Below are 55,094 nucleotides of genomic sequence, written 5' to 3' on the forward strand. Positions count from 1 at the left end.
GCGCGGTGATCGGCAAGAACACACATGACCGACGCAGCCCCGAGTTCTCGGACAAGATGGAGCATATGGTCATCAACCCCAGTTGGTATGTGCCGCGCTCGATCATCACCAAGGAATACCTGCCCCAACTGCAATCAAATCCCAACGCCGTTGGCCATATCCAGATCACCGACCGCAGCGGTCGGCAGGTCAATCGCGGCGCGGTGGATTTCACTCAGTTCAACGCGCGGAACTTTCCGTTTGCGATGCGCCAACCGCCCAGCAAAAGCAATGCGCTGGGGCTGGTGAAGTTCATGTTCCCCAACAAGTACAACATCTATCTGCATGATACGCCTCAGAAAAGTCTGTTCGCGCGTGAGGTGCGGGCGTTCTCGCACGGGTGTATCCGCCTGGCAGATCCGTTTGATTTCGCCTATGCGTTGTTGGCCAAGCAGGAAGAAAACCCAAAGGCGTTTTTTCAGCGTGTTCTGGCCACGGGTAAGGAAACCACGGTGCAATTGGAACAGCATGTTCCGGTTCACCTGATCTACCGCACGGCTTATGTCGGCCCCAAGGGTGAGGTTCAGTATCGCCGGGATGTCTATGAGCGTGATCGGAAAATCTGGGAGGCCTTGCAGAAAGCAGGGGTGGCCCTGCCGGACGTTCAGGGGTAATCAGCGGGGCAGATCCTTAAACCGGGAAGCCCGATATGCACTATACCATCCAGCAAATCGCCGACGCTCTTGGGGCAGACTGCCAGGGCGATACTGGCCTGATCGTTGAACGCGCGGCTGAGCCGGGTGATGCAGCGGCGACTGATCTGGCGATGGCGATGTCTCCGAAATATGCCGAGGCGCTGAGCGGCAGCTCGGCACGGACAGCCGTGTTGTGGGAAGGTGCGGATTGGCAAGCGCTAGGGTTGGAGGCGGCCATCTTTGTGCCCCGTCCGCGTATGGCGATGGCCGGGATCACCACAATGTTGGATCGCGGGCAGGGCGTAGCGCCGGGTATTCACCCTTCGGCCGTGATCGACCCGACCGCGGAAATCCCCAAAGACGCAGCCATCGGCCCCTTGGCCGTCATCGGTGCGCGGGTTCGTATTGGCAAAGGCGCAGTTATCGGCCCGCATTGCGTGATTGGCATGGATACGGTTCTGGGCGAAAACGCCATGTTGCGTGAGATGGTTAGCATCGGGTCCAGGGCGCAGATCGGTGATCGTTTCATTGCCCAACCCGGCGCACGGATCGGGAGCGACGGGTTCAGCTTTGTTACCCCCGAGGTTTCGGATGTTGAGAATGTCCGCAAAACAATGGGCGACAAAGGTGATGCGCGGGCGCAAAGCTGGCTTCGCATTCACTCGCTGGGTGCAGTTGAGATCGGGGATGACGTTGAGGTCGGCGCCAATTGTACCGTCGACAACGGAACGATCCGGAATACCTGCATCGGAAACGGGTCCAAGTTGGACAATCTTGTGCATGTGGGGCACAACACACGGGTTGGGCAGGATTGTCTAATTTGTGGTCAGGCTGGCGTTTCCGGCTCGGTCGAGATTGGCAATAACGTGGTACTGGGTGGCCAGACCGGCGTGGTCGACAACATCTTTATCGGTGACGGCGTGATAGCGGCGGGCGGCACTAAAATCCTGTCCAACGTTCCTGCGGGTCGGGTACTAATGGGATATCCGGCCATCAAAATGGAAACCCATACCGACATCTACAAAGCACAACGTCGTTTGCCCCGCATGGCGCGTGACGTCGAGGCGTTGAAAAAGGCTGTTTTCAAACAGCCCCCGAGTGATTAAATCATCCGCAACGGGAAAATCAGAGGACCGACATGAGCATCACCGACCGCGTCATCGCAATCATTGCTGAGCAGGCCGTGCTGGAGCCTTCGGACGTCACGCCCGAAAGTACACTTGAAGATCTGGGTATCGACAGCCTGGGTCTGGTCGAGAGCATTTTCGCCATCGAAGAAGAGTTCGATATCTCGGTCCCGTTCAACGCGAATGAACCACAAGCCAGCGATTTCGATATCTCAAATGTGGCAGCGATCATTGCCGGGATCGAAAAGCTTGTGTCGGAAAAGGTCTGACCTGAAATTATGAAACGCGTTGTTATTTCCGGGGCCGGGACGATTAATTCGCTGGGTCACTCTGTCCCTGATACGCTTGAAGCTATGCGCGAAGGGCGTTGTGGTATCTCGCAACTTGAATTCCGCGATGTTGAGCGGCTTTCCATCAAAATCGGCGGCCAAGTGCGCGGGTTCGAGGCCGAAGGGCGGTTTAATCGCCAGCAGATGAGCCTTTACGATCGCTTTACGCAATTCACGCTGACCGCCGCGAAAGAGGCGATTGACCAATCCGGGATCGAGTTTCACGGAGATCTTGCTGCTCGGTCCGGTGTCGTTCTTGGCACCGCCGGTGGCGGCGTGTCCACTTGGGACGATAATTACCGTTCCGTCTACGAGGACGGTAAAAACCGTGTGCATCCATTTGTGGTGCCCAAACTGATGAACAACGCGGCGGCCAGCCACGTGTCTATGGAACATAACCTGAAGGGGCCAAGTTTTACGGTTTCAACCGCTTGCGCCTCATCCAATCACGCGATGGCATTGGCGTTTCAGATGGTCCGCAGCGGCGCCGCACCTGCAATGATCACGGGTGGATCAGAATCCATGTTGTGTTTTGGCGGCGTCAAAGCCTGGGAAGGCCTGCGCGTGATGTCCAAGGACGCTTGCCGCCCGTTCAGCGCCAACCGAAATGGAATGGTGCAGGGCGAAGGGGCCGGGGCTTTTGTCTTTGAAGAATACGAACATGCGCGCGCACGAGGGGCAGATATCCTGTGTGAGGTTGTCGGCTTTGCCATGTCCTCGGATGCGTCCGACATCGTGATGCCCAGTAAGCAGGGCGCGGCACGTGCCATGTCAGGTGCGCTGACCGATGCGCGCCTGAATGCGGACCAAGTCGGGTACATCAATGCGCATGGGACGGGCACAGCGGCGAACGACAAGACCGAATGCGCGGCGGTGGCCGGTGTGTTCGGGCCGCACGCAGACGACCTAATGATATCGTCCACGAAATCCATGCACGGGCATTTGATTGGGGGTACTGGCGCGGTCGAGTTGCTGGCATGTATCATGGCGTTGCGCGACGGGGTGATCGCCCCAACCATCGGTTATGAAGATCCAGATCCCGAATGTGCTTTGGACGTGGTGCCAAATGAGGCGCGAGACGCGAAGGTGGATGTTGCGCTTAGCAATGCGTTTGCCTTTGGCGGGTTGAACGCGGTTTTGGCTCTGAAACGGGTCTGAAGCTTCGGAAGCAAAACGACAAAACGCCGCCCGAAGGACTGGGCGGCGTTTTCTGTTTTACTAGTATTAGTTTTTGATGACTTCCAGCTGGTCAAACCCGGCAGTGAACCCTGCTAGAGATATTTCCAATTGCAGCGCCTGCGAAGGTGCCAGAACAGAAACCATCGACAAGGTACCTTTGGTCCCACTCTTCAAAGCTTCGAGGTCTTGCTGGGTAAAGCCCACTTGCGCAAGGCACCCAACGGGGTTGCAGTGGTGATAGTTGTATCGTTTGCCCGGCGCTCCGTCGATCGACAAGGATATCTGAGCTTGCAAAAGCACCTCGAGGGGCACAACGATGATCGCAGCAGCTACGGCCGGAGCTTCTTCGGGCAGCTTTTCAATCGTAATTTCCGCAATGGGCTGGTCTTGCTGACCGGTCAGAATCTGTCGCATGACACAAGGTTCGCTGTCAGTTCCTGTATTGATGCACATGACTGCCCAGTCGCCGGTCTCTTCCTTAAGGTACTGCTCGCCAATACGCGGGCCGGATTCCCCAAGATCCAGGTCAGCACCGGTTTGGGTTTGCGGAGCCTCGGCATCCTGCGTTGCTTCTTGTGCATAAGCGGCACCACACCAAAGCGCAGCGGCCACAAGGCTGAGAGATAGAGTGTTCTTGATCATGAATGCCTCGGCAATGTGATTGAGCTTTTTGACCCGTCTATCATCCTTGGATCATGGTGTCAGGCATTAAGCTGCACAAATGGGTGACCATAGTCAGCTTTTTGCCGCTTTCCAGTGCTTGAAACCTGGATGAAACAAAAAAGAAAGGGAACCGGTGGAGCGGCTCCCTTTCAAAAAATTTTCTCCCCGTCGGACTGGCCGACTTAGTTATGCGCAGACGTTACGAAAGGCGGTCGCATGCGTCAACTGAAAACCTGAAATTTTAATGGAAGAACCAGCATTGCTTTAAAAAAACCGCGCCCGAAGGCGCGGTCAGTCGACAGGGAGGAAGTTTGCCGCACCCGACCTCTGACAGCGAGGGCAGCAAAATGACTATCGCAGTCAAAGGTTAACTTTGTATGCTGGGTTCAGATCGGTGGAAATTAAGGCCTTACCTACATGGACAAAAACATTTTTCTGGGCGGCGCGGGTGAAGATTACAGCCAGCCTCAAAACCTGACCCTCAAATATGCCAACCGGCACGGGTTGATCGCAGGGGCGACGGGCACAGGCAAAACGGTGACGTTGCAAATCCTGGCCGAGGGGTTCTCGGCTGCGGGCGTCCCGGTGTTTCTATCCGATGTCAAAGGCGACTTGTCCGGGTTGGCAATGGCGGGCAGTGAAAGTCACAAGTTGCACCAGGCGTTTCAGGATCGCGCGGTTCGCATCGGCTTTCAGGATTATACCTATGCCGCATGCCCGGTAACATTCTGGGATCTGTTCGGCGAACAAGGCCATCCTGTTCGAACGACCGTTACAGAAATGGGGCCATTGCTGTTGTCTAGGCTCATGGACCTGAGCGAGGCGCAGGAAGGTATTCTGAACATTGCTTTCCGAGTGGCGGATGAAGAAGGGATGCCGCTGCTAGATCTCAAGGATCTGCAAGCCCTGCTGGTCTGGATCGGTGAGAACCGCACACAGTTATCCCTGCGCTATGGCAATGTCTCGACTGCTTCGATTGGGGCGATTCAGCGGCGGTTGTTGGTGTTGGAAAACCAGGGCGGGACCAATTTGTTCGGAGAACCCGCGCTGGAATTGGCCGATCTGATGCGTACTGATGCGAACGGGCAGGGGATGGTGAACATCCTGGCCTCGGATAAGCTGATGGGGTCGCCGCGTCTCTATGCGACTTTCCTGTTGTGGCTGTTGAGTGAGCTGTTCGAGGAATTGCCCGAGGTTGGCGACCCCGACAAACCCAAACTGGTGTTCTTCTTTGATGAGGCCCATTTGTTGTTCGAAGATGCGCCCAAGGTTTTGGTCGACAAGGTAGAGCAGGTCGCACGGCTGATCCGTTCCAAGGGTGTCGGCGTCTACTTCATCTCGCAAAACCCGGCGGATATTCCCGAAGATATTCTGGGACAACTTGGCAATCGGGTGCAGCACGCGCTGCGTGCCTTTACCGCGCGGGATCGCAAGAACCTGCGTTTGGCGGCCGAAACCTATCGCGAAAACCCGGCCTTCGACACCGAAACCGCAATCCGAGAGGTTGGCGTAGGTGAAGCGGTCACGTCGATGCTGCAGAAGAAGGGTGTGCCAGGTATTGTTGAACGGACGCTGATCCGTCCACCGGGAACACAACTTGGGCCAATCACCGCGTCCGAGCGTCAGGCGGTCATGACGGCGTCACCGATGCAGGTCAAGTATGGCACATTGAAGGATCGGAAATCGGCCTTTGAAATTCTGCAGGCACGCGCCGATCAGGCCGCGCAGGCTGCTGCAAAAGCAGAAGAACAAGAAGAGACACAATCTGTCGCTGAACGCGAGTTCGCCACGGCCAGGCGCTATTCCGGTGGCCGGGTCGGGCGATCTTCCTCTCGCGTAAAGCGGCAGAAAGATACCTTTGCTACAGCAATGAGCGAGGCCGTCATCAAAGAGCTAAAAGGAACAACCGGGCGCCGCATTGTTCGTGGAATTCTGGGCGGGTTGTTCCGCGCTAGGTAAGCCCAAGGCGCCGCACAGCGGTTTCGTTGCGCGGCGCTATTTAGGTTACTTCAGACGACGCTGACCTTCCTGCCGGCAGTAGCCGTCAGCCTCGGCCACAGACATCTTTGTCGCGGGGTAGTCGATGGCACGATCCCAGATGACGCGATCCGGGCGGTACAACTGGCACGTCACCACACCCTTTGAGGTCTGGACCTGAACTGGATCGGTTTCCAGATCTTCGGGTGACGGGATACATGCGGCCAGGCTGGCAACAACTGTCAGCATTAGGATTTTTGGGATAAACGAAGTTTTCATGTGTCGTCTTCTTACTCTCGAGAGGTGACCTGTAGTATCAGCGTCAACTGACTAATTAACCGTGAAGGCGATCTGGCGCAGGTCCGGAAACTGCCCAACGATAATTCGGTCTATTAAGGTTCGGTTCATGAATCAAGAAACCGCGCCGATTTTGAGGCGCGGTTCCGAATATTCCCCTGAAAGTGATCTATTTCTCGGGGATCAAGCCCCTTGGACTGAATCTAAGAACAATCAGCAGGATCAACCCCATGGTCAGCAGGCGCATATGCGCGGCGCTTTCGATCAGATGTGCCTTAAGCGCGCTGCCATCAGGTAATCCAGCGGTGATCAGGTTCATCAGCCACAGCCCGATAGGTTCGACCTGAACCCACAGGAACCAGATCACGAACGCGCCCAGTACCGCACCAAAATTGTTACCTGATCCACCGACGATCACCATTACCCAGACCAGGAATGTAAACCGCAATGGCTGATACGCGCTGGGGGTCAACTGGCCGTCCAGCGTTGTCATCATAGCACCTGCAATTCCGCAGATGGCCGAGCCCAGCACAAAGATCTGCAAATGGCGACGGGTCACGTCCTTGCCCATCGCCTCGGCCGCGACCTCGTTGTCACGAATGGCGCGCATCATGCGGCCCCACGGGCTGTTCAGCGCCTTTTGCGCCATCCAGAGCAGGACCAGCAGAACGATCAGGAACAGAAACGAATAGCCCAGTTTAACCGCCAGCGTCGAAGCCGTGACTGTATCCAGCCCCAACCACTCGGCGCGAGCGATAAAGCCAGGGTCACTCTGGAGATCGACCTCATATCCAACGACCGGAGCAGGGCGCGGGATGCCGTAGACGTTTTTGACGCCCCGGGCCAACCAGTCCTCGTTTTTCAAGATCGCGATGATGATCTCGGCAATCCCCAGCGTTGCAATCGCCAGATAGTCCGAGCGCAGGCCCAGAGCAGTTTTACCAATCAGCCACGCTGCACCAGCCGCCAGCAGTCCACCTGCCGGCCAGGCCAGCAGAACAGGCAGATTCAGACCGCCGAGGTTGCCCGCAACAGCCGGTTCAATGGCCTCGACCGCCGCGGTGTTGGGGTCGAGAACAGCGCGGTAAACAAAGAAGCCGATGATGAGAATGGCAATGATCGACAAAGTCCGAACCCGACCTTTGGGCATCTTCTGCGCCACCAGAACTGTGGCCACAACGGTTGCAGCGCCCAGCAGCAGGGCCAGTACAATACCGAAACCTCCGGCAGACCAGGCGCCAGGTGTTGTCGGGGTCGAGACCAGCACAACGGCAAGCCCGCCCAACGCAACAAAGCCCATGACCCCGACGTTGAACAAACCGGCGAAACCCCATTGCAGGTTCACCCCAAGCGCCATGATGGCCGAGATCAGTCCCATGTTCAGGATCAATATCGCGGCGTTCCAGCTTTGCGTGAATCCGGTCAGCAGGATCAGGCCACCAACAACAGCGAAAAGCAGCGTATTTTTGACAGGCTCGGTCATACCGCTTTCCCTTTAAACAGACCCGTAGGTTTGAACAGAAGCACGATCAGCAAAATGACAAAACTTACGGCGAATTTGTAATCGGTGGACAGGAATTGCACCAATCCCGACGGCTCCAGGTTTTCCGGGGCAAGATAGGTCAACACTTTTTTCCAGGCGTAAGTGATCGTGACCTCGGAAAAGGCGATGATGAACCCGCCAGCGATGGCACCCACAGGACTGCCCAGACCACCGACGATGGCCGAGGCGAAAATCGGCAGAAGCAGCTGGAAATAAACGAAAGGTTTAAAACTTTTGTCCAGCCCGTACAGGACCCCGGCCGTGGTCGCGAGCGCCGCAACGATGATCCATGTAATCATCACCACCCGCTCGGGGTTGATACCGGACAGCAGGGCGAGATCTTCGTTGTCCGAATACGCACGCATCGATTTGCCAGTGCGGGTTTTGTTGAGGAACCAGAACAACAGCACAACGGCAACAACTGCAACGATGACGGTAATGCCCTGAGATGTCTTGATCGCCAGCCCCTCATTCAGCCCGGTCATGGCCTTGAATTCACGTGCGGAGATCACAAACCGCTGACCGTCCGAAAACCTCTGATCGTCCGGGCCGATGATGAACCGCACCAGGCCGTTCATGATGAACATCACGCCCATCGACACGATAACCAGAATGACCGGCTTGGCCTTTTGCTCGCGATAAAATCGATAGACCATTCGGTCGGTGATCAGCACCAGAACGATACAGCCCAATATGGCAAAGGGCAGAGCCAAAAGGGCGGTCGGCAGCGGACCAAAACTGACCCCAGCGGCCTGCAGCCCCCAGGTGACCAGAACGGCGATCATCGCGCCAAAGGCCATCGTGTCGCCATGGGCAAAGTTGGAAAACCGCAGGATACCGTAGATCAGCGTGACGCCCAGCGCCCCCAGTGCCAGCTGGCTGCCATAAGCAATTGCGGGCACCAACACAAAATTCGCAAGCGCGACAAGCGCGTTCAGTATGTCCATCTCACCTTCTCATTCCGCCGGGTGCGGCCTTATGGCATACCCGCGCGCAAAGACACAATATTTCAACGGTTATGGACGGTCGAATTCCGAAGAAAAACTGCATATGGGCAGCGTTCCGTTCGGGCAATCAAGGCGCGCCTGACAGGATCATGTCCGTCAGACGCGTCGCTGGCTCAGCTTTGCTGTTCTTGGGATAGTAAATGTGGTCAATTTTTGAGTGTACAGACCCCGCGTTCGTTGCGCTGTTGCCCGCCAGAGGCGCGAACTTCAAGATGACCGGTCTCTGAATCTACCGTGTATCCCACGCTACCGTTGCTTTGAATTTGCAGAAATTCCTGCGCGCCGAGGCTGGGGATCACAAGGACTTCATGCTCTTGACCCTCGGCCAGCAGCAAGCCCTTGGATTGCCCTTCGATCTGTTTCAGCACGACCTGGTGGGCTGGTTCAATTGGATTGCACCCACCGGGGTTGCAGGTTTCGGTAATCTGGCACTCGTAAACAAATTCACCTTGCGCGGGGGCTTGCGACACGGCCTGCGCGGTCGCAGGCAGAACGATGGCGGCAAGCGCAGCCAGATATTTCATAATATGTCTCCTGAAGGGGGCAATTGCCCGAAATATTTGAGAATCCAATCAGGATTCCCGCTGTTCGCGCGTTCGTGATTAGGGGCGGATCGTGGCGGAATTTGAGCCGAGACGAGGCGGAATTCTGAAGGGATTAATTTTAACAATTCTTAGGGGAGTGGGGTAACCAGCCGGGAACAAACCGTTTTATTGGAGGTTGTTTATCCGACCAGTGGCGCAAAGCTGCAAACGCCATCTTCTCGCCACGATTGATTGCCTGAAAGCACGCGGTTTAACCGTGTCAAAGAGGCGTTGACACGCGAACACAGCCTTTCACCTGGGATCAACTGAAAGTGAGGGCCGTCATGCAGCCTGTTGAAGTTATTTATCTAATTTATGATCTTTCCCTGTGCCCGAGGGCGCTGAATAAAGGGAGGTACATCATGAAATTCTACGCAGCAGTGATATTGAGCGCGGTTTTGCCTGCGATGGCGCAAGCCGCATCAAGCGACCCTCTGGACGGGGCGGATTTCGTCGTCAATTGCGTATCGGACAATACTGATAGCGCGGTGACATTGGCCAGGTCTGGAGCCACGGATAAGGGATTTATCGTCACAGATGATATTCGCGGAGAGGCGACGATCATTGCCGGTCTGAACTCGCTGACCTTCCTGCACATCATGGACAAGGACGTCGTGACCTTTGTCGTGGATTTCGAGGACTTGAATTATGATATGTCGATCAAAGGCCCGCATGCAGCGCAGGATTTCGGGTCTTGTGGTGATCCGATCGGGTGAATGAGGCTGAATGTATTGGTGGTGAAGGTAGTACTAATGAGAATAAGTCCTATTTACCCCACCTCAGCTATTTATCGTAAAGTTACCGAAGCAATTTCAATACGACCAAATTTGATTAGCCAATTTATACGACTGCAGAAACAAGGACGAAGTTGGAGAGCGCTACAAAGACGTCCATTAGTTGTTTTCTCCGCAGTGGCCATGAAGTACCGACACGTCGACCATCCAACCTCTGGTTTGTGTTGTGATAGTGACGTCAGTTGGTTGACCCTTGTCCAACTCGATCTGCATGATCGCCATTTCTCTGTCGTCGGTGCGGCGTGCGACAAGTCGGCCATTTTTCGAAAGTTCCGGTTCGAACTCAAAGCCAGCTAACGGAAATTTGGAGTCCTTATCTGGCCCGACGGCAAAAGTGTTCAGTTGGTTGCCGATAGAAGAAAGTTCCATAGTAAAGCCGCCTTCTAGACACTCGACGGCATCACAGTCGTTCGAGATGCAATGCGCACGAACTTCACACATTTTTACCTGACAGTAAGTTTGGGGAACGATTTCGGCATATCCTACACCAGTTGCACCGAACCCAGCGACAGTTAAGAAAAGAAAGTGTTTCAGTCCTCGCTGAGGAAACACAGCACTCATCCCCCCAAGAAGCTCTTGCGCACTTCGGGATCGGCCAGCAATTCTTTACCCGTGCCACTATACGCATTCCGCCCCTGCACCAGGACATATCCCTTGTCCGCAATCTCCAAAGCCTGACGGGCGTTCTGTTCCACCATCAGGATTGGCAGGCCGGTGCGTGAGACCTCAATGATCCGGTCGAACAGTTCATCCATCACGATGGGTGAGACACCGGCAGTGGGTTCGTCCAACATCAGCACCTTGGGCTGGGTCATCAGCGCTCGGCCCACGGCAACCTGCTGGCGTTGACCGCCCGACAGCTCTCCGGCCGCCTGGTTGCGTTTGTCGCGCAGGATCGGGAAGAGGTCATAGACCTGCTCCATCGTCTGACTGATATCGTCGCGCCGGATGAAGGCACCCATTTCTAGGTTTTCCTCGACCGTCATGGACGTGAAGATATTCGAGGTCTGCGGCACAAAGCCCATCCCCCTGATCACCCGATCCTGTGGCGACAGTTTGGTGATGTCCTCGCCATCCAGCCGCACCGACCCGGCACGGACATCCAGCATTCCGAACACGGCCTTCATCGCGGTGGACTTACCGGCACCGTTGGGACCAACGATGACGGCGATTTCACCCTTATCCACGGCGATGGTACAGTCGTGCAGAATGTCGGGACCCTTGCCGTAGCCACCGGTCATGGTATCTCCGATCAGGAAGGGGCCGCCGCTGACCTTGTAGGTTTCTCCGCTGGTTGGATGCGCGGGGGTCATTGTGCCAATGCCCTTGGTATTGGCAATTGTTGCGTCCTTGTTGCCGTGATCGTCCTGATAGGGGTTGTCGCTTGCGCCCGCAGTCATGTCTGGGCCTCCAGCTTGTCTTTGTTCTTCAGGCCGGTGCCCAGATAAGCCTCGATCACGTGTTCGTTGGCCTTGATCTCGTCCAGAGTGCCCTCGGCCAGCACTTTGCCCTCGGCCATGCAGATCACCGGGTCGCAAATTTTGCCGATGAAATCCATGTCATGCTCGATGACGACAAAGGTATAGCCGCGCTCCTTGTTCAGACGCAGAATGGTGTCGGCTATGGTCATCAGCAAGGTGCGGTTCACACCCGCGCCAACCTCGTCCAGAAACACGATCTTGGCGTCGACCATCATGGTGCGACCAAGTTCCAGCAGTTTCTTTTGCCCGCCCGAAACCTGACCTGCCTTGTGGTCGGCCAGGTGTTCGATGGTCAGGAACTCCAACACCTCGTCCGCCTTGGCGCGCAGGGCGCGTTCCTCGTCGGCGATGCGTTTGCGGCCAAACCAAGTGTTCCACAGTGATTCACCCGATTGCGCGCCGGGCACCATCATCAGGTTCTCGCGGCAACTCATTGACGAAAACTCATGCGCGATCTGGAACGTGCGCAGCAGCCCTTTGTGAAACAGCTTATGCGGAGGCAGGCCAGTGATATCTTCGCCATCCATGAAAACCTTGCCGCTGGTCGGCGGCAACACACCCGCGATCACGTTGAACAGGGTTGTCTTGCCCGCACCGTTCGGTCCGATCAGGCCGGTGATCGAGCCCTTTTGGATTTCCAGCGAAGCACCGTCCACCGCGTGGAACCCGCTAAAATGCTTATGCACGTCCTCAACGACGATCATGGTTTTCCCTTGCCTTTTCCCCGAAAACAGAGGTGCAGCCTTTTGTCACTGAAACAGCCCGGACACAAGGCCCGGGCTGTTCGGTTTTGCTCTGTCAGATGAGGATTTAACGGTAGTTAACCGTCTTCATCTCACCATCGATGACTTCGATTTCGCGGTATGCACCGGCGCTTTCGCCGGGGCCGATCAGCTCAACGCCCGAGGCGCCGACATAGTCGATGTCTTGGCCCGCTGCGAGGAGCTCCAGACCCTTGGCCAGCTCACCCGGATAGATCTTTTCACCCGGTTCGTTGGCAACATCCATGATCTTGCCGCCATAGTCCGCCGGGTTGCTGGAACCCGCCGCCTGCATGGCCAGCAGGAACAGCGCCGCTGCGTCATAGGACTCGGGCACGAAGATGGACGAGCCGTCAAAACCCTCGGCTTCGGCCATGGCAAAGAACGAATCCGCAGCTTCGCTTTTCGATCCTGGGGCCTGACCATACGAGCCGTTCAGATCCGGACCGACGTTTTCAGGCAGCGAGTCACCGATCATGCCACCCGGCAGACCAAAGGTGTCAAATGCGCCGCTGTCCAGCGAGGACTGAATGATGCCCAGACCGCCCTGATCCAGATAGCCCGCAACGACCAGAATGTCGCCACCTGCCGATGCCAGCGCGCCGACTTCGGCCGAATAGTCGGCTTTGCCGTCTTCGTGCGCGGCAACGATGGTTACCTCACCGCCCAGCGCCTCGAACGAGGATTTGATCGCCTCGGACAGGCCCTTGCCGTAGTCGTTGTTGGTATAGGTCAGAGCGATCGAGTTGACGCCGCGCTCTTTCAGGATGTCGGCCATGATTTCGCCTTCGCGCGCATCCGATGGGGACGTGCGGAAGAACAGGCCGTTATCTTCCATAACTGACAGGCCCGGAGAGGTGGCCGAAGGTGAGATCATGACCATACCGTTCGGCACGGCGACGTTTTGCAGAATGGCACCGGTTACGCCCGAACAGTCTCCGCCAACAAGGCCGTTGATGCCTTCGGCAACCAGACGTTCCGCATTAGCGGTGGCCAGAGCATTGTCAGCGCAGCCCGTATCAGCACGTACGGGCGTTACGGTGGACCCGTCCAGCAGTTTGCCGGATTCCGAAACCTCTTTCATCGCCAGCTCAGCGCCGGACGCCATTGCTGGCGAAAGCGATTCAATCGGGCCGGTGAAACCGAACATAATGCCCAGTTTAACGTCTTCGGCCATGGCGGTGCCGGCCAACAGTGCGGTTGCTGCGGTTGCAGTAAGCAGCTTTTTCATGTGGTTACTCCCAAATTGGAACGTGTTCGTTCTGGGCACGACCCTAGGCAAGCTGTTCGGAAAAGAAAAGTCCTCACGCAATTGTGTGGTTGCCACCTGAAGTTCTGATTGTTTTGTTGGGTTTGTCCCGTTTCTGGCGGCTGGCATGCTGCAGGTGGAGAGCTGAATGTTGAGAGTTTTCACGATTCTGTTTCTTGTCTTTAAGGCGGGGCTGCTCAGTGCCGACGTACTGCAAACTTCTTCTGGCCCTGTGCGAGTGACGCCGATGGTCGAAGGATTGGATGCCCCGTGGGCAATTGGTATTTTGCCGAACCAGGGGGTATTGATCACCGAACGGGATGGCAAACTGCTTTATGTTGCGGATGGGAAAGCCAAATCCGTCAAAGGTGTGCCCGACGTTTTGGCCAAAGGGCAGGGCGGTTTGTTGGACGTGACGGTCGCCCGTGATTTTAGCCAAACACGCGAGATATTCCTTACCTTTTCCAAACCACAGCGCGGCGGCACCGGAACGGCCCTTGCGGTGGCCCGATTGTCTGAAGGCGGTGATCGGCTGACCAACCTGCGTGTGATCTTCGAGGCTGTCCCGGGTGGTTCATCAGGGCGTCACTACGGTTCCCGCGTGGTGGAAGCTAAGGACGGAACTTTGTTCGTCACAATCGGCGACAGGGGGGAACGCCCCAAGGCGCAAGACAGGTCCAATCATAATGGCACGGTGATCCGCGTGAACCGTGACGGATCGGTTCCCGGTGACAATCCCTTTGTTCAGGCAAGCGGTGTGCAGCCTGAGATCTGGTCCTATGGCCATCGCAATCCGCAAGGGGCCGGTTTGGACGCAAGGGGCCGCCTTTGGATATCGGAACACGGGGCAAAAGGTGGGGATGAGGTCAATCTGGTTCAGCCAGGGTCGAACTACGGTTGGCCAGTCATCTCCTATGGCGTGCATTATTCCGGCGACAAAATAGGAGAAGGCACCGCGAAGCCGGGTATGGAACAACCAGAGCATTATTGGGACCCTTCCATCGCCCCTTCGGGTCTGATGGTTTATTCCGGCAAGCTTTGGTCGGACTGGAAAGGGGATATCTTCGTTGGGTCGCTCAAATTCGACTATATCGCGCGGCTGGCGGGATCGCCGCTGCGCGAGGTTGAACAGATCAAGGGCCCTGAAACGATTCGGGTGCGCGACATAGTCGAGGCCCCTGACGGGTCAATCTGGTTCATTTCCGTGGGTGAAGGGGCCGTCTATCGTATGACCCCTGAGTAACTTACACCGACAACCGGTCGCCCTGCGCTCCACGCTCGCGATAAGGCGTGGTATTGTAATGCGCCCGGTAGCATTTCGAGAAATGGCTGGGCGAGGCAAACCCGCAGGCCAGCGCCACATTGATCACACTCATATCGGTTTGCATCAACAAGTTGCGCGCTTTGTGCAGGCGCAGCTCCATGTAATACCGTTTGGGCGAACGGCTCAGGTAGCGGCGGAACAGACGTTCCAACTGCCGCGTCGACATGCCGACATCCTTGGCCAGAATCGAGGGTGAGATCGGTTCCTCGATGTTCTTTTCCATCATCAGGATGACCTGGCTCAGTTTCGGGTGACGCACGCCAATCCGAGTTGGTGTCGATAGACGCTGGGTGTCTTGGTCGGTGCGGATCGAGGAATAGATCATCTGATCCGCAACGGCATTCGCCAAATCCTCGCCGAAGTCATCAGCAATGATTTTAAGCAGCAGGTCGATGGAAGACGTGCCACCTGCAGTCGTCATCCGGTTGCCGTCGACGATAAAGACGGACTTGGTCAGTTCAACCTCGTCGAATTCCTCGACAAAGCTGTCGGAGTTTTCCCAGTGAATGGTTGCGCGTTTGCCATCCAACAGCCCGGCCTTGGCCAAAGTATATGCCGCTGTACATAGGCCACCGATGCGCAAGCCGCGCCTTGCCTCGCGGCGCACCCAGTTCAACACCTTCTTGGTGGTCGCCGCCTGAACGTCGACCCCACCGCAGATCATGACAACATCGTCGCGCTGCAGCTCAACCAGGTCTGAATCCAGCGCAAAGGTAGTTCCGGCCGAACAGCTGACTGTTTCGCCACCTTCACCCATCAATGTCCACGTATACAGCGTTTTGTCCGCCATACGGTTGGCTATACGCAGGCTGTCCAGTGCCGAAGCAAACGACAGCAGAGAAAATTTGTCCAAAAGGACAAATACGAAATTGCGGGAGTTGGCCGCAGTGTCTTCCACCGTGACAACTTGGCGTTGCTCTTGCATGGCGAGGTGTCCTTGATTCGGCGCCCGGCGACTTTTTGTCCGACGTCAGATTTGGCAGCCACCTTGATCAAAGCTTGTTTGCTGCGTCAAGAGGGCCAAATCGTATATGGTCAGTCTTCAATGCATTTTGTATAGAAGCAACCTGAATACTTCAGCGGAGATCAAAGCTATGACTGAATGGCAAAAAACGAACTGGCGCAACAAGCCCCGGGTTCAAATGCCAGACTATACCGACGCGGCCGCGCTGGCCAAGGTCGAGGCGCAGCTTTCACAGTATCCCCCGCTGGTCTTTGCGGGCGAAGCACGGCGTCTAAAGCAACATTTGGGTGCCGCCGGTCGCGGCGAGGCCTTCCTGCTACAGGGCGGGGATTGTGCAGAAAGCTTTGAACAATTCAGCGCGGATGCGATCCGTGATACGTTCAAGGTGATGCTGCAGATGGCAATGGTTCTGACCTATGGCGCCAAGGTGCCGGTGGTTAAAGTGGGCCGCATGGCCGGCCAATTCGCCAAACCGCGCAGCGCCCCGACCGAGGTGGTGGATGGCGTTGAGCTGCCCAGCTACCGTGGTGACATCATCAACGAACTGGCCTTCACACCCGAAGCACGGATTCCGAATCCGGGTAAGATGCTGCAGGCCTACACTCAGGCGGCTGCGACCCTGAACCTTTTGCGCGCTTTCTCGACCGGTGGTTTCGCCGATATGAGCATGGTGCATTCCTGGACTTTGGGCTTCACCGATGTACAGGACGTGCAGAAATACTCGGAAATCGCCGACCGTATTCAGGACACTATCGACTTCATGGGCGCGGCGGGGATCACGGCGGACACCACGCATGAGTTCTCGACCGTTGAGTTCTACACCAGCCATGAAAGCCTGCTGCTGGAATACGAAGAGGCGCTGACCCGTCTTGATTCCACCTCTGGCAACTGGCTGGCCGGTTCGGGCCATATGATCTGGATCGGTGACCGCACCCGTCAGCCGGACGGGGCGCATGTAGAATTCTGCCGCGGCGTCCTGAACCCGATTGGTCTGAAATGTGGTCCCTCGACCACGGCAGAAGACCTCAAGGTTCTGATGTCCAAGTTGAACCCGGAAAACGAGGAAGGTCGCTTGACCCTGATCGCGCGCTTTGGTGCGGGCAAGGCGGGTGAGCATCTGCCGCGTCTGGTCAAGGCCGTCAAGGAAGAGGGCGCCAAGGTCACATGGGTCTGCGACCCGATGCACGGCAACACGATCAAATCGGCGACGGGCTACAAAACCCGTCCGTTTGATTCAGTCCTGCGCGAGGTGCGCGACTTCTTTGGTGTGCATCAGGCCGAAGGCACCATCCCTGGGGGCGTGCATTTTGAGATGACCGGTTTGGACGTGACCGAATGCACCGGTGGGGTGCGTGCCGTGACCGAGGAGGACCTCTCGGATCGTTACCACACTGCGTGCGACCCGCGACTGAACGCGACGCAATCGCTGGAACTGGCCTTTTTGGTTGCGGAAGAACTGACCAACCTGCGCCGTGATCGCAACAAACGTGAAGCCAGCTAAGACTTGCTGTCTTTAAGGTTAAAAGGCGGGCTGCACTGGCCCGCCTTTTTTGTCAGTCGTCCCGTGACGCAACCAGTCGTAGATGTGATCCGGGTTTCTTGAATTCTGCTTGCTCTTCCGCAAACCCGGCCGAGATTTGCTGCGCCGGTTGTTGCGGTGCCTGAACGTCTGAAACAGCCCGCACTCTGGTGTCGGGGATTGAGAAACGGCGAGGCGTCGCGCCAATTGCACCGTCGGACATCATGACACCCAACACGCGGCTGACATCGCCAAGATCGCTTTTCAGGGGCAACAGGATCATACGTGCCTGCAACTGGCTGCGGCCCAGTTTACCGGCGGCGACCAATCCAAGCTCGGCAATTGCCGGCTGGGCAAAGACCTGCTCTAATACGTCCGATATCTGGCCACGAGCGCTGGGTTCGAAAAACGCGGTTAACGGCATGCCGCGCACTTCCATGCCTGCCAGCTGTGTTAGATGGCTTCCAGCCAGACGAAACCGGGCCAGACCGGGCGCGATACGTTCCAGAATGAAAGTGTATTCCAGAACGTTCTCAAGCCCGCGCGGATCGATCTGCGCACGTTTGGGGACACCGTCGCCGGTTAACAGCGCGGTCCAGTATGCCTCGACCTGTCGGATGGGCGAGAGGCTGCGCCCGCTGTCAAAACGATCCATTGCGACGATCTTTCCAGAGTTCGATCTGAACCTGTTACCGAAAAACGTTTTCATTTACATCACTCTAGTGTCAATCGCCCGTCATTTATCTAAAATTCCAGATATCGGGACCCTTCAGGTCCGATCATCCCTGACCAAAGCCAAATTGACACGAGTTGAGTCAATTTTGGAGGAATTCTTTAATGAATGGTTAACTTCTGGGCGAAGGCCGAAAACCAGCAAACTCTTGCCCTGCGCCCGCCGATGGCATTAGGTGCGACAACCGAGCAGACAAGGACAGCCAACATGATCAGATCCATGACCGGATTCGCCGCAGGCAAAGGGGCGTATGGACCGCATAGCTGGACGTGGGACCTGCGCAGCGTGAACGGCAAGGGTCTGGACTTACGGCTGCGCATGCCCGAGTGGCTGACCGGGCTTGAAACCGCCTTGCGTGGCCAGCTGTCCAAATCACTGAGCCGGGGAAATGTCACCTTGTCCTTACGGTTAAGCCGCGAAGAAACTGCCCCTGATCTGGTTCTGAATGAAGACGCCATGGGCGCGGCACTTGCTGCGCTGGCCCGTACGCAGGAAATGGCGGCAGAAAGCGGCGTCGCGCTGGCACCTTCGACCGCGGCGGACCTGATAGGGCTGAGAGGAATGTTAGAGGCTGGCAGTGAAGTGGACGACCCCGCGCCTCTGGTCAAGGAATTGACGAACGAATTTGCCGATCTGTTGGCAGCTTTCGTCGACATGCGCCAGACAGAAGGCAAGGCTCTGGCAGACATTCTGGACGGGCAGCTTGCTCAGGTCGCCGACTTAACGGTGCAAGCGGCCGAGCTTGCAGAACAACGCAAGGACAAGACCGCCGAGGCATTGCGCGAAAATCTGGCCCGTGTGCTGGACAATGCGCAAGGGGCTGACCCGGACCGGGTCGCGCAGGAATTGGCGCTGATCGCGGTCAAATCCGATATCACCGAAGAAATTGACCGCCTGAAAACGCATGTGAACGCCGCACGCGATCTGCTGTCGCAGGATGGGGCCGTGGGGCGCAAGCTGGATTTCCTGATGCAGGAGTTTAATCGCGAGGCCAACACGCTGTGTTCAAAGGCGCAAAGCGCCGAGCTGACCTCGGTTGGGCTTGAGCTGAAGGCCGTAATAGATCAGATGCGCGAACAGGTGCAAAATGTTGAATGACGATGGGAACAACTGACATGGCAGATCGCCGCGGCCTACTTATCATCCTGTCTTCGCCTTCCGGGGCGGGGAAATCCACTTTGGCCCGCAGGCTTATGGCCTGGGATGAAGGTCTGGAGTTCTCGGTTTCGGCCACGACCCGAGCACCTCGTTCGGGCGAAGAACACGGACGGGAATATTACTTTTTGTCAGAGGATGAATTCAGACAGCAGGTTGCCAAGGGTCAGATGCTGGAACATGCGCACGTGTTTGGGAATTTCTATGGCTCCCCGGCAGGCCCGGTGCAGGACTCGATAAATGCGGGCCGCGATGTTCTTTTTGACGTGGATTGGCAGGGCGAGGTTCAGATCCGCAATTCGGATCTGGGTAAGCACGCATTGTCGATTTTCATCCTGCCACCCTCGATCCCCGAATTACGCCGCCGCCTGGAAACCCGCGGGCAGGACAGCGAGGACGTGATCGCCAAGCGGATGCTCAAAAGCTGGGATGAAATCAGCCACTGGGGCTATTACGACTATGTGCTGGTCAACGATGACCTGGATACAACCGAGGAAAAGCTGAAAACCATCGTCAGCGCAGAGCGTATGCGCCGTATCCAACAACCAAGACTGCAAGACCACGTACGCACCTTACAGAACGAATTTGAAGGTTTGTCATGACCATCTATGCCTTGGGCGAACACGCACCACAGATCCACGACGATACTTGGGTTGCACCCGATGCCAACTTGATTGGCAAAGTAGTGCTGGAAGAAGGAGCCTCGGTTTGGTTCGGCTGCACCATCCGCGCTGATCATGAAGAGATTCGCGTTGGCGAAGGCAGCAATGTGCAGGAAGATTGCATCATGCATATCGACGCCGGTTATCCTCTGACCATCGGTAAGAATTGTACCATCGGCCACAAGGTGATGCTGCATGGGTGTACGATCGGGGAAAACACGCTGATCGGCATGGGAGCCATCGTGTTGAACGGGGCAAAGATTGGTAAGAATTGTCTGATCGGGGCAGGGGCCTTGATCACTGAAGGCAAGGAAATCCCCGACAACTCGCTGGTCATGGGAACGCCGGGCAAGGTCGTGCGGGAACTGGACGAAGCCGCGGCGCAGAAAATCACGCTCAGCGCGTTACATTATCAACAGAATATGCGCCGGTTCCGTGACGAGATGAAGCCTGTGTCCTAACTTGCCGGGAAGGGTCTGAAGAATGTCAGACGACCTGCTTGCCGAATTTGTCTCGGCCATTCCGATGCCGGCTTTGATGGTCGACCAGACCGAACGGATCATTGCCGCCAATGACGATGCCAAAACCCTTCTGACGCAGAATATCGTCGGTCGGCATTTCGCGACGATTCTGCGGCAGCCTGGGGTGATTGACGCAATTGAACAGTGCCTGCATACCAATGGTCCGGCAAAGGCGCGCCACCTGTCCAATGACGGAGCGCAGGACACCACGTTCGAGGTCGAATGCCGTTATCTGAACGGTGTAGGGGCGGTGTCCGGCGGTGCCATGCTGGCGACTTTCCAAGATGTCTCGCATGTCGAGCAGGCCAGCCAGATGCGGCGGGATTTCGTGGCGAATGTCAGTCATGAGTTGCGCACACCGCTGACAGCGTTGATGGGCTTCATCGAAACGTTGCGTGGTCCGGCGCGTGATGACGCCGCCGCGCGCGCGCGGTTTCTTGAGATCATGGCCGACGAAGCCAATCGTATGAACCGATTGGTGGGGGATCTGCTGTCACTGAACCGTGTCGAAAGCGAAGAACGTGTGCGGCCCAAAGATCAGCTTGAATTGACGGGGCTGTTGCAATCAACGCTGAACTCACTGCGCCCGCTGGCCGAGAGTGCCAACGTCGAGGTGAGCTTGAACGCGCCAGAAGGGCCTGTCTCGCTGATCGGGGATGGCGACCAGCTGCGTCAGGTCTTCACCAACCTGATCGAGAACGCCATCAAATACGGTGGCAGTGGGGGCAGCGTCGACATTCGGGTGGAATCATCCGAACGCGATTCCGTCATGCGTGGTCCGGCTGTCAGGGTTTTGGTCAGTGACAAGGGGCCCGGCATTGACGCGATACACCTGCCCCGCCTGACCGAGCGATTCTACCGCGCCGACAGCCACAGATCGCGACAACTGGGCGGAACCGGGCTGGGCCTTGCGATTGTAAAACACATAATCAACCGCCATCGCGGGCGTTTGCGGATGCAAAGCGAAGTTGGAAAGGGTTCAACCTTTACCGTAATATTGCCGCGATAACAAAAGCTTGCCAGACGTGGTCTGCCTGTCATGTAAAAAGCGCATTGCAGCTTTGCGTTCCAACGTCCTGTTTTCATGCGATCTGTCATAAAGCTGTTACATACCTGTCACAAAAGGCTTACGCGCGACTTTTAGACGTTGGCGCAAGATCATCATGGGGATGATCACAAACTGATATGATCAAGGAGACTGGAATGTCCTTTGTAAAACTGTCGGCTTCGGCGCTTGCTATCGCTGCCGTATCGGCCACCGCTGCTGCTGCGCGTGACCAGGTTCAGGTTGCGGGTTCTTCGACCGTGCTGCCCTATGCTTCGATCGTTGCAGAAGCCTTCGGTGAAAACTTTGACTTCCCGACACCAGTAGTCGAGTCGGGTGGTTCGTCTGCGGGCCTCAAGCGGTTCTGCGAAGGTGTTGGCGAAAACACCATCGACGTGGCAAACGCATCGCGCGCGATCCGTGAAAAAGAGATCAAAGCCTGTGCCGAAAACGGTGTGACCGACATCATCGAAGTGCAGATCGGTTATGATGGCATCGTGTTCGCCTCGGACATTAACGGCAACACGTTCGAGTTCACGCCGGAAGATTGGTACAAAGCCCTGTCCGCGCAGATCGTTGTGGACGGCGAGCTGGTCGACAACCCGAACAAAACCTGGGCCGACGTGAACCCGGATTTCCCGGCGCAACCCATCGCAGCCTTCATCCCGGGCACCAAGCACGGCACCCGCGAAGTGTTCGAAGATAAGGTGATCCTGGCCGGTTGTGAGCATCTGGGCGACTTTGACGTCTACAAAGCGGCCAACGGCGACGACAAAAAGGCGGCTGAGAAAGCCTGTATCGCTCTGCGCACCGACGGCGTTTCGGTCGACATCGACGGCGACTATACCGAGACCCTGGCGCGCATCGATAGCAATAAGGACGGCATCGGCGTCTTTGGTCTGGCGTTCTACGAAAACAACACTGACAAGCTGCAGGTTGCAACCATGTCAGACGTTGTTCCGTCGACCGAATCCATCGCATCGGGCGAATACCCGGTGTCGCGCCCGCTGTTCTTCTACGTGAAAAAAGCGCATATCGGCGTGGTTCCCGGCCTGAAAGAATATGCTGAGTTCTTTGTCGCGGATGAGATTGCAGGCCCCGATGGCCCGCTGGCCGAGTACGGCCTGGTCTCTGACCCGGAGCTGAGCAAGGTTCAGGAAACCGTTGCAAACGAAGCCGTTCTGGGCGGTGGTTCCTAATCCATATCGAAAACCGAACCGGGGCGTTTTCTTCACGCCCCGGTTCTTTTTGGCTCCACTCACTGCCATCCTCACGGAGTTCTCATGGCGTTATCCTGGCTGTTGCTAATCCTGCTTGCGCTGGCAGTGATCGGATATTTCACGGGCCGTTCCCGAGCCCTGGCTAGCGCGGGGGGTAACGCCCGCGAACTGCATTCGTTGCCGTCTTATTACGGCTACAATGTTGCCTTTACGGCGCTTGTTCCGGCCTTGGGCGTACTGATCATCTGGCTTTTGGTGCAGCCAATGATCATCGACAACGCAATATCCGGTTTGATCCCTGACAACGCGATCGCCGAAGGGTCGGATCGCGGCCTTGTTATGAGCGAGGTGCGCCGCGTGGCTGACGGCCTGAACGGTGCTGTTGCCGCTGGCACGATGACCGAGGCACAAGCGCAGAACGCGAATGCGGATATTGATACACTGACCGCGGCCCTGAAGGACGCGGGCCAGGTTCTGACGCAAGATATCACCCAGCCAATCTTGATGGCCGCTCAGAAATACCGCAGCATGACCAGCAGCGGGTCTGTGGCGATGCAGGTCGTAGTGCTGGCGCTGGCCTTGTTGGGTGCGGCCTTTGCTTATGTTCGCACGAATAAGGAATTCCGCGCGCGCAACGTGGTCGAGCAAGGTGTTCTGGCCTTGCTGCTACTGGCTGCGTCGATTGCTATTCTGACCACCGTAGGCATCGTCTTGTCGATGTTCTTCGAGACGCTGAACTTCTTCCAACTACACTCGTGGAAAGACTTTTTCTTCGGCAGCACCTGGGCCCCGAATTTCCGCGGTGGGAGTGAGCTGTCGATCCTGCCGCTTTTGTGGGGTACGCTCTATATCTCGCTGATTGCGCTGTTGGTGGCGGTGCCGATTGGCCTGTTTGCGGCTGTGTATCTGTCAGAATACGCCTCGACCGTGACGCGGTCGGTCGCGAAACCTTTGCTGGAAATCCTCGCGGGTATTCCAACCATCGTTTACGGCCTGTTTGCCTTGCTGACCGTGGGGCCTGCGCTGGTGTCCCTGTTCGGAAATGGCGGCGCGTTGGGGCTGGGGTGGATGGCAAGTTCCAATGCCGTTCTGACCGCTGGTTTGGTGATGGGCATCATGCTAATCCCGTTTGTCTCATCGCTGTCTGATGACATCATCAACGCGGTGCCGCAGTCGATCCGGGATGGCTCGCTTGGACTGGGCGCGACGAAATCTGAAACCGTGCGTCAGGTGGTTCTGCCCGCCGCGCTGCCGGGGATTGTGGGCGCGATCCTGCTGGCCGCCAGCCGCGCCATTGGTGAGACGATGATCGTGGTGATGGCCGCCGGTGCAATCGCCAAGTTCTCGGGCAACCCGTTCGAGGCAATGACCACCATTACAACCCGGATCGTCAGCCAGCTGACCGGCGACACCGACTTTGCCAGCCCCGAGACTCTGGTGGCCTTCGCACTGGGTCTGACACTGTTTATCATAACGCTGGGGCTGAACATCTTTGCCCTCTACATCGTACGCAAATACCGGGAGCAGTACGAATGACCGATATTTCCCAAACACCTGGCGCTGCTCCTGCGGCGAAACCCAAGGGCGGTTCGCTGTTTGAAAAGGACGCGCGCACCAAGCGGCGCAATGCGGCTGAAAGTCGGTTCAAGATGTACGGTGTCGCCGCAATCGGTATCGGGTTGCTGATGCTGGTCGTGCTGGTCACGAATATTGTGACCGCTGGGACCGGGGCCTTCCAGCAGACCTATCTTGAACTGAATGTCGAGCTAAAGGCCGACAAGCTTGATAAGAAGGGCAACCGCAATATTGAGGACATCAAGAAGGTTTCGACCTTCGGTTACGCGCCCCTTATTGCATCGGCTCTGGAAGCCGAAGTTCAAGAGCTGGGCATTCAGACCGATCTGAAACCCAAGGCAATGGGTAAAATCCTGTCCAAGGCAGCGCAAGCCGAGCTGCGCAATTACGTCATCGCCAACCCAGATGAGATCGGCAAAACGGTCAGTTTCCGCTTTTTGACCAACAGCCGCGTCGATGGCTATTTGAAGGGCCGTGTCACACGTGAGTCGATTGCCAACGATAAGAGCATCACGGTCAAACAACTTGATTTCGTTGATCAGTTGCGGGATGCGGGCGTGCTGTACAAAGCCTTCAACCCTGATTTCATCTTTGGCTCGGACGCATCTGATCAGCGGCCCGAGGCTGCGGGGATCGGTGTATCGATGCTGGGTTCGCTGTTCATGATGTTTGTGGTGCTTGCGCTAGCGCTTCCGATTGGCGTTGCCGCCTCAATCTATCTTGAGGAATTCGCACCGCAGAACCGACTGACTGACATCATTGAGGTAAACATTTCGAACCTCGCTGCCGTGCCGTCCATCGTGTTTGGTATTCTGGGTCTGGCCGTGTTCATCAACTATATGCACCTGCCGACATCCGCTCCGCTGGTCGGTGGTCTGGTGCTGACGCTGATGACCTTGCCGACGATCATCATATCGACCCGCGCGTCGCTGAAGGCGGTTCCGCCGTCGATCCGTGATGCAGCGTTGGGGGTAGGGGCCTCGAAAATGCAGGCGGTGTTCCATCACGTTCTGCCTCTGGCCGCGCCCGGCATCTTGACTGGCACGATCATCGGCCTGGCGCAGGCGCTGGGGGAAACCGCACCCCTACTGCTGATCGGAATGGTGGGCTTTATCGCCTCGAACCCACCGGATGGCATCGTCGCTGGCTTCCTGTCGCCAAACTCGGCCATGCCGGCGCAGATCTATGAATGGTCCAAGCGAGCCGACCCGGCCTTTTATGAACGCGCATGGGGGGGCATCATCATTCTGTTGATCTTCCTTGTGACAATGAACACCATCGCGGTACTTCTGCGCCGCCGCTTTGAACGCCGCTGGTAAAAGGGGCCCAAGATGAACCAGATGACAAGTGTGGAGAGAACCGTGGACTCCAAAAACATCAAGATCGCCGCGAATAACGTTCAGGTCCATTACGGCGATACGCACGCCATCAAAGACGTGAATGTTGAAATCGAGGACAAAACCGTCACGGCATTCATCGGGCCGTCGGGCTGCGGCAAGTCCACTTTTCTGCGGTGCTTGAACCGGATGAACGACACGATCGACATTTGCCGGGTGCAGGGCGATATCCTGCTGGATGGCGAGGATATCTATGACAAGCGCGTCGACCCAGTACAACTGCGTGCAAAAGTGGGCATGGTGTTTCAGAAACCCAATCCGTTCCCAAAGTCGATCTATGACAACGTGGCCTACGGTCCGCGCATTCACGGTCTTGCGAAAAACAAGGCGGAACTGGATGAAATCGTGGAAAAATCCCTGCGCCGCGGTGCGATCTGGGACGAGGTAAAGGACCGCCTGGACGCCCCTGGCACCGGCCTGTCCGGCGGTCAGCAACAGCGCCTGTGCATCGCCCGCGCTGTGGCGACGGAGCCCGAGGTTCTGCTGATGGACGAGCCATGCTCGGCCCTGGACCCGATTGCAACCGCTCAGGTTGAAGAACTGATCGACGACCTGCGCGCGCGCTATTCGGTGGTGATTGTCACTCACTCGATGCAGCAGGCCGCACGGGTCAGCCAGAAGACCGCATTCTTCCATCTGGGCAATCTGGTGGAATTTGGGGAAACCGGGCAAATCTTTACCAATCCCGTCGATCCTCGCACGGAAAGCTACATCACCGGCCGGATCGGCTGAACACAGGTATTCAGATATGAGCGAACAACATATTGCATCCGCCTTCGACCGCGACCTAGAAGCCATTCAGGCCCATATCATGAAGATGGGCGGTCTGGTCGAAGCCGCCATCATGAACTCGGCCCGGTCCCTTGAAACACGCGACGAGGAACTGGCTCAGCAAGTTCGTCAAGGTGACAAGGCCATCGACGCTCTGGAAGAGTTGATCAACGAAGAAACCGCCCGCCTGATCGCGCTGCGTGCGCCGACCGCCAGCGATTTACGTCTGGTGCTGTCAGTTCTGAAGGTATCTGCCAACCTGGAACGCATCGGCGACTATTCCAAAAACATCGCCAAGCGCACCACGGTTCTGGCCAGTGGGGGGGATATCAACGGTAGCGCGGCTGCCTTGCGTCGTATGGCGCGCGAGGTTGAGCGCATGCTGCGCGACGCACTGGACGCATATATTCAGCGTGATGCCGAACTGGCCGCCGAGGTGATCGACCGCGATGAAGAGGTCGACCAGATGTATAACGGTCTGTTCCGCGAATTGCTGACCTTCATGGCCGAGGACCCGCGCAATATCTCGTCCTGTATGCACCTGCATTTCATCGCCAAGAACATCGAGCGTATGGGTGACCACGTCACCGCGATTGCCGAACAGGTCGTGTATTTCGTCACCGGCGAGCGCCCGACCGAGGCGCGCCCGAAAGCCGATATAACCTCTCAATCCGCCTAGGAGTTCAGACGAATGTCCGCTGATCAACCAACCGTTCTGGTGGTCGAGGATGAACCGGCCCAGCGTGAAGTGCTGGCCTATAACCTCGAAGCTGAAGGGTTCCGCGTATCCAAGGCCGCCAATGGCGACGAAGCCATGCTGTTGGTCGATGAGGAACAGCCTGACATCATCGTATTGGACTGGATGATGCCGAATCTCAGCGGGATTGAGGTCTGTCGCCGTCTGAAAATGCGCCCTGATACACGCGCTATTCCGATCATTATGCTGTCGGCGCGTACGGAAGAGATCGACAAGGTGCGCGGTCTGGAAACCGGCGCAGATGATTACGTGGTCAAACCGTATTCTGTGGTAGAACTAATGGCGCGGGTGCGCACGCAACTGCGCCGGGTCCGCCCGGCAACTGTTGGTATACGTCTTGAATTTGACGACATCATTCTGGACGCGGAAACGCACAAGGTCAGCCGTAACAGCAAACCATTAAAGCTTGGCCCGACCGAGTTTCGCCTGCTGAGCACATTCATGGAAAAACCCGGCCGCGTCTGGAGCCGCGAGCAACTGCTTGACCGGGTTTGGGGCCGCGATATCTATGTCGATACGCGCACCGTAGACGTCCATATCGGTCGGTTGCGAAAAGCGCTGACGCAGCATGGCGGCAAGGACCCGGTTCGAACCGTTCGCGGCGCCGGTTACGCTCTGGGTTGAAGGTCGGGGCAGGGGTATGAGTTTTGCTCATAGTCAGATGCCAAACTCTTACTGTCTTTTGCTGAAAGGCCGGGTTAGTTTGCCGCGAAGCTGATTGAGCGGAGAAGCACCATGAACGCCCCTGACACCAAGCCAACTCTGCGCGCCAAAGATGCGCCTGATATGGGTAAATTCACATGGGATGATCCTTTTCGTTTGTCCGATCAACTGACGGAAGACGAACGTATGATTACCGCCAGCGCCAACGCTTATGCGCAGGAAAAATTGCTGCCCAGGGTGACCAAGGCCTATCAGAACGAAGAAACCGACCCCGAGATTTTCCGCGAAATGGGTGAAATGGGCCTGCTGGGCACCACGATCCCCGAGGAATACGGCGGACTGGGGGCAGGGTATGTGTCCTACGGTCTGGTCGCGCGCGAAGTCGAGCGTGTAGATTCGGGCTATCGTTCGATGATGTCGGTGCAAAGCTCATTGGTGATGTACCCGATTTATGCCTATGGCAGCGAAGAACAGCGCCGGAAATACCTGCCGAAACTGGCCAGCGGTGAATGGATCGGGTGTTTCGGTCTGACCGAGGCTGATGCAGGATCGGATCCGGCCGGTATGAAGACCCGGGCCGAGAAAATAGACGGCGGATACCGTTTGACCGGCAGCAAGATGTGGATCTCGAACTCTCCGATTGCGGATGTGTTTGTGATTTGGGCCAAGTCAGACACCCATGACGGAAAGATCCGTGGCTTTGTCTTGGACAAAGGTCTTAAGGGACTGAGCGCTCCGAAAATTCAGAACAAGCTGAGCCTACGGGCGTCGATCACCGGCGAAATCGTTTTGGACGGCGTCGAGGTCGACGAAAACGCGCTGTTGCCGCATGTTCAGGGGCTGAAAGGTCCGTTTGGCTGTTTAAACCGTGCGCGTTATGGCATCAGCTGGGGCGTGATGGGGGCGGCTGAAAACTGCTGGCACGCCGCGCGCGAATACGGGTTGGATCGAAAACAATTCAATCGTCCGCTAGCGCAGACGCAGTTGTTTCAACGCAAGCTGGCAGACATGCAGACCGAAATCTCATTGGGTTTGCAGGCAAGCCTGCGCGTTGGCCGTCTGATGGACGAAGCGAATGCCGCACCCGAGATGATTTCGATCGTCAAGCGCAACAACTGCGGCAAAGCGCTGGATATCGCGCGGATGTCGCGGGATATGCACGGCGGTAACGGTATCTCGCTGGAGTTCCATGTCATTCGCCACATGGTCAATCTTGAGACTGTGAATACCTATGAAGGGACCCATGATGTGCATGCGCTGATCCTGGGGCGGGCTCAAACCGGGTTGCAGGCATTCTATTAAGGTTAGCGTGTAATTAGTATTATGGTAAAAATATGATATGCCTGATATGCAAATTACACCATTTTAACAATGGATTACGACGGTTCACTGAACCGTCGTTTGAATAAGCTGAATGGAACTGCGCGGAAAAACTGTGGTTGTCACCGGTGCCGCTCAGGGTATTGGCAAAGGTTTGGCTGAGCGGTTCGCCAAGGACGGTGCCACTGTTGTCTGTTCAGATATCGACCTGCGCGGCGCAAAATCCGTGGCCTCACAAATCGGAGGTCACGGACTGGCATGCGATGTGTCGAGCGAAGACGATATCAAAACTCTGATCAACACTGTTGAAAACGAAATTGGACCCATTGATCTTTTCTGTGCCAATGCCGGTATTCTGACACTTGGCGGTCTGGATGTTCATGACCAGAATTGGGATCGCATCTGGAAGATCAATGTCATGTCCCACGTCTGGACTGCGCGCCATATGGTGCCGCGTATGGTTGCGCGTGGCGGTGGTTATATCATGATCACGGCGTCTGCGGCTGGCTTGCTAAATCAACCCGGCGCCGCACCGTATGCCGTCACAAAGCATGCGGCAGTCGGATTTGCCGAGTGGCTGTCAATTACATACGGCCAGAAAGGTTTGCGTGTGTCCGTTCTATGCCCACAGGCGGTTCGCTCCGAAATGACGCGCGGACATGAAACTTCGGTCGCTGCAATAGACGGCATGTTAGAGCCTGAAGAAGTGGCTGATGCCTGTCTTTCAGCTATTCAGTCCGAGCAATTTCTGGTCCTGCCGCATCCCGAGGTTCGGGATTACATGCAACTTAAAGCTGGTGACTACGATCGCTGGCTGTCCGGAATGCAACAGCTAAATCAGAGGTTTATCGAAGATACCTAAGGTTTGTGCCGCACCTTGCGCATCAAACCTTCCTGCGCCACCGAAGCGACCAGTGTGCCGTCTTGGGCATAAATGGACCCACGATTGAAATTACGTCCCTGCCCGCTCCAGGGAGAATCCATTGCGTATAGATGCCAGTTTTCGAAATGTATCGGCGCGTGGAACCACAAAGCGTGATCCAGGCTTGCTCCGTTGACGTCTCCGGCAAACCAACTAAGCCCATGCGGGCGCAGGCCGGACGTCATCAGGTACATGTCAGACGCATAAGCCAGAATCAGATGCTGCGTCACCGGATCAGTTCCGGCGGCAGCTTTCATGCGAAACCAGATCTGGTTTCGGTCGTCTGATTTTTCAGGCGCAAATGGGTTATGATAGTCCACCTCGCGCACCTCGATTGGACGTTCTCGCAGCAGTTCGCCGCGTAATTTTTCGGGAACTTGGTCCACGTATCTTTGGCGCAATTCCTCGCGGGCCAGATAAGCTTCGGGTGCTTTGGTCTGCGGCATGGCGTGCTGGTGATCCCATCCTTCGTCCTGAACATGAAACGAGGCTGACATGTTGAGGATTTGTTTACCGTGTTGGATCGCAACGACGCGACGTGTGGTCATGGAACCTCCATCACGCGCTCTATCAACTTGATAAATAACAGGAATAGACGGATCACCAGCGCGAATGAAATAAGCGTGCAGTGAGTGGCACAGGCGATCTTCGACAGTTCGATAAGCCGCTGCTAGGGCCTGAGCGATCACCTGACCTCCGAATATGCGTGTTGGTGTTTCACCTCCGGATCCTGTGCCACGGAACAGATCAACCTCAAGCCTTTCGATGTCCAAAAGGTCAAGAAGAATACGTTCTGCTTCGGTCATGTTGCGGTCTCCGGGTGTTTTAAGTCTTGGGTATCAGCGGTCAGAACGTCATTCAATCAATGCCCCGAGGACAAGCGCCTTTAGCTCTGCCCGCGATGGGTATGAACTGGAGGGTGACAACTGGGTGAAGAAGACTGTGGTCAGGTCGTTGACCCGGTCGATCCAAAAGTATGTCGACGCCATTCCGCCCCAGCCAAAATCCCCCAATGAGCCTGGCACACGGGTTCGACCGGGGTTTATCACCACAGCACCGCCCAAGCCGAATCCGGTACCCTCCATTGGCTGTTCTGCGAAACTTTGCGGACCCATCGCGGCGATGTCGCCTGGCAAATGGTTGCGCATCATGTAGTCCACAGTTTTGGGACCTAAAATGCGGTGTCCCGCGCCCTGCCCGCGATTTCGCAACATCTCCGCAAACCGTGAATAGTCGTCGATCGTGCCAACCAAGCCGCCGCCACCCGAAAACGTCGTAGCGTTTTCGAACGGAGACCCTTTGGCCTGATCAACCAGCCGCAGGGTCTCGGCACCGGTTTGTGCCGAATTCAAGGCCATCGCGTCCCCGGCCAACGGAGTGTACAGCGACGCAAACCGATCCCCTGCCCCTTTTGGCACTGAAAATCCGGTGTCCTTCATTTCAAGCGGTTCAAGAACTTCCGTCGCGAAAAACTGATCCAGGGTTTGGCCCGAAACAACCTCGATCACGCGGCCAATAACGTCGATGCCCACGGAGTATTCCCAGCGAGCCCCCGGTTGGAACGCCAGAGGCAGAGCAGCGAGGTCGCAAACGCGGTCGGCCAAAAGACCCTGATCTGGTTTGAACATAAGGTCCTGTTCATCCATCGCTTGTGGCAGCACTCCGGGGTTGAAGGGATAGCTGAACCCACTTGTATGCGTCAGGAGTTGATGCAGCGTCGGCGTAGGTGCGTCTTCGGTTTGATCTAGCCGCGCGGCCCCCGGAATCAGTGCCTGCATTTTGGAAAATTCTGGCAGAAATTCTGATAGTTGCGCATCGAGGTGAAACAAACCCCGCTCGGCCAGCATCATCAGAGCGACAGTGGTGATCGGTTTGGTCATTGAATAAATGCGCACAACTGTATCGCGCTGAAAATCCAGATCATCTTCAACGCTTCTTTTGCCGCAGGCGTTGAAAAACACCTCGGAGCCCTTGTGTTTCACCAACAGGGAACTGCCCGCGTATTTTCGCTCTTCGACATAACGCTGCATCCAGTCGGCAATGCGGCTCAGGCGGTTCGTGTCGAAGTTTGTCATTGATGAATAACCCTTTGGTACATGGGCGCGATCTTGCGGGCTTACGTGCTGAATTGACAGGGAAATCGACCACACGGACTGCAAGCCTGTTACACTAAGGTCGTAGCGGATTCGCTTGTCACGAGTTGGTTCATTTCCAGTGTTCAAATTCTCGGAGGAGCAACATGGCGCAACATATAGATTTCGTTTATGATTTTTGCAGTCCCAACGCATTTTTGGCGTTTAAGACCTTGCCGGACTTGGCAGGCGAACACGGTGTGCAGGTGAACAATGTGCCGGTCCTGCTGTCGACGGTTTTCAAGGTGACCAACAACCAAAGCCCGTTTCAGGCCTTTTCGGAAAACCGTCAGAAATCGGCCTATCTGACTCATGATCTGCATCGATTTGCTCGCACGCGGGGCCTGAGCTTTCACATGAGTCCTCATTTTCCGATTAACACCAAATTTGCCATGCGTGGGGCTGTGTTTGCGTCCGGAAAACCCTGGGAAGACAAATATATGAACGCTGTTTTCGATGCGATTTGGGTGCATGGTCAGAAGGTCGATGAACTGGGTGTTCTGTCGGAAATCATGCAAGAGAACGATCTGCCAGCGCGTAAAATACGCGAGGCGATGACCAGCGTCGACATCAAGCAACAATTGAAAGACCAGACCAAGGCTGCCGTAAAACGCGGTGTGTTCGGCGTTCCCAGCATGTTTGCGGGGTCCGAGATGTTCTTTGGCAAAAATAGCCTTGGAAATCTTGGGTTGGAGCTGTCAAAGACGCCTTAACCTTCTATCGCGACCAGCCCGTGGCGTGCGAACATCGGAACATACGACCCAAGGATCGTCGCCCGTTTCGGATCGGATGCATTCCCGTCCTGCGCGCGTTTGAAGACCCCCTGCAAAATCGCGGCCATACGAAAGAAGTTGAAGGCCAGATAAAACCCGAAATTGTCGATCCCGGAAAGGCCACGACGCTGGCAATACTGATCGATAAATGCCTGATCTGAGGGCAGGCCTAGACTTGCCCGATCAATTCCTGCCAGACCCCTGCCCTCGGCACCCGGCGGCATCTGCCACTGCATGATCACTGCCGCCAAATCTGCATACGGATGCCCGATCGTCGACAATTCCCAATCCAGAACCCCGATGCACTGTGTGCCGTCTTTCTCAAACATCAGATTGTCGATACGGTAATCACCATGCACAAGCGTTCTTTGGCCGTCATCTGCGGGTATCGAACCTTCAAGGGCGGTCATCAGCGCATCTATCTCGGGGATATTTGCGGTCTCAGAGGCGCGATACTGTTTGATCCAGCGCGCAATCTGGCGTTCAAAGTAGTTTCCGGGCGGGCCATAGTCAGATAGTCCGGCGGCATCGATATCCACCTCGTGGAGGGCGGCCAGTACACGGTTCATTTCATCCAGCACGGCGCTGCGAGTGGCATCGGTTTCCCCGCTCAATGTAGGTTCTAGAAATACGCGCCCTTCCAGATGCTCCATAACATAAAAATCCGACCCGATGACATCGCCATCCTCGCACAGCAGGTACATTTTCGGGACCGGTACGGCACTGTTGGCCAACGCGCTTTGAACACGGAATTCCCTATCCACCGCATGGGCAGATTTCAATAACGCACCCGGAGGCTTGCGACGCAGAACATAAGACTGATCGGGGGTCTTCAGCAAAAAGGTCGGATTGGATTGCCCTATCGCAAACTTTCTCGCCTGCAACGGCCCACAATAGCCCGGAAGATGCGACTTGAGGTACGCATCGACAGTTGCCAGATTCAAACTCGTGCTGTCCATCTACGCCTGAATCCTCACAAAGCTTCGGCAAATATGTTCCCGGCCGTCTCAACGTTGATCCCACCGGACACCGGGATCACTGCACCGGTGACATAGCTGCCGCCACGACCGCATAGGAATAGCATACAGCCGGCAATATCCTCATCACGCCCAACCCGACCCAAAGGAACCGAGTTACCAACCCTTTCGCGTGTCTCTTCATCGGCCGTGGCAAAGGCAGTCATCTTCGAGACGAACGGCCCCGGTGCCAGCGCGTTGACCGTGATGTGGTAGGGCGAAAACTCCTTGGCCATGATCTTGGTCAGGTGCAGCACTGCCGCTTTCGAAGCCGAGTAGCTATAGGCCCCATCGCCCATCGGCACCTCACCCATGACCGAACCGACATTGACCACTCGCGCCGGGTCGTCAACTAAGCCAGACTGCATCAGCATCGGCAACAGTTTTTGGGTCAGCTCGAACAAACCCGCGACATTGACCGACATAACCTTGTCCCAGGCCTCATGTGGGAATTGTCCCATAGGCGCACCCCAGGTTACGCCTGCATTATTCATTAGAATATCAAGGCGATCTGTTCGCTTGTTAACCTCGGATACAAGCGCCGCGATTCCATCTTTGGTTGCAACATCTCCGCCGAACCCTTCGGCATGACCGGGCGCATCCAAAGCGTTAAGCTCAGCCGCAACGGCTTCGCAGGCGTCTGCCTTGCGGGATGCGATCAGAACACGCGCCCCTGCCCGCACCAAAGCCTCGGCCGCCATTCGCCCGATGCCTGTTGCGCCGCCGGTGACAAGCGCGGTTTTGCCTAGCAATGAGAATAGCGTGTCAGGGGTCATGGTCTGCTCCTCAGTACAGTAGTTGTCGACACGTTGGAGAAATGGTTGATTTCTTGACAACTCATTGGTCCGCGCCAAAGCTCCTCATATCCGAATAACAGGGATAACGGGATTAATATGCAAGCTTTACTCAGCGTCGCGCCGGGCGGGCCAGATACACTAGAGCTGACCAGCCTGCCTGATCCGGTACCGGGTAAAGGCGAATTGCTGATCGGGGTTAGGGCCGCAGGCGTTAATTTCCCCGACACACTGATCATTCAGGACCGCTATCAGATCAAGCCACCCCGCCCCTTTGCGCCGGGCGGTGAAATCGCCGGGGACGTTCTGGCCATTGGCGAAGGTGTGACCGGGTTCAACGTTGGAGACCGTGTTCTGGCGCTGACCGGGCATGGCGGGTTTTCAACACATCTAACAATCCCCGCTGCAACCGCCATTAAATTCCCAGGCTCGATGCCATACGAGGATGCGGCCTGCTTTGTCTTTACCTACGGCACGTCTTATCACGCGTTGAAAGACCGCGCTGCCCTGCAGCCCGGGGAAACCCTGTTGGTGCTGGGCGCTGCCGGGGGGGTCGGGTCTGCTGCGATCGAGTTGGGCAAGGCCATGGGCGCACGTGTGATCGCCGCAGTCTCCTCGTCCGACAAAGCGGATTTTTGCCGAGATTTGGGGGCGGATGAAACGCTTATCTATTCCCTTGAGATGAACAAAGAGGCACAAAAAGAATTCTCATCGGGAATCAAAGATTTGGCAGGGCCGTTAGGTGTAAATGTCGTTTATGATGCTGTGGGTGGAGATTATGCGGAACCTGCGCTGCGTAGTATGGCCTGGGCCGGGCGATATCTTGTGATCGGTTTCCCGGCGGGCATTCCCAAAATACCTCTGAACCTGCCATTGCTGAAAAGCTGCCAAATTGTAGGGGTTTTTTGGGGCGCATCGGTGCTGCGCGATCCTGTAGGCCATTCAAAAAATGTGAGTGATTTGTTCAAGTTATACGTCGATGCTCGTATAAAACCGCGGATCAGCGCCAAGTATCCGTTCGACCTTGCCTCCAAAGCTCTGACTCATCTGGCCAACCGTTCTGCCCTTGGTAAAATCGTGGTGACAATGCCTGCAAGGGCTGAACATGATTGACGGTTTCTTTAATCGCTCGCCCTATACGCGCGTTGGCCGGTGGACATTCCCACCTGTTCGCGTTTAAGAAACTGTTATGGGAACAGTGAAATAATGCACAAAGCTCTGATTTTGAATGGCCCGAACCTGAACCTTTTGGGCACCCGACAACCCGAGGTTTATGGAAGCACCACGCTGGAGATGGTTGAGAATCTGTGCGTAAGCCACGGATCTTCCATCGGTCTGGACGTGTCGTGCTTTCAGTCAAACCACGAAGGTGCCCTGATTGATGCCATCCACGCGGCCAAGGGGGATCAGGACGGCATTGTTCTGAATGCAGGTGCTTATACGCATACCTCAATCGCCCTGATGGATGCGATTGCGTCCGTTGAACTTCCAATGATCGAGGTCCACCTGTCCAACATCCATGCCCGCGAAGAATTCCGGCACGTGTCCTATATCTCGAAGGTGGCGATCGGCCAGATTTGTGGCTTTGGCCCGCAAGGCTATGTGATGGCTCTGGACGGATTGGCGACGCATCTGAAAGGCGGGTCGACTGCATGAAGCTGAGCGAATACCTGCACTTTCTCAGCTATACCAAAACTTTGGAAGAGCTTTGGGACGCCCATTGCCGTCAGATGGCCGAATACGGGTTTGATCGGCTGATCTATGGCTACACCCAATACCGCACCGAGACATCGCTGGGTGATCCAGAGGATTTCGTGATTCTGACCAATCATGGAAAGTCCTATCTGGATGGATTCCTGCGTGGTGGCCTGTATTTTCATGCTCCGATGTTGAAATGGGCGCTAAGCAACGAAGGTGCCGCCAGTTGGAATATTGCCCAGGATTTGGTGTCCAACCGCGGATTAACACAGCAAGAACTGGACGTTCTGGAATTCAATCGAAAGCACGGCGTTGCGTTCGGATATACAGTCAGTTTCACCTCGGTTTCGATGCGTTCCAAGGGGGCGATTTCCCTTTCCGCCGGAAATGCGACCAGCCAGGACGAAGTGGATGCGATGTGGGATGAGCATGGTGACGATATCCTGCTGATGAACAATGTTGCGCATCTTAAAATCCTCACCCTGCCCTATAACGCGCCGAACCGAGCGCTGACCAAGCGCCAGCGTGAAGCGTTGCAATGGGTCGGTGACGGCAAGACCACCCAGGACATTGCCCTATTGATGGGGCTGACATCGGCTACGGTCGAAAAACATTTGCGATTGGCGCGCGAGGCGTTGTCGGTGGAAACCACCGCTCAGGCCGTTCTGAAGGCGTCACTACAGAATCAGATGTTCGTTATGGAGGTCTAAGGTCCGAGAATTGACGCTTAGGAGCGTCAATTTACCCTAGGTAAGGAAATCATGACTTTCCAATCTGGGGGGCTGGTTGCAAAGTGAGAGTGTTCCGTGAGTGGTGGCTTTAGCCAGGGAACATTTGGTTGGATCTTTGTAATACCAAGGCTCTCCAATCGCTCTGACATAAAGGCGCCTATTTGTCCGCGTCAGTTTGTCGGAATTTTGAGGGGCCTCGACCATCCCCATCATGCGGGGCCCCTCATACCTTTTCAGAAAGGTTCAGGACGCGAGTGCGTCCTTTTTTATTGGCTAATGGCTTGAGTGGCCTAAACAAACCGGCCACGACTAGCGCGACCGGTTTCTTCGGCTCCCCGAACTCTGCAGAGTTCGGGAGTGCTTTTTTAGCCTTGTGCGGCTTTGGCAACTTCTGCTGCGAAGTCTTCTTTTTCGACAACGATGCCTTCGCCAACTTCCAGACGGACAAAGCCGGTGATGGTTGCGCCTGCCTCTTTCGCCGCTGCTTCAACGGTCAGGTCAGGGTTCACAACGAAAGACTGGTTCAGCAATGTGGATTCCGCGACGAATTTCTTCATGCGACCAACGATCATCTTTTCGATCACCTGCTCCGGCTTGCCGGATTCGCGGGCAATGTCCATCTGAACCTGCTTTTCTTTTTCAACAACAGCCGGGTCCATGTCTGCCTCGGACAGGGCCGCCGGGTTCACGGCTGCGATGTGCATTGCAACTTGTTTGCCGATGGCTTCATCGCCGCCAGACAGAGCAACCAGAACACCGATTTTGCCCATGCCGTTGGTGGCCGCATTGTGGACATAGGACACAACAGTGTCGCCCGACAGCTTGGCCATACGACGGACCGACATGTTCTCACCAATGGTGGCGATTTTGTCGGTCAGGGTGTCCGCAACATTCTTGCCACCCAGATCAGCAGCCAGCAGCGCCTCGACATTGTCGACGCCTTCTGCGGCATACGCGATCTTGCCAACCATTTCCTGGAACTCGGCGTTTTTCGCGACAAAGTCGGTTTCCGAGTTCACTTCGACAGCAACACCGTTGCCACCGTTGACGTGAACAGCGACCAGACCTTCTGCAGCGGTACGGCCCGATTTCTTGGCCGCCTTGGCCAGGCCCTTGGTGCGCAGCCAGTCAACGGCTTCGTCCATGTTACCTTCGGTTTCGGTCAGCGCTTTTTTCGCGTCCATCATGCCTGCGCCGGTCGAGTCGCGCAGTTCTTTAACCATTGCTGCTGTGATTGCCATCTCTTGGCTCTCCTCAATTCAAACGGAATTGGGGCAGGTCTACCCTGCCCCATATGTCATTTAGGTGACGGGCAGCTTACGCTTCGGCTTTGGCTTCCGGCGCGGCTTCTTCTGCGGGTGCTTCTTCCGCAACGGCTTCTTCAACCGGAGCTTCTTCGAACGCACCCAGATCAACGCCTGCTGCACCCATCTGCGCGGTCATACCGTCCAGAGCGGCCCGTGCGGCCAGATCGCAGTACAGCGCAATCGCGCGCGCCGCGTCGTCGTTGCCGGGAATGATGTAATCAACACCGTCGGGCGAGCAGTTGGTGTCGACAACGGCCACAACCGGGATACCCAGTTTGTTGGCTTCGGCGATGGCCAGTGCTTCTTTTTTGACGTCGATGACGAACAGCAGATCAGGGACGCCGCCCATTTCGCGGATGCCGCCCAGCGAAGCCTGCAGCTTGCCCTGGTCACGTTCCATGCCCAGACGCTCTTTCTTGGTCAGGCCCTCGGCACCCGATTCCATGGCTTCGTCGATCTGGTTCAGACGGTTGATCGACTGAGAAACGGTTTTCCAGTTGGTCAGCGTGCCACCCAGCCAGCGGTGGTTCATGTAGTACTGAGCCGACTTTTCAGCTGCTTCAGCGACGGGCTGAGCTGCCTGACGCTTGGTGCCGACAAACAGAACGCGGCCACCTTTTGCGACGGTGTCACGAACGGCTTGCAGAGCCTGATCCAGCATCGGAACGGTCTGAGTCAGGTCCATGATGTGGATACCATTGCGCGAGCCGTAGATGAACGGGCCCATGCGGGGATTCCAACGCTGTGTCTGGTGACCAAAGTGAACGCCAGCTTCCAGCAGCTGACGCATGGTGAACTCGGGAAGAGCCATGCTATTTTCCTTTTCCGGTTTACGCCTGGGCGGGGGTGAAAGAAGCAGATGCTCCAACCGGCGGTCTTAATGAGGATGTCTCCCTCAAAAAGCCCAAACCCCGCCTGCGGGTTTGAATGGCGCGCGTATACGGCAGGTTTTCGGCTAGCGCAAGGGCTTTTCGCCCTTATTTTTCAAGCCCTGCCAGTGCGTGCGCGTGGCGCACGGCCTCTTCACAATATGCGGCCAGCGCCTTGCGGCTTTCGAAATCGCTAACCTTGGCCGGTGCATGATAAATCAATTCAACCGCACCCTGCCCGCGCGCACCCAGCGTTTTCAAAAGGTGTGGGGCGAAATCCATATCTCCCCACCAGCCATAAAACCGGTCGGGTTGCCCTTTGGGCGCGTGATACACAACCGAGACTGGCTGCACATACATGAAATCTCGCAATTCATCTGCGAAGAACGCGGCGAAAAGAGTTGTTTTAAAAGGTAAAACACGCTGCCCGTCGGTCGACGTCCCTTCGGGGAAAAACAGCAGCTTATGACCAGCTTTCAAGCGAGTTTCGAATATTCTTGTCTGTTCTCTTGCTTTCTTGCGGTCCCGCTCGATGAACACGGTTCCTGTTGCACGGGCAAGCCAGCCGATACCGGGCCATTTGGCCACCTCGGCCTTGGACACGAAATAGACGCGCTTGCGCGCATTCAAGGCGAAAATGTCCAGCCATGACGTGTGATTTGCAACCACAGCGCCGCGCTGTTGCATCAATTCGCCCGAGGTTCGAAACCGTATCCCGAGGATCCGAAACGCATTGCGGCAGACAAATTGCGAAATAAACGGCGTTACGGGGCGGCGCACGCCGAACAACGGACGCTCGATCAAGCGCACCACCAATAGAACTAGCAAACCTCCAAACACCAATACGGCCAGTGGTAATCCGCGGAGAAAAACCAACATCCACCCCACCAACCCCAGTTTGATGGGGTCTGGTTCATCCTCGCTGTTCCAAAGCGGTTCGTTCACCAATTTATGCCCCGCCATAGATGCGTTTCTGCCGCTCGTTCATGCGGGCCGTATCGAGGATCAGGCAAACATCAGTGGTGTTGAATGAATGGTCGATGAACGCGCCTTCTCCCACGAAACCCCCTAGGCGAAGATAGGCCTTGATCAATGCCGGAACCTGAACCATCGCAGCTCGGCGATCCAGATCGGCGGGCGCAACAAGATCCATGGAGTTAAATACTTCTGGTTGTGCCCTCACCCTCAAATCAGGCGGCGCGAGATGGTTGTGATGCAGCATCGACAAGGGCTGCGCCAATTCCTGAACATCCGTTCCGTGAAAGCTGGCGACACCGAACAGAACTTCGATCTCACGCTCATTTACATAGGCCGCCAATCCGTTCCACAGATGATACATCGCAGTGCCCCCGCGATAGTCACGGTGGACGCATGAACGGCCGAGCTCCAACAGCTTGCGACCGCTTTGCTTCAAAACAGTCAGATCGTATTCATCTTCGGAATAAAACTGCCCCAGTTCTGCAGCACGTTCGCCCGGTAATAGCCTGTAAACGCCAACAACTTCGCTTGTCAGGTCGTCTATCGCCAGCATGTGATCAAAATACGGATCGAACTTGTCGCGCTCCAGTCCGGCGTCATGATCCACCATCTCTCCGCCACCGCCCAGTTCGCGAACAAACACGTCATAGCGCAGCCGTTGGGCAGCGCGCAGTTCGTCCTCGGTCTGTGCAAGTTTGACGGTAAAGGAAGGGCCTGCGTCCGGCATTGATGGTTCCGTTCTTGTTTGCGCGCTGATACCGCAGTTTCCGTAGGGATGGCAACAAGAGCGGATATGCGGGGCCGTTAACCTTTCCTAAACCAGTTTCACAGATCAAAGACCGGCATCAGGGCGATGCGCGTTCCGTCAATCACCACTTTCCCCTGCTCGCGAAAGTTCACGGTGATCTTGCCCCCGATGTTGGACTGCACCTGTCCAACGCCCCAATCGGGGTAATCGGGGTGGCGGACGTACATGCCCGGTGCAAGAATAGCATTAAGGTCTGTCATGCGAGGGCTCCGGTCCGGCGGCAGATGCAGCAGGAGGTACGCATGAGCGACACCACAGTCAACCTGGCCGAGTTGATCGGGTCCCGGATCTGTCACGATTTGATCAGCCCCATCGGGGCGATCACTAACGGTCTGGAGCTGCTTGAGATGGTTGGCGCAGTCCAGGGGCCTGAGATGGAACTTATCTCGGGCAGTGTTGGCAGTGCCGGGGCGCGGATTCGGTTTTTCCGCGTGGCGTTTGGTTCAGCCAGCGATCAGCCTTTAGGCCGAACCGAGGTCTCGGAACTGTTAAAGGATGTCGAACGCGCAGGCCGCGTGCGCGTCAACTGGCGCCTGACCGAGGCGGTGCCGCGTAATCAGGTCAAACTGGCATTTCTGGCGTTGATGTGCTGCGAAAACGCCATGCCTTTTGGGGGCGAAGTGACCATCGATCAAAATGTTGAAAGCTGGACGGTCACAGGATCAGCCGACAAGCTGAATGTGGATAATGACCTTTGGAAGAATCTGCCGACAGGGCGATACCCCAATAAAGTCACGCCCGCACAGGTGCAGTTTGCTCTTTTGCCAAAGACTGCCACGTCGGTGGGGCGGCGGGTTGCGGCGGAAACCACCTCAACCCGCGTTGTGATCCGGTTTTAAGACCGGGTCGTTCCATTCCCGCGCACAAGATACTGAAAGCTGGTCAGCTGCGCCGCACCCACCGGGCCACGCGCATGCATCTTACCGGTCGCAATGCCGATCTCGGCGCCCATACCAAACTCACCCCCATCGGCAAATTGGGTTGAGGCATTGTGCATCAGGATCGCACTGTCGAGCCGTTCAAAGAACCGTGCAGCGGCGGTCTCGTCCTCGGTCATGATGCAGTCGGTATGGTCCGAGCCATTTAGGCGGATATGCGCGATGGCTTCGTCAATATCAGCGACCGGTCTCGCCGCGATGATACTGTCGAGGAATTCCTTTCCCCAATCATCGGCCGTCGCAGCCACGGTGCCATTCTGGGCCAGCGCGCCTTCGGCGTGAACCTCAACACCTGCGGCCATTAGCGCAGCGATAACGTCGCGTCCCAGTGTTTCCACCACATCCTGATGGATCAACAGGCATTCGGCTGCGCCGCAGATTCCGGTCCGCCGGGTTTTGGCGTTCATCACCACGTTCAGCGTTTTCTGCGGATCAGCGGCTTTGTCGATGTAGATATGCACGATGCCTTCAAGATGCGCGAAAACAGGTACACGCGCCTCGCGCTGCACCAGCCCCACCAGGCCTTTACCCCCGCGCGGGACGATAACATCAACATAATCCGTCAGGGTAAGCAATTCCTGAACCGCAGCACGGTCTCGCGTCGGCACCAGTTGGATGGAATCCTCGGGCAGGTTTGCGGCCTTTAGCCCTTGGACTAGGCAAGCGTGGATGGCGCCCGAAGAATGAAAGCTCTCGGACCCGCCACGAAGGATCACCGCGTTGCCCGATTTCAGGCACAGCGCGCCGGCATCTGCTGTCACATTGGGGCGGCTTTCATAGATCACACCGATCACACCCAAAGGCGTGCGCACACGCTGGATATGCAGTCCCGAGGGCATGTCCCATTCGGTCAGCACCTCGCCCACAGGATCAGCCTGATCCGCGACCGTGCGCAGCCCGTCAACCATGCCCTGAATGCGCGCCTCGTCCAGCATCAGGCGATCCATCATTGCCGGGCTCAGACCTTTTTCACGACCGAATTCCAGGTCTTTCTTGTTGGCCTTGATGATTCTGGCACGGTTGGCCCAAACCGCATCAGCGGCGGCGATCAGGGCTGCATGTTTCCGTTCGGCGCTGGCAAAAGCCAATTCGGCCGAGGCTTTCTTGGCGCGTTTTCCAAGATCGGCCATCAGTGTGGGGATGCTGTCGAAATCCTTCATCTCAGGTGCCTTTCGGTCGGTCTTTTGGTGTTCTAACATCGCTCGGCTACCGCGCCAAATCGTCTCGATGGATCAGCACGGCCCTGCCCGGATAACCCAGAGTTGCCTCGATTTCCGAGGACTTTCGCCCCTTGATCGCGTCTGCTTCTTGCGCGGTATAGCGGCTGAGGCCCTGTGCCAAGCGTCGCGCTTCTGGGTCCAGAATGGCCACAGGATCGCCACGGCCAAAGTCTCCGGTCACTTCGACGATCCCGGCAGGCAACAGGCTTTTACCGTTGCCAAGTGCCCGGGCTGCGCCGGCGTCCACCACGATTTCACCACGCGGTTTCATCGCCGAGATCCACCGTTTCCGGGCCGCATGTGGGTCCAGGGTCGCGGTGAACCAAGTGCAATTCGCACCGTTTTCAAGTGATTTCAGAGGGTTCAGCGGCGATCCTTCAGTAATCGCCATATCACACCCGGCGGCTGTCGCCATCTTTGCAGCCAGCAGCTTTGTCTTCATTCCGCCTTTGGACAGGCCTGACCCTGCGTCACCCGCCATCTGTTCGATCTTAGGCGTAATTTCTTCGATCACGTCGTAACGCGTGGCCGAGGCGTCCTCATTCGGGTTGCCGGTATAGAAACCGTCCACGTCAGATAGCAGTATCAACTGATCCGCGCCCACCGTGACAGCGATCTGTGCGGCCAAGCGATCATTGTCGCCATAGCGGATTTCATCCGTTGCGACCGTATCGTTTTCGTTGACGATAGGCACGACACCCAAACCCAGCAAAGTTTCAAGTGTCGCGCGTGAGTTCAGATAGCGGCGGCGGTCAGCGCTGTCCTCCAACGTCACCAAGACCTGCGCGGTAGTGATCTTATGCGGCGTTAACGCCTCCTCGTACGCGCGAGCCAGCCGGATCTGACCTACAGCAGCGGCAGCCTGAGATTTCTCCAGCGGCAAAGCCTCCATCGGCAAGCCCAAGACCCCGCGACCCAACGCGATAGACCCGGATGACACCAAAATGACGTCCGTTCCCTGCCCCTTTAGCCAAGCTACGTCCTGCGCCAAGGAGTGCAGCCAGTCCGAGCGCAAAAGGCCCGTGTCCCGATCCACCAGCAAGGCGGACCCGATCTTGACCACCAGACGCTTGGCTGAGGTCAGGGTTGCCACGTCTTCGCCTCCTCAACGGGCTTTTGCCGCAGGCGGTTTTCGTCAATCTGGGTACGCAATGCGCGCAGAACCTCGGTCACGCCCAGATGCGCCACACCGGACATTGTCATGACGGGGGCGCCGACGGCCTCTTCCAGCTCGGCCTTAGCCGCTTCGCGTTCTTCGTCATCCAGTGCGTCGACCTTGTTCAGCACCGTAATGCGAGGTTTCTCAGCCAGTTCGCCGCCATAAGCCTCAAGCTCGTGAATAATGGTCCGATAGTCATCAGCCACGGTCTCAGACGTTCCATCGACCAGATGCAGCAGAACGGCGCAGCGTTCCACGTGACCCAGAAAACGATCTCCGATCCCACGGCCTTCGTGGGCGCCTTCGATCAGGCCGGGAATGTCAGCCACGACAAACTCGACGTTATCAACGCCGACCACACCCAGGTTCGGGTGCAGCGTGGTAAAGGGATAATCCGCAATTTTCGGACGGGCGTTGGATGTTGCGGCCAGAAAGGTCGACTTTCCAGCATTGGGCATGCCCAGCAAGCCCACATCGGCGATCAGTTTCAGCCGCAGCCAGATGGTGCGGTCGATCCCCGCCTGCCCCGGATTGGCCCGGCGCGGGGCTTGGTTGGTGGCAGATTTGAAGTGCAGGTTGCCGAAGCCGCCATTGCCGCCTTTGGCCAGCAAAACCCGCTGACCGACCTCAGTCAGATCGCAGATGACGGTTTCTTCGTCTTCGTCCAGAATCTCGGTACCAACCGGCACCCGCAAGACAATGTCGTCGCCGTCCTTGCCGGTGCGCTGCTGACCCCGACCGGGTTGACCGTTCTTGGCAAAGAAATGCTGCTGATAGCGGAAGTCGATGAGGGTGTTCAACCCGTCAACGACCTCGGCCCAGACAGATCCGCCCTTACCGCCATCACCGCCATCGGGACCGCCGTATTCGATGTACTTTTCGCGCCGAAAGCTGACGCAGCCGCCACCTCCGGCCCCGGACCGGATGTAGACCTTTGCAAGATCGAGAAATTTCATGTGTGTCCCCTACTGCAAAGGCCCCATCGGCCACAAGTCAGAGTTTCTTAGTATACGTCCAGGTGGGCACATTCGCATCACGCGCCACCGAATAGGTTTCGGCATCACCCAGATATTCAAACCCGCAATGGGTCAACACCCGCGCCGAGGCCGGATTGTCCTGAAAAACGCTGGCAAACATGGTGGCGTTTTCCAACGGGTTGGCATTGACCAGCGCTTCGACCGCCATCGAGGCAACACCCGTGTTCCAATAGACCGGCGCGACCCAATAGCCCACCTCGGACTGGTTGCGATCCAGACGCGTCAGCGAGATCAGGCCGATCAGCTCGGGGCCGCCATCTTTGGTGGCGTCCATTGCCCAGACGTCTTCATCGCGTACTTCGGACATCGCGCGCGTCACAAAAGCTTCGGTCGAACCCGGTGGCAGCGGATGTGGAATTGCTGTGGTCATGCGCGCCACGCGCTCATCACCTGCATAATGTTCAATGAGACCCAAATCCGACCGGCGCAATGGTCGCAGATCGAACCGCTCGGTTTCAATGACCGGCTGGTTTATTATTGCCTCAAGCTTCATGAGTGCGTTCCTCCTCCGAACAACACGAATAACACGGACGCAACGGTGAGACTGGCTAACGTCCACATCAGATATTTTTCAATTGGCCGTCCTTCAACCGCGTGGGCAATTCTATCGCCCGCAAATGTCCAAATTGGATGAAGAATGACCTGACAAAACAACAAACAGAGAGCAATCGTTACTGTGGCCTCAATACTGGGCGTCCCTGCCGCCACAAACCCGGTAAACCCTGCAATGATCATCGCCCAAGCCTTTGGATTTAAGGGATGAACGATCAAACCAGCCAAGAACCCGGGTGCTTTGCCATCAGCCTGCTGACGCGACAGGCGTGTGTTGGCGATCTTCCAGGCTAGCCACATGATATAGGCTGCTGACACGTATTTCAGCACTGTAAATACGCCCGGAGCCTGATCGGCCAGTTGCAGCAGGCCAAAGCCCACAGGCCAGATGATCAATTGCTTCCCTACAATGACGCCCCCGACAAACGGAAGTGCCGCCCGAAAACCATAGCGCGCACCAGTTCCCAACAGGACCATATTGGCCGGTCCTGGGGTGCCGACCTGACTGGCGGCGAAAATCAGGAAACTTGTGGTTGCGACGGGCATAGGTGCGTTCAATCAAAACTACGTTAAAACGAGAAAGGGGACCGGCATTTTCTGCCGGTCCCCCAAGAATTTTCAAACCTTATGGGTTTCGGCTTACTCTGCGGCCTCCGCCACTGGCAGGACCGAAATAAAGGTGCGGTTTTTGAGGCCTTTGTGGAACTTCACAGCGCCGTCGACAGTTGCAAAGATTGTATGATCTTTGCCCATGCCTACGCCTTCGCCCGGCCAGAACTTGGTGCCGCGCTGACGCACGATGATGTTGCCTGCGATGGCGGCCTGGCCACCATACAGTTTCACGCCAAGGCGGCGACCAGCTGAGTCGCGACCGTTACGGGAGGAACCGCCAGCTTTTTTATGTGCCATTCTCTCTCTCCTTAGCCTTTAGCCAGTTCTTTGGCCTGCTCAACCCATTCGGGTTTCACTTTGATGGTGTCGATAGCAGCAATCTGCTCGTCCGACAAGGCGGCCAGAGCGGCAAAGCTCTCGATACCGGCGTCGGCCAGCTTTTTGGCGGCGGCGGGACCGACACCGTTCAGGGCTGTCAGATCATCAGCGGCAGCAGCAGCGGCAGGTGCCTCTGCTTTGGCTTCAGCTTTCTTGGCAGGCTTTTTCGCCGCCGGAGCAGCTTCGCCAGCAGGTGCCGAACCAGTTGCAGCTTTGATGCCCGATTTGTCAGCGCCCGATGCCAGGATGTCAGTGATTTTGACCAGAGTCAGTTTCTGACGGTGGCCAACGGTACGCTTCGAGCTGTGCTTACGACGACGCTTGACGAAGTTGATGACCTTGTCACCTTTGATCTGTTCGATCACTTCGGCCTGAACGCCTGCGCCTTCAACGAAGGGTGCGCCAACAACCGGTGCGTCACCGCCCAGCATCAGAACATCGTTGAATTGAACTTTTTCACCTGCGTCGGCAGCCAGCTTTTCAACACGGAGCACATCGCCCGCCTGAACCTTGTACTGCTTGCCGCCAGTCTTGAGGACCGCAAACATGCGTCTTTCCTTTTCTAAACCGCGTTCTGTGGTCCCCGTTTGGGTGTTTTGGCTTTCGCCACCTCGAACAGCGCGCCCTTTTTCCGGGCTGTGTGACGACCCGTGGGAAAAGCCCTTTGGGTCAATAATAACGAGACCCGGCACGGAAGAACCGGCCGGGATGCGCGCTTATCCAAAGATTGCGGGGGAAAGTCAACATCAAATGCGACGCTAAAGGTCCGATCCTTTCAGCACCTGAGCGACCGCCTGACCCAGCTGATAATAGATCGTGTCGAACATCCGGTTAAAGCTTTCAAACAGGGCCGTGTTGATCGCTTTGCCCGTTTCAGTGCGTGAAAAGGCGATGTTCTCGCGCATTTGACTGTCGGTCAGTGGTTTGTAGGCTAGCAGAAAGAAGGAATACAGCCACGTTCGGGTGTCTTCGGTCATGCTGTCTTTTTCCTCAAGCAGCTGTGCCAAAAGCTCCCCGTCGTCTCCGCCAACCCCCAGGCTCATCCCACGGAAAAAATTGTAATCTGCACTGATGGAGTTATGCACATTCTCGTCAATCAGGTTGTTGACCTGAATATACTCGTCGACCAGCCGATATAGCTCCGTGCTGCGATCACCGTTTCTGTAGACGTCCTGTGCCATTTCTTCGATGGCTTCATCTGCCAAGGCGACACGGGCGGATAATTCCAGCGAGGTGATAGCCTGCCCTAAATCGCTTTCGAAAAACAGGATGGCGCGGTCCATCTGGCTTTCGGTCAGGGTTTCCGCGAACACACTTTCGACCTGATCACGCATTCTGTCCGCGTCGTAAATCCGGTCTACCTGATCCAGAAAGACCGGGCCGCCATTGTTGTTCAGAAAGGTTTGCTGAAGGTCCTGCCCAAGTGAACTGCCTTCGTCCCGCAGGATGTCGATGACCGCGTCCACTTGCAGGGCCTGCATAAGTTGTTCGACCTTTTCCTCGGCCTGCAAAGGCGTGGTCCAAACGAACAACGCCAGGAACGTCGCGATAAAACGCATCAGATATCCTGTGCCGGGTGCAAGTCCGCCATCCGAGTGGCAAGAATTTCGAATTTCATGGCCATGATTTCATATTGAACGGCATTCAGCAGTTCATAGACCTCTTGCATAAGCGGCTGTTCTAGCGCATCGGCATAAGCGTTCACATCGGCATCGGAAAAATTCTGATACGTATAGGCAGCCCCGGCCAGGGCCGATAACTGCAACGCCTGTCGCATGCTTGTTTCGTTCTGGCGCATCATGAGGCGCAGTTGATCAGCATCCAACTGAAGATCAATTACCCCCGAAGCACTGGCGGCCAACAGAAACCGCAGTTGAATCTCTTGCAGGGCTCGCAAGGCTGTCCCGCTTGAATCAATGGCCCTATTCATGCGTTTGAGGCTTTCAACACGATGCGAACCGTCCTTGATCAACTCGGCCACGATCTCTTGACCCTGCTGCTGCTTGGCCTCGTCATCATCCAGCATATGCGAGGCGTTTTCCGCTTCGACCAGACGCTGCCCCAGGTCCGAGGCGTAAAATTCCACTGCATGAAGCAGCGCCTCGTCTCTGAGTGTCTGCTCCAGAATCGACACGGCGGTTTCATGCATGTCTTCAGTGTCGAATACTTCTTCGGTCAGTCGGGCCCAATCGGAGCCGAAACCATCCGGGTCTATGCCCAGCATCTGCGGCGCCGACGCAGAAGAGAGCGCGATACTTTCCAGCGCCACGTCAAAACCAGTTGTAGTCAGAAACGCTTCGATCCTGTCTCGCCCGGCGGCAAAGGACGACACAGGCGCCATGGCCAGTGCCAGAAGCAACAAGAATAGGGTCTGAGCGGAGCGGCGAAGAGAATAAGTCATACTTCAAAGCCTAGGCGTTTTGTGCCGTCTGGCAATGGAAAATCCCGTCATAGTGAATTTCGGGAATTTTCTGCTTGCACCCCCGCGCGTTCCTCACTAAATCCCCCCCTCACAGACCCCCGCGGAGAGGTGCCGGAGTGGTCGAACGGGGCGGTCTCGAAAACCGTTGTGGGTGCAAGCCCACCCAGGGTTCGAATCCCTGTCTCTCCGCCACTATCTTTTTGAAATGGAAAGCTAATAATAGAAATTCAGGGTGTAGTGTGCTTTCTGCCCTAGTCGACAGGTACGGCCATAGGTGTCCTACTGCGCCCCATTTTAGGACTTCCGGCCATGCCAATTACGGCCCTTTGGCGCAGACTATGACACATTGACACCCTTCCAAGCCGCAATCAGGCAAACGAAATAGGGATCCTGCGTCTGCGGAATCCCTTTTGAATGTTGCGGGGTTAAAGGCTTCAGCGAAAGCCGTTGTCGCTGTTCTGCCTTAACCTGAGCGACTTTTTCCTGTGTCAGATATCTCAGGTAGTAACGGCCTGTGGCAATTCGTTTGTGACCGCTGCAGTAAGACATGCCTCGCGTAGAGCGGTCTGAGTTGTCACTCTTTACGAAGGATCCGATATAGACACCAAAATCCTGTCAAGCTCGCTGTGAACTGGCTCCCATCCCGTGGCTAGTTTAAGAGCGCTGACATCCGCACAGATCTTTGCGATGTCACCAATACGTCTGGGCGTGTAGACCGGTGTGATCGAAGGCGCATGGCGGGCGTTACTTATTTAACTCCCCTTCCCGACCAATATTAGTTAAGGGAACCTTGGCAACCGCCAGAAATGTCCTGAAAGCTAATTTGCCAGACAGTTCATAAAACTACGTTTAGGTGCGTGAAACGCTCTGCCCCAAGCCGCAGGATACGCACCAATCAGACAAACTTCATTCAGCCATCAGACGCGAAATTGAAGGCGGAGAACAAAAGCTCCGAAATTTAGGACACTGAAAATCTTTCGCGTTAAATAGCGGTTGCTCCCATTGTTGACGAGATCACCGCAGGGAAAAATGCGACACTTCACATATGTTCACTGGGCTTTTCTTTTTGCTGAAAAAGCTGCTGAACCACGATAGCGCATTGATTTATAGGCGATAATTGAAATGATTAGGCAAATCCTAATGTTTAGTGAGGAAGTCAATTCTTAGGACGGCAACGCAGCCCGTATATACCTGAATGGAATTTCGCGATGCTCAGGGGAGGCGCAATTGTCTGGCAAAGAAAATATCGCGATTGACGTGCGGGACGCGGTAAAACGTTATGGCGATTTTACGGCACTCAAGAAGATCTCGCTGTCGATCATGGACAATGAGTTCTTTACCCTTCTGGGTCCGTCTGGCTGCGGCAAGACAACTCTCCTCAGAATGATCGCCGGGTTCGAGGCCGTAACCGAAGGTGCGATCTACCTATACGGAGATGAAATCGAGAACCTGCCTCCCAACAAGCGCCCGGTGAACACAGTTTTCCAAAACTATGCTTTGTTTCCGCATATGACCATTTTGGACAATGTTGCATTCGGCTTGGAAATGCGCGGGGCCTCGAAATCCGAAGCGCGTAAGAAAGCGGGTGAGATGCTGGAATTGGTACAGCTCTCTCAATTCTCGGCCCGCAAGCCCAGCCAGTTGTCAGGTGGCCAGCAACAGCGTGTTGCGCTGGCACGTGCCCTGGCGCCTCAGCCCAAGGTTTTGTTGTTAGACGAACCCCTGTCTGCACTGGATTTGAAGCTCCGCAAAGCAATGCAGCTTGAGCTGAAGCATCTGCAACGTGAAACCGGGATCACCTTTATCTTCGTGACCCACGACCAAGAAGAAGCGTTGACCATGTCCGATCGCATCGCGGTTATGTCCGCTGGCGAGCTGCAGCAACTGGGGTCTCCGACGGACATTTACGAGCGTCCGCACAACATGTTTGTGGCCGATTTTATTGGCGAGACCAACCTATTGGAGGTTTCCGTTGACGATATCTCGAATGGCCGTGCGACCTGCCACCTTGGCGGCGGGCATGAGTTGACCTGTAACTCGGTTGAGGGGGTTGGCGTCGGCTCCAAGGTTCACATGTCAATCCGGCCAGAACGGTTGTTTATGTCGGACAGCCCTGCCGAAACCGAAAGCCTGAAAGGGCGGATCAAGGAAAACATCTTTGTCGGCACAGATATCACAACCATCGTGGATTTGCAGGATGGCCCAGATTTTGTCGTACGCACCTCAAACTCAGACCGCGGCAACAAGCGGATTTTTGAGCCGGGCACCGAAATGTATGTCAACATGGAGCTGGGGGCTGGTCGCCTCCTGGTCGACTAATGGCGGCGGGTGCGGCAAGCGGCGGCAGCGCAACGACAGATACCTATAAAGAGGCGCGAACATGGCTTCTGCTGCCCGCATGGGTGACACTGGCCATTCTGGTTCTGGCGCCGGTCATCATGATGCTGATCTACTCTTTCCTGACAAAAGAGTTCCGGGGCGGCGTCATTTGGGAATTCTCGCTGGCGGCTTATGATCAGTTCTTCTTTGATCGAGGATTGTTCGGTGACGACCCCCCTAAGATAGAATGGACCTATATCACGATTTTCTGGCGCTCGATTTGGCAGGCAGGTGCTGCTACATTGCTCAGCCTCGTTATTGGCTTTCCAACGGCCTATTTCATCGCCACCCGATCCGAAAGCATGCGTCCGGTTTGGGTGTTCCTGATTACCATCCCCTATTGGGTGAACCTGTTGATCAGGACTGTGTCGATGAAATTCCTTCTGCGCGATCAGGGGCCGTTGAACGACTTTCTGATGAATATCGGCCTGATCGACAGCCCCCTGCATATCGTTAACACCAATTTTGCGGTGCAGCTCGGCCTGTTCTATTCATACCTGCCCTTCATGGTGTTGCCGATCTATGCAGCGGTAGAGCGGTACAACTTTGCCCTGTCCGAAGCCGCGGCCGACCTATACGCGTCGAAATGGACCACACTGCGCCGCGTGCTGCTTCCTGCGGTCAAACCAGGCGTATTTGCGGGTTGTATTTTGGTGTTTGTTCCGTCGATGGGGTCGTTTCTTGCACCCGACCTTCTGGGTGGCGCCAAAAACTTTATGATCGGCTCGCTGATTGAGGAGCAGTTCAAAGGCAACGCCGGCAACTGGCCGTTTGGCGCGGCCGCGTCGATGATCCTGCTGACAATGGTTTTGATCATCCTGATGTTCTCGGCCCGCCAGCAGGCCAAAGCCGACAAGGCGGGGGGCTGACCAATGGCAAGCAAGCAATTCGACATCAAGTCTTACACTGGCTTCAAGGGGATCACCCTGCTGTGTCTGGTCATTCTCTATGCGCCGCTGGTTGTGGTCACGATCTACAGCTTCAACGCGTCCCAATCACTGACCAACTGGGAAGGCGTTTCGCTCCGTTGGTATGCGGATGTTTTCACCGGGCCTGAAAGCGGTAAGTTCAAGACGGCTGCCAGGAACAGCTTTATCATTGCGATCATTGCCTCAACCACGGCAACCGCAATTGCAACGTTGGCCGCAACTGGCATGGTTCGAGGTGGCAATTTCCGCTTTCGCACATTGTCCTTTGGGTTGATCAGCCTGCCGCTGATGGTGCCCGAGATCGTTCTGGCCGTCGCGACCCTGATCTTCTTCAATTCGATCGGATTCGAACGCGGGCTACTTACCATCCTACTTGCCCATATCGCCTTTTGTATTCCGTTTGCCTATCTGCCGATCTCGGCCCGTATGCAGGGGATCGAGGACAGTTATGAGCAGGCCGCACTGGATCTCTATGCTACTAAACGGCAAGCATTCACTAAGATCCTCCTCCCGCTGATGATGCCCGGCATCATATCAGGTTTTCTGCTGGCCTTCATCGTCAGCCTGGATGACTTCATCATCACCAACTTTGTGAAAGGTGCCGGGGTCGAGACTTTGCCAACAGCGATCTTTGGCTCGGTCAAACAAGGGATCAAACCGAATATCATGGCGATTTCGACCATGTTGCTGAGTGTGTCCATCCTCATGGTCACGATCAGCTATTTCGTCAGCAAGTCTGACAACACAAAATAACCAACAGGAGGAGAGACACATGAAACATATGATGAGAAGCGGCGTTGCTGCCATTGCTTTGGCTATTGGCGCGAACGCTGCCGCCGCCGATGGTGAACTGGTTCTGTACCATTGGTTTGAGTACATCCCGCAAGAGCTGCTGGACAAGTTCACCGAAGAAACCGGCATCAATGTCACCATGGACACCTACGACTCGAACGAGGCGATGCTGGCCTCGCTCAAGGCCGGTGGTATCGGGACCTATGACGTATCGGTTCCGGGCGATTACATGGTGTCGATCATGGCCGGCGAAGGCATGTTGGACACAATCGCCGACGGTGAATTGAAGAACAAGGGCAACATCGCCGAGGAATGGGCCGATCCCGGTTTTGATCCCGGTCGGCAGTCCTCGATCCCGTATCAGTGGGGCTCGACCAGTTTTGCGGTCAGCCGTGATGCGTTTGACGGCGATATTCAAACCACCGATATTCTGTTCAATCCGCCAGCTGAACTGCAAGGTCGTATCAACATGTTGGACAGCCAGGGCGAAGTGATGGCCATGGCCGCGTTGCATATGGGTATCCCGCAATGTTCCACTGACCGCGAGCAGTTGAAGGCGCTGAATGCCATGCTGCAAGAAGCTAAGCAGCACTGGGCGTCGTTCAATTCGGATACCGCGAAAGAGGTTCTGGTTTCCGGTGACGCAGCCGTAGGCCAGATCTATGACGGGTTCTCTGCCAAGGCGCGCGAGGAAGGCGCCAATGTGGAATACGCCTTTCCGACACAAGGTTACATCGCCTGGATGGACAATGTCGTTCTGCTAAAAGACGCACCCAACCGCGAGAACGCGCTGATATTCATGGATTTTCTGCTGGAGCCCGAGAATATCGCAGCTGTGTCCAACTTTGCGCAGTACAACGCCGGTGTGAACGGTGTGGGTGAATTCCTAGACCCGAAGCTGGCTGAACAACCCGAAAAGAACCCTCATGCCAATGCAGGCTCGGGCGTGTTCATCGAAGTATGTGATGAGGAAACCCAGGCGGTCTATGACCAGATCTGGACCAACTTGAAGAAATAATTCAGGCCTTATTCCTGACGCCAAAGCCCCCGGTTTTTCCGGGGGCATTTTCGGTTTCAGTAAGTGTCTGTTTTTTAGCGGCTGATGTCTTCGAGGATGCGATCCATCATTGCGTCGCACGCGTTCAGCTGTTCGATTTCAAGGTATTCATCCGGCTTGTGTCCCTGACGTTCCATGGAACCCGGCCCGCAGACAACAGTTGGAATCCCCAACTCGCTGAAAAACCCGGCCTCGGTGCCAAAGGCGACTTTGGTGGTGGCGTTACTTTGCGCAAGTTTCTGGGCGTAAGCGATGACACCCTCGGTCTCGACAACATCCAGCCCGGGATAGGCGTTATAC

At 56.1% G+C, this 55,094-nt stretch carries 59 protein-coding genes and 1 tRNA gene (2 of these 60 running past the window's edge); 30 read left to right on the forward strand and 30 right to left on the reverse strand.

From position 1 onward, the window contains the following. The 4 genes in view from ACR0AL_RS02830 to ACR0AL_RS02845 are tightly spaced (at most 35 nt apart) and all read left to right on the forward strand, a layout consistent with a single transcriptional unit that may run on beyond the window. A protein-coding gene (locus ACR0AL_RS02830; protein ID WP_170348742.1) for a L,D-transpeptidase family protein crosses the window boundary here: on the forward strand, window positions 1-653 show its 3' portion. The gene continues 952 nt to the left of window position 1, outside the view; only the last 653 of its 1,605 coding nucleotides appear in the window; the start codon falls outside the window, past its left edge; it ends in the stop codon at window positions 651-653. Between the two features lie 35 nt (window positions 654-688). Next, complete coding sequence (gene lpxD, locus ACR0AL_RS02835) at window positions 689-1,780, forward strand: UDP-3-O-(3-hydroxymyristoyl)glucosamine N-acyltransferase (RefSeq protein WP_480646674.1); 1,092 nt, start codon at window positions 689-691, stop codon at window positions 1,778-1,780. Window positions 1,781-1,812: 32 nt separating this feature from the next. After that, entirely contained in the window at window positions 1,813-2,070 is a 258-nt protein-coding gene (locus ACR0AL_RS02840; RefSeq protein WP_170348740.1) for an acyl carrier protein, read from the forward strand. A 9-nt stretch (window positions 2,071-2,079) separates the two neighbouring features. Next, window positions 2,080-3,288, forward strand: a complete 1,209-nt coding sequence (locus ACR0AL_RS02845; protein WP_170375382.1) for a beta-ketoacyl-[acyl-carrier-protein] synthase family protein — start codon at window positions 2,080-2,082, stop codon at window positions 3,286-3,288. 66 nt (window positions 3,289-3,354) lie between these two features. Here ACR0AL_RS02845 and ACR0AL_RS02850 read toward each other — a convergent pair whose 3' ends face one another. Continuing rightward, the gene (locus ACR0AL_RS02850) at window positions 3,355-3,951 is read right to left on the reverse strand and encodes an invasion associated locus B family protein (RefSeq protein WP_480646672.1); all 597 of its coding nucleotides are present in this window, start codon (window positions 3,949-3,951) and stop codon (window positions 3,355-3,357) included. Window positions 3,952-4,389: 438 nt separating this feature from the next. Here ACR0AL_RS02850 and ACR0AL_RS02855 point away from each other — a divergent pair, with 438 nt between their 5' ends. Next, window positions 4,390-5,931, forward strand: coding sequence for a helicase HerA-like domain-containing protein (locus ACR0AL_RS02855; RefSeq protein WP_480661892.1), 1,542 nt, complete (start codon window positions 4,390-4,392; stop codon window positions 5,929-5,931). 45 nt (window positions 5,932-5,976) lie between these two features. On the opposite strand, the gene ACR0AL_RS02860 is transcribed toward ACR0AL_RS02855, so the two are convergent. The 4 genes from ACR0AL_RS02860 to ACR0AL_RS02875 form a co-directional block, all read right to left on the reverse strand. Continuing rightward, a complete protein-coding gene (locus ACR0AL_RS02860) occupies window positions 5,977-6,228 on the reverse strand; it encodes a hypothetical protein (protein ID WP_170348736.1) in 252 nt (83 codons plus the stop codon). A 187-nt stretch (window positions 6,229-6,415) separates the two neighbouring features. After that, window positions 6,416-7,729: a branched-chain amino acid ABC transporter permease gene (locus ACR0AL_RS02865; RefSeq protein ID WP_480661894.1), complete on the reverse strand. Its 1,314-nt coding sequence runs from the start codon at window positions 7,727-7,729 to the stop codon at window positions 6,416-6,418. After that, window positions 7,726-8,736: a branched-chain amino acid ABC transporter permease gene (locus ACR0AL_RS02870; protein WP_480661896.1), complete on the reverse strand. Its 1,011-nt coding sequence runs from the start codon at window positions 8,734-8,736 to the stop codon at window positions 7,726-7,728. The genes ACR0AL_RS02865 and ACR0AL_RS02870 overlap by 4 nt, the downstream gene beginning before the upstream one ends. Before the next feature lie 206 nt (window positions 8,737-8,942). After that, a complete protein-coding gene (locus ACR0AL_RS02875; protein WP_480661898.1) occupies window positions 8,943-9,320 on the reverse strand; it encodes a hypothetical protein in 378 nt (125 codons plus the stop codon). A gap of 422 nt (window positions 9,321-9,742) precedes the next feature. Between ACR0AL_RS02875 and ACR0AL_RS02880 the strand changes: the two genes are divergently transcribed. Next, window positions 9,743-10,096: a hypothetical protein gene (locus ACR0AL_RS02880; protein WP_480661900.1), complete on the forward strand. Its 354-nt coding sequence runs from the start codon at window positions 9,743-9,745 to the stop codon at window positions 10,094-10,096. Between the two features lie 177 nt (window positions 10,097-10,273). Here the strand turns inward: ACR0AL_RS02880 and ACR0AL_RS02885 are convergent, their stop codons facing one another. The 4 genes from ACR0AL_RS02885 to ACR0AL_RS02900 form a co-directional block, all read right to left on the reverse strand. Then, the gene (locus ACR0AL_RS02885; RefSeq protein ID WP_480646670.1) at window positions 10,274-10,735 is read right to left on the reverse strand and encodes a hypothetical protein; all 462 of its coding nucleotides are present in this window, start codon (window positions 10,733-10,735) and stop codon (window positions 10,274-10,276) included. Continuing rightward, on the reverse strand, window positions 10,732-11,574 hold the full coding sequence (locus ACR0AL_RS02890) for an ABC transporter ATP-binding protein (RefSeq protein WP_170348730.1): 843 nt from the start codon (window positions 11,572-11,574) through the stop codon (window positions 10,732-10,734). Before ACR0AL_RS02890 ends, ACR0AL_RS02885 begins: the two co-directional genes overlap by 4 nt. Continuing rightward, window positions 11,571-12,359, reverse strand: a complete 789-nt coding sequence (locus ACR0AL_RS02895) for an ABC transporter ATP-binding protein (protein ID WP_170348729.1) — start codon at window positions 12,357-12,359, stop codon at window positions 11,571-11,573. The genes ACR0AL_RS02890 and ACR0AL_RS02895 overlap by 4 nt, the downstream gene beginning before the upstream one ends. 106 nt (window positions 12,360-12,465) lie before the next feature. Continuing rightward, window positions 12,466-13,647, reverse strand: a complete 1,182-nt coding sequence (locus ACR0AL_RS02900) for an ABC transporter substrate-binding protein (RefSeq protein WP_170348728.1) — start codon at window positions 13,645-13,647, stop codon at window positions 12,466-12,468. A 166-nt stretch (window positions 13,648-13,813) separates the two neighbouring features. Between ACR0AL_RS02900 and ACR0AL_RS02905 the strand changes: the two genes are divergently transcribed. Continuing rightward, window positions 13,814-14,908, forward strand: a complete 1,095-nt coding sequence (locus tag ACR0AL_RS02905) for a PQQ-dependent sugar dehydrogenase (RefSeq protein WP_480646668.1) — start codon at window positions 13,814-13,816, stop codon at window positions 14,906-14,908. Window position 14,909: 1 nt separating this feature from the next. On the opposite strand, the gene ACR0AL_RS02910 is transcribed toward ACR0AL_RS02905, so the two are convergent. Continuing rightward, complete coding sequence (locus ACR0AL_RS02910; RefSeq protein WP_170348726.1) at window positions 14,910-15,914, reverse strand: GlxA family transcriptional regulator; 1,005 nt, start codon at window positions 15,912-15,914, stop codon at window positions 14,910-14,912. Between the two features lie 169 nt (window positions 15,915-16,083). Here ACR0AL_RS02910 and ACR0AL_RS02915 point away from each other — a divergent pair, with 169 nt between their 5' ends. Next, window positions 16,084-17,454: a class II 3-deoxy-7-phosphoheptulonate synthase gene (locus tag ACR0AL_RS02915; RefSeq protein ID WP_170348725.1), complete on the forward strand. Its 1,371-nt coding sequence runs from the start codon at window positions 16,084-16,086 to the stop codon at window positions 17,452-17,454. A 52-nt stretch (window positions 17,455-17,506) separates the two neighbouring features. Here ACR0AL_RS02915 and ACR0AL_RS02920 read toward each other — a convergent pair whose 3' ends face one another. Next, window positions 17,507-18,127, reverse strand: a complete 621-nt coding sequence (locus tag ACR0AL_RS02920; protein ID WP_170348724.1) for a PAS domain-containing protein — start codon at window positions 18,125-18,127, stop codon at window positions 17,507-17,509. Between the two features lie 285 nt (window positions 18,128-18,412). Here ACR0AL_RS02920 and ACR0AL_RS02925 point away from each other — a divergent pair, with 285 nt between their 5' ends. The 12 genes from ACR0AL_RS02925 (at window position 18,413) to ACR0AL_RS02980 (ending at window position 30,153) form a co-directional block, all read left to right on the forward strand. Then, entirely contained in the window at window positions 18,413-19,303 is an 891-nt protein-coding gene (locus ACR0AL_RS02925) for a YicC/YloC family endoribonuclease (protein ID WP_480661902.1), read from the forward strand. A 17-nt stretch (window positions 19,304-19,320) separates the two neighbouring features. Continuing rightward, window positions 19,321-19,962: a guanylate kinase gene (gmk, locus tag ACR0AL_RS02930; RefSeq protein WP_480661904.1), complete on the forward strand. Its 642-nt coding sequence runs from the start codon at window positions 19,321-19,323 to the stop codon at window positions 19,960-19,962. Continuing rightward, window positions 19,959-20,483 carry a gamma carbonic anhydrase family protein gene (locus ACR0AL_RS02935; RefSeq protein ID WP_170358490.1) on the forward strand — a complete coding sequence of 175 codons (525 nt, stop codon included), beginning with the start codon at window positions 19,959-19,961 and terminating at the stop codon, window positions 20,481-20,483. The genes gmk and ACR0AL_RS02935 overlap by 4 nt, the downstream gene beginning before the upstream one ends. Before the next feature lie 22 nt (window positions 20,484-20,505). Beyond that, window positions 20,506-21,552 (forward strand): sensor histidine kinase, encoded by a 1,047-nt coding sequence (locus tag ACR0AL_RS02940; protein WP_170358488.1) that lies wholly within the window; start codon window positions 20,506-20,508, stop codon window positions 21,550-21,552. A gap of 194 nt (window positions 21,553-21,746) precedes the next feature. Next, window positions 21,747-22,787, forward strand: coding sequence for a substrate-binding domain-containing protein (locus tag ACR0AL_RS02945; RefSeq protein WP_480661906.1), 1,041 nt, complete (start codon window positions 21,747-21,749; stop codon window positions 22,785-22,787). A gap of 84 nt (window positions 22,788-22,871) precedes the next feature. Next, window positions 22,872-24,344 (forward strand): phosphate ABC transporter permease subunit PstC, encoded by a 1,473-nt coding sequence (gene pstC / locus ACR0AL_RS02950; protein WP_480661908.1) that lies wholly within the window; start codon window positions 22,872-22,874, stop codon window positions 24,342-24,344. Further along, entirely contained in the window at window positions 24,341-25,702 is a 1,362-nt protein-coding gene (pstA, locus tag ACR0AL_RS02955) for a phosphate ABC transporter permease PstA (protein ID WP_480661910.1), read from the forward strand. The genes pstC and pstA overlap by 4 nt, the downstream gene beginning before the upstream one ends. A gap of 12 nt (window positions 25,703-25,714) precedes the next feature. After that, window positions 25,715-26,512 (forward strand): phosphate ABC transporter ATP-binding protein PstB, encoded by a 798-nt coding sequence (gene pstB / locus ACR0AL_RS02960; RefSeq protein WP_170375357.1) that lies wholly within the window; start codon window positions 25,715-25,717, stop codon window positions 26,510-26,512. 16 nt (window positions 26,513-26,528) lie between these two features. Next, the gene (phoU, locus tag ACR0AL_RS02965; protein ID WP_058281268.1) at window positions 26,529-27,230 is read left to right on the forward strand and encodes a phosphate signaling complex protein PhoU; all 702 of its coding nucleotides are present in this window, start codon (window positions 26,529-26,531) and stop codon (window positions 27,228-27,230) included. A 12-nt stretch (window positions 27,231-27,242) separates the two neighbouring features. Next, complete coding sequence (phoB, locus tag ACR0AL_RS02970; protein WP_170348715.1) at window positions 27,243-27,932, forward strand: phosphate regulon transcriptional regulator PhoB; 690 nt, start codon at window positions 27,243-27,245, stop codon at window positions 27,930-27,932. Between the two features lie 111 nt (window positions 27,933-28,043). Beyond that, window positions 28,044-29,273, forward strand: coding sequence for an acyl-CoA dehydrogenase (locus ACR0AL_RS02975; RefSeq protein WP_480661912.1), 1,230 nt, complete (start codon window positions 28,044-28,046; stop codon window positions 29,271-29,273). Window positions 29,274-29,385: 112 nt separating this feature from the next. Further along, window positions 29,386-30,153: an SDR family oxidoreductase gene (locus tag ACR0AL_RS02980; RefSeq protein WP_480661914.1), complete on the forward strand. Its 768-nt coding sequence runs from the start codon at window positions 29,386-29,388 to the stop codon at window positions 30,151-30,153. On the opposite strand, the gene ACR0AL_RS02985 is transcribed toward ACR0AL_RS02980, so the two are convergent. Beyond that, complete coding sequence (locus tag ACR0AL_RS02985; protein WP_480661916.1) at window positions 30,150-31,019, reverse strand: acyl-CoA thioesterase; 870 nt, start codon at window positions 31,017-31,019, stop codon at window positions 30,150-30,152. The genes ACR0AL_RS02980 and ACR0AL_RS02985 overlap by 4 nt on opposite strands. A 48-nt stretch (window positions 31,020-31,067) precedes the next feature. Beyond that, window positions 31,068-32,288, reverse strand: coding sequence for a serine hydrolase domain-containing protein (locus ACR0AL_RS02990; RefSeq protein WP_170348711.1), 1,221 nt, complete (start codon window positions 32,286-32,288; stop codon window positions 31,068-31,070). Between the two features lie 164 nt (window positions 32,289-32,452). Between ACR0AL_RS02990 and ACR0AL_RS02995 the strand changes: the two genes are divergently transcribed. Continuing rightward, the gene (locus ACR0AL_RS02995; RefSeq protein WP_170348710.1) at window positions 32,453-33,058 is read left to right on the forward strand and encodes a 2-hydroxychromene-2-carboxylate isomerase; all 606 of its coding nucleotides are present in this window, start codon (window positions 32,453-32,455) and stop codon (window positions 33,056-33,058) included. On the opposite strand, the gene ACR0AL_RS03000 is transcribed toward ACR0AL_RS02995, so the two are convergent. Both ACR0AL_RS03000 and ACR0AL_RS03005 read right to left on the reverse strand, forming a co-directional pair. Then, window positions 33,055-34,077: a phosphotransferase family protein gene (locus ACR0AL_RS03000; protein WP_480661918.1), complete on the reverse strand. Its 1,023-nt coding sequence runs from the start codon at window positions 34,075-34,077 to the stop codon at window positions 33,055-33,057. The two genes, ACR0AL_RS02995 and ACR0AL_RS03000, sit on opposite strands and share 4 nt — an antisense overlap. Before the next feature lie 14 nt (window positions 34,078-34,091). Further along, complete coding sequence (locus ACR0AL_RS03005) at window positions 34,092-34,910, reverse strand: SDR family oxidoreductase (RefSeq protein WP_170348708.1); 819 nt, start codon at window positions 34,908-34,910, stop codon at window positions 34,092-34,094. Window positions 34,911-35,027: 117 nt separating this feature from the next. Between ACR0AL_RS03005 and ACR0AL_RS03010 the strand changes: the two genes are divergently transcribed. The 3 genes from ACR0AL_RS03010 (at window position 35,028) to ACR0AL_RS03020 (ending at window position 37,336) form a co-directional block, all read left to right on the forward strand. Further along, the gene (locus ACR0AL_RS03010) at window positions 35,028-36,041 is read left to right on the forward strand and encodes an NADPH:quinone oxidoreductase family protein (protein ID WP_480661920.1); all 1,014 of its coding nucleotides are present in this window, start codon (window positions 35,028-35,030) and stop codon (window positions 36,039-36,041) included. A 93-nt stretch (window positions 36,042-36,134) separates the two neighbouring features. Next, a complete protein-coding gene (aroQ, locus tag ACR0AL_RS03015) occupies window positions 36,135-36,584 on the forward strand; it encodes a type II 3-dehydroquinate dehydratase (protein WP_170505288.1) in 450 nt (149 codons plus the stop codon). Next, window positions 36,581-37,336, forward strand: coding sequence for a helix-turn-helix transcriptional regulator (locus ACR0AL_RS03020; protein WP_170348705.1), 756 nt, complete (start codon window positions 36,581-36,583; stop codon window positions 37,334-37,336). The genes aroQ and ACR0AL_RS03020 overlap by 4 nt, the downstream gene beginning before the upstream one ends. Window positions 37,337-37,722: 386 nt before the next feature. Here ACR0AL_RS03020 and tsf read toward each other — a convergent pair whose 3' ends face one another. From tsf to ACR0AL_RS03045, 5 genes are all read right to left on the reverse strand, one after another. After that, window positions 37,723-38,598 carry a translation elongation factor Ts gene (gene tsf, locus ACR0AL_RS03025; RefSeq protein ID WP_170348704.1) on the reverse strand — a complete coding sequence of 292 codons (876 nt, stop codon included), beginning with the start codon at window positions 38,596-38,598 and terminating at the stop codon, window positions 37,723-37,725. Window positions 38,599-38,674: 76 nt separating this feature from the next. Continuing rightward, window positions 38,675-39,475, reverse strand: a complete 801-nt coding sequence (rpsB, locus tag ACR0AL_RS03030) for a 30S ribosomal protein S2 (protein ID WP_170348703.1) — start codon at window positions 39,473-39,475, stop codon at window positions 38,675-38,677. A gap of 166 nt (window positions 39,476-39,641) precedes the next feature. After that, the gene (olsA, locus tag ACR0AL_RS03035; protein WP_480661922.1) at window positions 39,642-40,496 is read right to left on the reverse strand and encodes a lyso-ornithine lipid O-acyltransferase; all 855 of its coding nucleotides are present in this window, start codon (window positions 40,494-40,496) and stop codon (window positions 39,642-39,644) included. Continuing rightward, the gene (olsB, locus tag ACR0AL_RS03040; protein ID WP_170348701.1) at window positions 40,483-41,238 is read right to left on the reverse strand and encodes an L-ornithine N(alpha)-acyltransferase; all 756 of its coding nucleotides are present in this window, start codon (window positions 41,236-41,238) and stop codon (window positions 40,483-40,485) included. Before olsB ends, olsA begins: the two co-directional genes overlap by 14 nt. Before the next feature lie 98 nt (window positions 41,239-41,336). Next, window positions 41,337-41,519, reverse strand: a complete 183-nt coding sequence (locus ACR0AL_RS03045; RefSeq protein WP_170348700.1) for a DUF3553 domain-containing protein — start codon at window positions 41,517-41,519, stop codon at window positions 41,337-41,339. Window positions 41,520-41,561: 42 nt separating this feature from the next. Between ACR0AL_RS03045 and ACR0AL_RS03050 the strand changes: the two genes are divergently transcribed. After that, a complete protein-coding gene (locus ACR0AL_RS03050) occupies window positions 41,562-42,158 on the forward strand; it encodes a histidine phosphotransferase family protein (protein ID WP_480661924.1) in 597 nt (198 codons plus the stop codon). Here ACR0AL_RS03050 and ACR0AL_RS03055 read toward each other — a convergent pair. The 9 genes from ACR0AL_RS03055 to ACR0AL_RS03095 all read right to left on the reverse strand — a co-directional run bounded on the left by ACR0AL_RS03055 (window position 42,155) and on the right by ACR0AL_RS03095 (window position 49,616). After that, complete coding sequence (locus tag ACR0AL_RS03055; protein ID WP_480661926.1) at window positions 42,155-43,417, reverse strand: glutamate-5-semialdehyde dehydrogenase; 1,263 nt, start codon at window positions 43,415-43,417, stop codon at window positions 42,155-42,157. The genes ACR0AL_RS03050 and ACR0AL_RS03055 overlap by 4 nt on opposite strands. Window positions 43,418-43,463: 46 nt before the next feature. Continuing rightward, window positions 43,464-44,570: a glutamate 5-kinase gene (gene proB / locus ACR0AL_RS03060; protein WP_170358454.1), complete on the reverse strand. Its 1,107-nt coding sequence runs from the start codon at window positions 44,568-44,570 to the stop codon at window positions 43,464-43,466. After that, window positions 44,558-45,592, reverse strand: coding sequence for a GTPase ObgE (gene obgE, locus ACR0AL_RS03065; protein ID WP_480661928.1), 1,035 nt, complete (start codon window positions 45,590-45,592; stop codon window positions 44,558-44,560). Before obgE ends, proB begins: the two co-directional genes overlap by 13 nt. A 37-nt stretch (window positions 45,593-45,629) precedes the next feature. Further along, window positions 45,630-46,166 carry a GNAT family N-acetyltransferase gene (locus tag ACR0AL_RS03070; protein ID WP_170348695.1) on the reverse strand — a complete coding sequence of 179 codons (537 nt, stop codon included), beginning with the start codon at window positions 46,164-46,166 and terminating at the stop codon, window positions 45,630-45,632. Then, window positions 46,163-46,771 (reverse strand): LysE family translocator, encoded by a 609-nt coding sequence (locus tag ACR0AL_RS03075; RefSeq protein WP_170348694.1) that lies wholly within the window; start codon window positions 46,769-46,771, stop codon window positions 46,163-46,165. The genes ACR0AL_RS03070 and ACR0AL_RS03075 overlap by 4 nt, the downstream gene beginning before the upstream one ends. Before the next feature lie 93 nt (window positions 46,772-46,864). Further along, the gene (rpmA, locus tag ACR0AL_RS03080) at window positions 46,865-47,134 is read right to left on the reverse strand and encodes a 50S ribosomal protein L27 (RefSeq protein WP_010440093.1); all 270 of its coding nucleotides are present in this window, start codon (window positions 47,132-47,134) and stop codon (window positions 46,865-46,867) included. A gap of 11 nt (window positions 47,135-47,145) precedes the next feature. Further along, on the reverse strand, window positions 47,146-47,763 hold the full coding sequence (locus ACR0AL_RS03085) for a 50S ribosomal protein L21 (RefSeq protein ID WP_170348693.1): 618 nt from the start codon (window positions 47,761-47,763) through the stop codon (window positions 47,146-47,148). 210 nt (window positions 47,764-47,973) lie between these two features. Further along, the gene (locus tag ACR0AL_RS03090) at window positions 47,974-48,774 is read right to left on the reverse strand and encodes a DUF2059 domain-containing protein (RefSeq protein ID WP_170348692.1); all 801 of its coding nucleotides are present in this window, start codon (window positions 48,772-48,774) and stop codon (window positions 47,974-47,976) included. Next, window positions 48,774-49,616, reverse strand: a complete 843-nt coding sequence (locus ACR0AL_RS03095) for a DUF2059 domain-containing protein (protein ID WP_170348691.1) — start codon at window positions 49,614-49,616, stop codon at window positions 48,774-48,776. The genes ACR0AL_RS03090 and ACR0AL_RS03095 overlap by 1 nt, the downstream gene beginning before the upstream one ends. Window positions 49,617-49,739: 123 nt before the next feature. On the opposite strand from ACR0AL_RS03095, the gene ACR0AL_RS03100 reads away from it, so the two are divergent. From ACR0AL_RS03100 to ACR0AL_RS03120, 5 genes are all read left to right on the forward strand, one after another. Next, window positions 49,740-49,829 (forward strand) — tRNA-Ser (locus ACR0AL_RS03100). 1,035 nt (window positions 49,830-50,864) lie between these two features. Next, entirely contained in the window at window positions 50,865-51,956 is a 1,092-nt protein-coding gene (locus ACR0AL_RS03105) for an ABC transporter ATP-binding protein (RefSeq protein ID WP_170348690.1), read from the forward strand. After that, on the forward strand, window positions 51,956-52,885 hold the full coding sequence (locus ACR0AL_RS03110) for an ABC transporter permease (RefSeq protein ID WP_170348689.1): 930 nt from the start codon (window positions 51,956-51,958) through the stop codon (window positions 52,883-52,885). The genes ACR0AL_RS03105 and ACR0AL_RS03110 overlap by 1 nt, the downstream gene beginning before the upstream one ends. A gap of 3 nt (window positions 52,886-52,888) precedes the next feature. After that, the gene (locus tag ACR0AL_RS03115) at window positions 52,889-53,698 is read left to right on the forward strand and encodes an ABC transporter permease (RefSeq protein ID WP_480661930.1); all 810 of its coding nucleotides are present in this window, start codon (window positions 52,889-52,891) and stop codon (window positions 53,696-53,698) included. Between the two features lie 19 nt (window positions 53,699-53,717). Then, window positions 53,718-54,755: an extracellular solute-binding protein gene (locus tag ACR0AL_RS03120; RefSeq protein ID WP_170348687.1), complete on the forward strand. Its 1,038-nt coding sequence runs from the start codon at window positions 53,718-53,720 to the stop codon at window positions 54,753-54,755. A 74-nt stretch (window positions 54,756-54,829) separates the two neighbouring features. On the opposite strand, the gene argE is transcribed toward ACR0AL_RS03120, so the two are convergent. Then, a protein-coding gene (gene argE, locus ACR0AL_RS03125) for an acetylornithine deacetylase (RefSeq protein ID WP_170348686.1) crosses the window boundary here: on the reverse strand, window positions 54,830-55,094 show its 3' end. It continues 884 nt past the right edge of the window; only the last 265 of its 1,149 coding nucleotides appear in the window; its start codon lies off the right edge, out of view; its stop codon occupies window positions 54,830-54,832.

The sequence above is a fragment of the Ruegeria sp. BB1 genome (assembly GCF_056539465.1).

Excerpts from the sequence above, each read along its gene's own strand:
- lpxD (WP_480646674.1), top strand. The coding sequence starts at position 689 with ATGCACTATACCATCCAGCAAATCGCCGACGCTCTTGGGGCAGACTGC.
- ACR0AL_RS02840 (WP_170348740.1), top strand. The coding sequence starts at position 1,813 with ATGAGCATCACCGACCGCGTCATCGCAATCATTGCTGAGCAGGCCGTG.
- ACR0AL_RS02845 (WP_170375382.1), top strand. The coding sequence starts at position 2,080 with ATGAAACGCGTTGTTATTTCCGGGGCCGGGACGATTAATTCGCTGGGT.
- ACR0AL_RS02850 (WP_480646672.1), bottom strand. The coding sequence starts at position 3,951 with ATGATCAAGAACACTCTATCTCTCAGCCTTGTGGCCGCTGCGCTTTGG.
- ACR0AL_RS02855 (WP_480661892.1), top strand. The coding sequence starts at position 4,390 with ATGGACAAAAACATTTTTCTGGGCGGCGCGGGTGAAGATTACAGCCAG.
- ACR0AL_RS02860 (WP_170348736.1), bottom strand. The coding sequence starts at position 6,228 with ATGAAAACTTCGTTTATCCCAAAAATCCTAATGCTGACAGTTGTTGCC.
- ACR0AL_RS02865 (WP_480661894.1), bottom strand. The coding sequence starts at position 7,729 with ATGACCGAGCCTGTCAAAAATACGCTGCTTTTCGCTGTTGTTGGTGGC.
- ACR0AL_RS02870 (WP_480661896.1), bottom strand. The coding sequence starts at position 8,736 with ATGGACATACTGAACGCGCTTGTCGCGCTTGCGAATTTTGTGTTGGTG.
- ACR0AL_RS02875 (WP_480661898.1), bottom strand. The coding sequence starts at position 9,320 with ATGAAATATCTGGCTGCGCTTGCCGCCATCGTTCTGCCTGCGACCGCG.
- ACR0AL_RS02880 (WP_480661900.1), top strand. The coding sequence starts at position 9,743 with ATGAAATTCTACGCAGCAGTGATATTGAGCGCGGTTTTGCCTGCGATG.
- ACR0AL_RS02885 (WP_480646670.1), bottom strand. The coding sequence starts at position 10,735 with ATGAGTGCTGTGTTTCCTCAGCGAGGACTGAAACACTTTCTTTTCTTA.
- ACR0AL_RS02890 (WP_170348730.1), bottom strand. The coding sequence starts at position 11,574 with ATGACTGCGGGCGCAAGCGACAACCCCTATCAGGACGATCACGGCAAC.
- ACR0AL_RS02895 (WP_170348729.1), bottom strand. The coding sequence starts at position 12,359 with ATGATCGTCGTTGAGGACGTGCATAAGCATTTTAGCGGGTTCCACGCG.
- ACR0AL_RS02900 (WP_170348728.1), bottom strand. The coding sequence starts at position 13,647 with ATGAAAAAGCTGCTTACTGCAACCGCAGCAACCGCACTGTTGGCCGGC.
- ACR0AL_RS02905 (WP_480646668.1), top strand. The coding sequence starts at position 13,814 with ATGTTGAGAGTTTTCACGATTCTGTTTCTTGTCTTTAAGGCGGGGCTG.
- ACR0AL_RS02910 (WP_170348726.1), bottom strand. The coding sequence starts at position 15,914 with ATGCAAGAGCAACGCCAAGTTGTCACGGTGGAAGACACTGCGGCCAAC.
- ACR0AL_RS02915 (WP_170348725.1), top strand. The coding sequence starts at position 16,084 with ATGACTGAATGGCAAAAAACGAACTGGCGCAACAAGCCCCGGGTTCAA.
- ACR0AL_RS02920 (WP_170348724.1), bottom strand. The coding sequence starts at position 18,127 with ATGGATCGTTTTGACAGCGGGCGCAGCCTCTCGCCCATCCGACAGGTC.
- ACR0AL_RS02925 (WP_480661902.1), top strand. The coding sequence starts at position 18,413 with ATGATCAGATCCATGACCGGATTCGCCGCAGGCAAAGGGGCGTATGGA.
- gmk (WP_480661904.1), top strand. The coding sequence starts at position 19,321 with ATGGCAGATCGCCGCGGCCTACTTATCATCCTGTCTTCGCCTTCCGGG.
- ACR0AL_RS02935 (WP_170358490.1), top strand. The coding sequence starts at position 19,959 with ATGACCATCTATGCCTTGGGCGAACACGCACCACAGATCCACGACGAT.
- ACR0AL_RS02940 (WP_170358488.1), top strand. The coding sequence starts at position 20,506 with ATGTCAGACGACCTGCTTGCCGAATTTGTCTCGGCCATTCCGATGCCG.
- ACR0AL_RS02945 (WP_480661906.1), top strand. The coding sequence starts at position 21,747 with ATGTCCTTTGTAAAACTGTCGGCTTCGGCGCTTGCTATCGCTGCCGTA.
- pstC (WP_480661908.1), top strand. The coding sequence starts at position 22,872 with ATGGCGTTATCCTGGCTGTTGCTAATCCTGCTTGCGCTGGCAGTGATC.
- pstA (WP_480661910.1), top strand. The coding sequence starts at position 24,341 with ATGACCGATATTTCCCAAACACCTGGCGCTGCTCCTGCGGCGAAACCC.
- pstB (WP_170375357.1), top strand. The coding sequence starts at position 25,715 with ATGAACCAGATGACAAGTGTGGAGAGAACCGTGGACTCCAAAAACATC.
- phoU (WP_058281268.1), top strand. The coding sequence starts at position 26,529 with ATGAGCGAACAACATATTGCATCCGCCTTCGACCGCGACCTAGAAGCC.
- phoB (WP_170348715.1), top strand. The coding sequence starts at position 27,243 with ATGTCCGCTGATCAACCAACCGTTCTGGTGGTCGAGGATGAACCGGCC.
- ACR0AL_RS02975 (WP_480661912.1), top strand. The coding sequence starts at position 28,044 with ATGAACGCCCCTGACACCAAGCCAACTCTGCGCGCCAAAGATGCGCCT.
- ACR0AL_RS02980 (WP_480661914.1), top strand. The coding sequence starts at position 29,386 with ATGGAACTGCGCGGAAAAACTGTGGTTGTCACCGGTGCCGCTCAGGGT.
- ACR0AL_RS02985 (WP_480661916.1), bottom strand. The coding sequence starts at position 31,019 with ATGACCGAAGCAGAACGTATTCTTCTTGACCTTTTGGACATCGAAAGG.
- ACR0AL_RS02990 (WP_170348711.1), bottom strand. The coding sequence starts at position 32,288 with ATGACAAACTTCGACACGAACCGCCTGAGCCGCATTGCCGACTGGATG.
- ACR0AL_RS02995 (WP_170348710.1), top strand. The coding sequence starts at position 32,453 with ATGGCGCAACATATAGATTTCGTTTATGATTTTTGCAGTCCCAACGCA.
- ACR0AL_RS03000 (WP_480661918.1), bottom strand. The coding sequence starts at position 34,077 with ATGGACAGCACGAGTTTGAATCTGGCAACTGTCGATGCGTACCTCAAG.
- ACR0AL_RS03005 (WP_170348708.1), bottom strand. The coding sequence starts at position 34,910 with ATGACCCCTGACACGCTATTCTCATTGCTAGGCAAAACCGCGCTTGTC.
- ACR0AL_RS03010 (WP_480661920.1), top strand. The coding sequence starts at position 35,028 with ATGCAAGCTTTACTCAGCGTCGCGCCGGGCGGGCCAGATACACTAGAG.
- aroQ (WP_170505288.1), top strand. The coding sequence starts at position 36,135 with ATGCACAAAGCTCTGATTTTGAATGGCCCGAACCTGAACCTTTTGGGC.
- ACR0AL_RS03020 (WP_170348705.1), top strand. The coding sequence starts at position 36,581 with ATGAAGCTGAGCGAATACCTGCACTTTCTCAGCTATACCAAAACTTTG.
- tsf (WP_170348704.1), bottom strand. The coding sequence starts at position 38,598 with ATGGCAATCACAGCAGCAATGGTTAAAGAACTGCGCGACTCGACCGGC.
- rpsB (WP_170348703.1), bottom strand. The coding sequence starts at position 39,475 with ATGGCTCTTCCCGAGTTCACCATGCGTCAGCTGCTGGAAGCTGGCGTT.
- olsA (WP_480661922.1), bottom strand. The coding sequence starts at position 40,496 with ATGGCGGGGCATAAATTGGTGAACGAACCGCTTTGGAACAGCGAGGAT.
- olsB (WP_170348701.1), bottom strand. The coding sequence starts at position 41,238 with ATGCCGGACGCAGGCCCTTCCTTTACCGTCAAACTTGCACAGACCGAG.
- ACR0AL_RS03045 (WP_170348700.1), bottom strand. The coding sequence starts at position 41,519 with ATGACAGACCTTAATGCTATTCTTGCACCGGGCATGTACGTCCGCCAC.
- ACR0AL_RS03050 (WP_480661924.1), top strand. The coding sequence starts at position 41,562 with ATGAGCGACACCACAGTCAACCTGGCCGAGTTGATCGGGTCCCGGATC.
- ACR0AL_RS03055 (WP_480661926.1), bottom strand. The coding sequence starts at position 43,417 with ATGAAGGATTTCGACAGCATCCCCACACTGATGGCCGATCTTGGAAAA.
- obgE (WP_480661928.1), bottom strand. The coding sequence starts at position 45,592 with ATGAAATTTCTCGATCTTGCAAAGGTCTACATCCGGTCCGGGGCCGGA.
- ACR0AL_RS03070 (WP_170348695.1), bottom strand. The coding sequence starts at position 46,166 with ATGAAGCTTGAGGCAATAATAAACCAGCCGGTCATTGAAACCGAGCGG.
- ACR0AL_RS03075 (WP_170348694.1), bottom strand. The coding sequence starts at position 46,771 with ATGCCCGTCGCAACCACAAGTTTCCTGATTTTCGCCGCCAGTCAGGTC.
- rpmA (WP_010440093.1), bottom strand. The coding sequence starts at position 47,134 with ATGGCACATAAAAAAGCTGGCGGTTCCTCCCGTAACGGTCGCGACTCA.
- ACR0AL_RS03085 (WP_170348693.1), bottom strand. The coding sequence starts at position 47,763 with ATGTTTGCGGTCCTCAAGACTGGCGGCAAGCAGTACAAGGTTCAGGCG.
- ACR0AL_RS03090 (WP_170348692.1), bottom strand. The coding sequence starts at position 48,774 with ATGCGTTTTATCGCGACGTTCCTGGCGTTGTTCGTTTGGACCACGCCT.
- ACR0AL_RS03095 (WP_170348691.1), bottom strand. The coding sequence starts at position 49,616 with ATGACTTATTCTCTTCGCCGCTCCGCTCAGACCCTATTCTTGTTGCTT.
- ACR0AL_RS03110 (WP_170348689.1), top strand. The coding sequence starts at position 51,956 with ATGGCGGCGGGTGCGGCAAGCGGCGGCAGCGCAACGACAGATACCTAT.
- ACR0AL_RS03115 (WP_480661930.1), top strand. The coding sequence starts at position 52,889 with ATGGCAAGCAAGCAATTCGACATCAAGTCTTACACTGGCTTCAAGGGG.
- ACR0AL_RS03120 (WP_170348687.1), top strand. The coding sequence starts at position 53,718 with ATGAAACATATGATGAGAAGCGGCGTTGCTGCCATTGCTTTGGCTATT.